Raw genomic sequence first — 41,988 nt, forward strand, 5'->3', positions numbered from 1 at the left:
GCCCGTCGCCCGTCGCCCGTCGCCCGTCGCCCGTCGCCCGTCGCCCGTCGCCCGTCGCCCGTCGCCCGTCGCCCGTCGCCCGTCGCCCGTCGCCCGTCGCCCGTCGCCCGTCGCCCGTCGCCCGTCGTCAAAGATGATCGCGCGGGAGCGTCTCGTTCCAGGTTCGCGAGAAGACCCGCTCGCCGCACAGCGTGGCGTAGTCATCGTTGGCCTGGCGATAGCGCTCGGTGACATCGTAGCCGAGCGTCATCTCCTGCTCCTCGAGACGCCAGCTGCCATCGTTGTCGATGACGTTGAGGCTGGCCTCGTTGGTCGCCAGGTTGAAGTGTACCGTCCATTCCCGATGCGCTGGCACCAGCAGAGTGATGGCCGGCGGTGGCCATGGCGATGGCTCAGGTTCAACAGGCCATAGGTCACCCGGGTCACGCTGCCGTCGGGCGCGATATCGGACAAGCGTACGGCCACCATCGCCTGGGGTCGGTCGGCGGCCAACTCGAGCTCGACTACCGCCTGGCCGAGTATCTCGAGGACCGCCTCCAGCGGCGGCGTATCGAAGCACAGCGAGCCGCCGTCCTCGAGCTCGCGGGGCAGGTATTCGTCACGCAGCAGGCCGTCGGAGTCGCCGCTGCCGCGCAGGTCGACCCGCACGGCGGCATAGCCGTGCCGGGCGAAGTAGCCATGGACCTGGCTATCCCGCGGCGAGCGGAAATCCCGCTTGCGGTAGGGAATGTATTCGATCACCACGGGAGCCGGCGTCGTATCGACACCCGCCGGCAGCCACAGCTTGGCGGCCAGCCGTGCGCCATCCGCCATGGGGATCCAGGCGTTCTCGATGACTCTCACCCCGCGCCCCATACCGATCCTCCCTCGGCACACGACACGGACGCCCGACGATGGCTCTCAGCATATACCGCGCCACGACTCAGGCGACCAAGGACGTCACCGCGAAACATTGATGCCGGTCAAGGCGGGCGCCAACGGCCCTCCATAGACTACGCCCGATGATGTCTCGACGGTCCCGCCGACGCCCGCTCGAGCGCCATTCCTCGCCACTCCAACATCATCGGCCGGTGCTCGAGAGCATCGTCAACGCAGGGAATTTCCGGGAAATTCCACGAGGCTAACAGCAATGATCGACATCAAGACGCTCACTCTTCTGCCGCAGGATGAGCTCCTGCAGGCCAGTATCCTCGAGATCGAGGCCAGCCGCCGCTATCGACAGCTGGCCCTGAGTTTCCTGCCCTACGACGCCGACCGCAGCCAACGGATGACCCAGCTGGGTATCGCCTGCGAACACAGGATCGACGCCCTGAAATGGGCCGCCGAGAGCCTCGGACTGGGCGCCTGCGTGGCGCTGCCCGACACGCTCTCCCCATCGCACGGCGGAAGCGGACAGGGTGGAGACTGCTTCATCGTCGACGATGCCACGGCCGATCTCGTGTGGCAGGAGACGCTGGATGCGGCCCTCGAGGGTCACCGCTTCGCACGGCGGCTGCTGGGGGTCAACGGCACGCCAGAGCTGGAACGCCCGCTGCTGGAATATGCCCGTCAGAAGGCGTCCGAGTGTGATGTATTGATGGAACGCTATGCCGGCCACGCCCGGCAGGCATGATCCTGAGGTCGAAGCCTCGGCCAGCCGATGGGCAGGGCGGGGCCTCCCGGCCCCGCCCTGCCATGCAGTTCACGACTGGATATCCAACCGGCGGCGATGCGCTTCCTTGACCTTGGGCAGGGTCAGTTCCAGTACACCGTTGCGGAAGTTGGCCTTCGCCTTGTCGGCATCGATGTCGCAAGGCAGTTCCACGGTTCGCAGCACGCTGCCGTGTGAAATCTCGCAGCGATAGTACTCGCCCTCTTCCTGGCGGGTTTCCTTGTGGCTCTCGCCCTTGATGGTCACCGTGCGGTCGGTCACCGAGACGTCGAGATCCTCACGCTCGATGCCGGGAATCTCGGCGCGCAGCACCACCTCGGTATCCTTGTCGAGGATATCGACCCGCGGCATCCTCGGCTCCAGTGACGACATGCGCTCCCAGCGCAACGGATGCATCCAGTCCCGGGCCAGTAAACTGTCGAACATGCGATCCAGTTCCCGGAAGGGACTGATCGGGCGAGACGCGGGTTCCTCGGCCTTCGTCTCGGGCGCCTTGGCCAGTTGGCTGGCGGCGGCAGATGCCCCCTTCAACTTCTTATCGGCCATGACATTGCACCTCGGTACAAGCGACATGTAGAGAGTAAACGCTCGGCGAAAACGCCTTGCCACACGCTCCGCCGGCGGGACGTCGACCAGCCGATCTGATCGCATGAATGAGCATAGGCGAGCGGACGCAAGCGGCGATGACGCCGGTCAAGGTTTGCCCCGATTCTCCGGGGCCATCGCGCCTCTCGAGCCCAACGCCGAGAGGCGCATCGTCATATATGCTGAGAACAGCCCCCGCTGCCGGCCATGCTTCCGGGGGTGTCCATGAAGATCGTGCATTCCTTCCCTCGCACCGTGCGCGTCATCGAGAACCTGTGGATTCCCATGTCCGACGGCACTCGGCTGGCCGCACGCGTCTGGCTGCCCACCGATGCCGTGGGAGACCCCGTCCCGGTGATCCTCGAATACGTGCCCTATCGCAAGCGCGACTTCACGCGCCTGCGCGACGAACCCTTGCATCGCTATTTCGCCGGCCACGGCTATGCCTGCGTACGCCTCGACCTGCGCGGGAGCGGCGGACACCATGCGATCCGTCTCAGACTAGGTTATAGAGGACAGAACTACCGCGAGGCGAATCATGACATCGGGGCAGATACGCTTGACTCGACAGCGGCTGGTCAACGGCGTCCAGACAGCACTGATCATGGGCGGACTCGCGCTCACGCTGTCCCTGCCTGGCTACCTGATGGCCGGCCTCGGCGGCGTGCTCATCGGCCTGGCCGCGGTCACGGTGGCCACGCTGGCGACGAGCCGGGTGCCCGCTCGGCTGATCCTGACCCAGGCCGGTGCCGGCCGACTGGCGCCGTCGCAGGCACCGGAAATCCATGCCCTGCTCGCCCGCCTCTATGCCCGGGCCGGCCTGAGAAGCCCACCGCAGCTCTACTATGCCGCGTCACCGGAGCTCAACGCCTTCGCGGTGGGCGGCCCGCGCGACGGCGGCATCGCGATCACCGAAGGGCTGCTGCGTTCGCTGACGCTGCGCGAGCTGGCCGGCGTGCTGGCCCATGAGGTAAGCCACCTGCGTCACGGCGATACCCGGGTGATGTCGATCGCCGCCACCATGACCCGGTTGACGCTGTGGCTGACCTCGGCCATCCAGCTGGCGATCCTGTTCAGCCTGCCGCTGATGCTGGCCGGCGACGTCACCATGCCCTGGCTGACGCTGCTGGTCGTGGCCTTCGCTCCCACGCTCAGCACCCTGCTGTCGCTGGCCCTGTCCCGCCAGCGAGAATACACCGCCGACCTCGAGGCCGCGGCGCTCACCGGCGACCCGCAGGGCCTGATGTCGGCACTGATGGTGCTGGAACGTCAGCATGGACGCTGGCTGTCGAGCCTGTTCGGGCGTCAGCGTCCAGCGGCGCTCGAGTGGCTGCGCACCCACCCCGACACCCGCGAGCGTATCCGCCGACTGGCCGAACTCGACGACCACCATCACGGGCCACCGCTGACGACCACGCCAACGCGGGCCGCGATCCCGCGACGACCGCCGCCGCTGCGTTCAGGGGATTGGCGGCGCCGCAGCTAGCGACGCCCGACATCAGTCACCGCGCGCTTCACGCTCCAGGTCTTCCACATCGCCCATGGAGGCCAGCTTGAGGTCACGGACGGTGCGGATGGTCGGCTTGAAGGCAAACATGGCTGAGCCGACGATGAAGAACCAGGTGGCCAGCGTCTGCTGGCTCTCGTAGAGAAACAGCACCGAGCCGACCAGAAAGGCGGCCGCGGCACCGAAGTCGACGAAGGTGTAGACCAGTTCCCAGAGCGCATAGAGCCGGCGGGTTCGTGGATTCTCCTCGCGCCGGTCACGATCGAATAACGCCATGATTCCCTCCCTGGACAGTCTCGGTACGCACAAGTGTGCGGTATCAGGAATTGACCATAGCATTCCGGCGGCCCCTTGGGCTGCCATCCCCTCAGCGGACGTCCGATCCAGGACATCGAGCGATGCCGGCAGCATGAACGCGAGCGCCGCGACTCAGGGTGCGGCGCGGCGTAGCTGCTCGAACTCCTCGTCGCTGATCTCGCGGCGCTCTGCATCGAGGATCTTGCCGCCCAGCGCCGCCACGCCGAGGGTGAAATCGATCAGGGCGTCCGGGCTGTGAGCAACCCGCCGCTTGTTGCGGAAATGCACCAGGATGGAGATGCCTTCGACCACCGGATGCTCGCCTTCCTCATGCAGAGGCGGCAATGCCCCGGGCGGGGTGCTGTTGGCGATCACCATGCGATAGCCGGTCCGCGGTGGTCGGATGTTGTAGACCCGCTGCCTGGCGTCGTAGACCGCGTCGAGCTCCTCGAGCTTGCGCCGCAGCCGTCGATTGGTGTCGAGGCCAGGCCAGTCGAGAACCACGAACAGGCATTGCCGGACGTCATCGGCCGAAGCGACGCGAAAGCGCCGGGCCACCGCCTCGGGCTCCGGGCCGGAGGCCGTCGGGGGCGGGGCGGGCCGAGGCTCAGCCGCTGGCGGCGCCTCGCGCGTCACCGCGGGAGCGTCCGGCTCCGCCGGCGGCGCCTGCCGCGCACCGCGTCGCAGATACCAGGACAGCCCTAGAGCCGATCCGCCCATCGCCAGGGCCACGCCGGCCAGCAGCATGGCACCGCTCGTTATGTCCATCGCGCCTCGATCCCTCGCGTCTTCCTTGATGACTCATGAAGGAAACACGAAGCCCGCCGCGGCACAACCGCGTCAGACGAGGAACATCGCCGACGAACGACGCCATTTCATCGCTTTGACATCATTGGCTACCTCGGTGGCTAGCATGTCCTCATCCCAGGCCCGCCAGCACCCGTACCAGCGCCTGACCGAGCAAGGGCGCCATGGGCACGGCATTGCTGGCATGAGCGATACAGTCGGTGCTCCACACCTCACCTACCCCGGCGGCCTCGACGACGGCCAGGGCATCGCCGGCAAACAGTGCATGGGTCACGGCCAGGTCCACCGAAACGGCGCCGGCGGCGAGCAGCGCCTCGGCGGCCCGGGCCACGGAGTGGCCGGTGCTGGCCACGTCGTCCATCAGCACCACCTGTCGGCCCCGCACCGGAATGCCAGGCAGTTCGATCGCCACATCGCGATCGCCGCGTCGCGTCTTGTGGCAGACGTCGAAGGCAAGGCCGCCGGCCGCTGCGGCCTCCCGCACCCACTGGTAGGCCTCGGCATCGGGGCCGATCAGCAGCGGGTCCTCGCGCCGGGCGGCGACCAGCTCGCCGAGCCGGGAAGCCCCGGACAGCGCCAACGCCTGCGCGAGCGGTATCGCCTGATCCAGCCGTTCGATGCGGTGCAGGTGAGGATCGACGGTGATCACCGCGTCGAACAGCTCGGCCAGGAATGCGCCGATCAGCGTCTGACTGACGATCTCCCCGGGATGAAAGGCCTTGTCCTGGCGCATGTAGGCGAGATAGGGCGCCACCAGCACCAGTCGACGCACTCCCTGACGCCGGGCATGTCGGGCGATCAGCAGCAGCTCGACCAGCTTGTCGTTGGGCCGGTCGAGGCTGCGATAGACCACCAGGGTCCGCGGCAACGCGTCGGCGCGCGGGAAGGGCAACGTCAGGCGCAGCTCCCGATCGGGGAAGCGGTGGCAGGCCACGACCCCGGCTTCCAGGCCCGCGGCCTCGGCCAGGCGTCGCGCTGCAGCGCTCTCGTCGTCACAGTACAGCAGCACGGGAGTCATCAGCCCTCCACATTGAGTCGGGTGATCCGGTCGGGGTGTCCGATGGCGATGCCATGGTCGCGCTCGCAGGCCTGGCGGGCGAAGGTCAACTCGTTGGCATAGGCGGCGTAGACGCGATATAGCGGCTGACCGGCCTCGATCGTATCGCCGATGCGCACCGCCAGGTCGATACCCGCGCCGACCGCCCGCGGCGCCCCGGCGAGCCGGGCGATACGCGCCAGCTGCAGGTTATCGATGGCGATCACCGTGCCTGCGCAGCGAGCGGTCACTTCCAGCACCTGGGGCGCCAGCGGAGGCCGGTCGGGATCGAAGGGCCGCCTGCCCTGGGCCTCGATGATCGCCTGCATCTTGTCGAGTGCGCGGCCGGCATCGAGGATGTCGCGGGCCAGGCCGAAGCCGTCGCCACCGCGCACGTCCGGATCGAACTCCAGCATCCGCCCGGCCAGGCGTAGCGCCTTCTGGCGCAGGTCCATGGGTGCCTCTGGATGGTTGGTGAGCACTCGCATCACGTCGCGAGCCTCCAGCACGGGGCCGATACCCCGCCCCACCGGCTGGCTGCCGTCGGTAATCACCACGTCCAGGGTCAACCCCAGGCGCCCGGCCACGAACTCGAACAGCTTGCGCAGCCGCCTGGCCTCGGCCATCGAATTCACCTTGGCATGGGGGCCGATGGGAATGTCGAGCAGCAGGTGGGTGGATCCGGCGGCGATCTTCTTGGACAGGATCGAGGCCACCATCTGGCCGGGCGAGTCCACCGACAGCGGACGCTCCACCGAGATCAGCACGTCGTCGGCGGGCGACAGCTCGCTGGTACCGCCCCAGGCCAGGCAGCCTCGGTGAGTACGCACCAACTCACTCAGCGTCTCGAAGGGCAGGTCGACCCGCGCCAGCACTTCCATGGTGTCCGCGGTGCCGGACGGCGAGGTAATCGCCCGCGACGAGGTCTTGGGACACAGCAGGCCATGGGCGGCGACGATCGGCACCACCAGCATGGAGGTCCGGTTGCCGGGAATGCCGCCGATGCAGTGTTTGTCCACCACCGGATGCTCGTGCCAGTCCAGGCGCCGCCCCACCCGGCTCATGGCGTCGCTCAGGTAGAACACCTCCTCGCGGTCGAGCTCGCCCAGGCCGCAGGCCACCACGAAGGCGGTGAGCTCGATCTTGGAGTAGCGCCGCTCGGCGATGTCGCGAATGATGTGGCGAAAGTCGTCCCGGGTCAGGCGTTCGCCGGCCAGCTTGCGATGCATGGCGGGGATCGAGGGCGGTGGCTCTGCCTGACGGATGCTGACGGGAATCCCCTCCCCCGCGCCCAACAGCGCGAAGGCGTCCTCGGAGAGACCGAGCTCCCCGCAGCCGACGATGGCGGCATCGTCGACCACGTTGAGGGTGGCCAGGATCCGCCGGCCATCGGCACGTACCTCGACCTTGGCCAGCGCCTGGAAGCCCTCGGCCCGGTAGCGGTCGCACTCGCGGTGCATGTAGGCAACGTTCTCGCGATAGGTGTCGATGCCGACGCGCTTGAGCGTCAGCGGCGTCAGCGCGTCCTCGCGCGCATCAGGCTCGGCAGCAGGCGTGCGGGTCATCGGCTCATCCCGGCATGGCACTGCGGTGACATTCCCATGACGACAGATTAGCAGCGCCGCGGAGCCCGCTCCCTTGACGCCGGACAAGCCCCAGTAACGCAGTGCGCCCGCTCCGCAAAACGGGACGGGCGCGCTTACGCCTCAAAAGCCGCTCAGTACGCGACGCTCAGTGTGAGACGCTCAGTCCGAGGGGAAGCTGAACTGCGCGCGCTCCTGCTGGGCGCGCTGCGGCCAGCGCTGGGAGACCGCCTTGCGACGGGTGTAGAAGCGCACCGCGTCGGGGCCGTAGGCGTGCAGGTCGCCGAACAGCGACTCTTTCCAGCCGCCGAAGCTGTGGAAGGCCACCGGTACCGGGAGCGGCACGTTGATGCCGACCATACCGACCTCGATGGCATCCGCGAAGCGCCGCCCGGCCTCGCCATCGCGGGTGAACACGCAGGTGCCGTTGCCGTACTGGTGGGCGTTGATCAGCGCGATGGCCTCCTCGAAGGTCTCAACGCGCACCACGCACAGCACCGGGCCGAAGATCTCGTCGCGGTAGATGTCCATCGCCGGGGTCACCCGGTCGAACAGGGTCGCGCCGAGGAAATAGCCCGGGGAGCCCTCGACCAGCGGATGCTCGCGGCCGTCGACCACCAGCTCGGCGCCGGCCTCTTCTCCCGTGGCGATATAGCCGGCCACCCTGTCGCGATGGCCGGCGTTGACCAGCGCGCCCATGTCCAGGCCCGGCTCGGTGCCGGGACCGATCTTCAGGGTGCGGGCCTGGTCGGCGAGCCTGCCGACCAGGGCATCGGCGGTGTCGTCGCCCACGCAGACGGCCACCGAGATCGCCATGCAGCGCTCGCCGGCGCTACCGAAGGCGGCGCCGATCAGAGTGCTGGCGGCGTTGTCCAGGTCGGCGTCGGGCAGCACCACGGCGTGGTTCTTGGCCCCGCCCAGGGCCTGTACGCGCTTGCCTCGCTGGGTGCCACCCTCGTAGATCTTGCGCGCCACCGGCGTGGAGCCGACGAAGGACAGTGCCTTGACGTCCGGGGCGTCGATCAACGCATCCACGGCCTCGCGGTCGCCGTGGACCACGCTGAAGATGCCCCGCGGCAGGCCGGCCTCGTCGAGCAGCTCGGCCATCTTGATGGCGGCCGAAGGCACCTGCTCGGAGGGCTTGAGGATGAAGGCGTTGCCGCAGGCAATGGCCATGGGATACATCCACAGCGGCACCATGGCCGGGAAGTTGAACGGCGTGATGCCGGCGACGATGCCCAGCGGCTGGTGGTTGGACCAGGTATCGATGCCCGGCCCGGCGTTGTGGGAATACTCGCCCTTGAGCAGCTCCGGCACGCCACAGGCGTACTCGACGTTCTCGATGCCGCGCTTGAGCTCGCCCATGGCGTCCTCGAGCACCTTGCCGTGCTCCTCGGCGACCAGCCGGCAGATCTCGTCGGCGTCGCGCTCGAGCAGCGTCTTGAAGCGAAACATCACCTGGGCACGCTTGGCCGGCGGCAGATCGCGCCAGGCCGGCTGGGCCTCGCGGGCGGCGGCAATGGCCCGCTCCACGGTAACTGCGTCGCCTAGGGCGACGCGACGCACGGCCTCGCCGGTGGCCGGGTTGAAGACGTCGAGCATGCGGTCACCGGCCAGGGGCTCGCCGGCGATCCAGTGGCTTACCTCTGTCGAGTTCACATCGGTCATGGGATCTCTCTTAGATTCGTGGGCACAACATTCGCTGGACGGCGGTTTGCTTTAGACCTCCCGGTCGAGCAGGGCCTCGTCGAACGGGTAGCGCGACAGCTTCTCGATGCCGGTCTCGGTGACCAGCACCTCCTCCTCCAGCTTGACGCCGTCGGCGGCGCCGACCTCGCCGATGTAGCTCTCCACCGAGACCACCATGCCGGGCTCCAAAACGCCGTCCTTGGAGAAGCGGTCAAAGTCCATGTGATGGGCGACCAGCGGCGTCTCGCCGTGCATGCCCACGCCGTGGATGATCGACGGATAGCGGCGATCGAGGAAGCGCTCGGGAATCTTCCACGCCTTTTCGGCGATCTCGCGATAGCTCATGCCAGGCGCCAGAATGCCCATGTTGTGGTGCACCTGGTCGTAGGCCATGCGATAGAGGCTCTTCTGGTAGGCGTTCGGCCTGCCGGGACCGACGTGGAAGGTACGCGAGAAATCGGAGTAGTAGCCGTGGCAGCCGATGGTGTCGGTGTCCAGCGCCACCAGCTCGCCGGGACGAATCACCCGGTCGCTTGCCTCGTTGAACCAGGGATTGGTGCGGGGCCCGGAAGACAGCAGCCGGGTCTCGATGAACTCGCCACCCTGGCGGATGACGTCACCGTACATGATGGCGAACAGCTCGTTCTCGCTGACGCCGGGCTTGATGGCGGCCTCCACCTCGGCCACCGCGGCCTCGCTGCCGGCCATGGACTGGGCCAGGCAGGCGATCTCCTCGGGCGTCTTGATGCGTCGGCAGTGCAGAGTGTCCTGCATGCAGTCGAAGACCTCCAGGCCCTGGGCCTCCAGCGAGCGAGCCAGGTTCAGCGCGCAGCGGTCCAGGCCAATCTTCTTGTTGCCGTGGCCGTGCTCCTCCATCAGCTCGGCAATCTCGACGCCGAAGGGGTCGGAGGACAGGTTGTCGCGCTGGTTGACCGCCGACCACACCACCTTGGAGGTACGCGACTCGTCGATAGTCTCCAACCAGGTGGAAACGTGGGCGCTGCCGGGATACTCGAACAGGATGACCGGGCCGTCCAGCGGTACGTAGATATAGCGCGTGGAGTTGCGCAGGAAGTAGCCGAACATGTTGCGCGAGCCGGTGGCGTAGCGCTGATTGTAGGGATCGAAAAGCACCAGGGCCGCATAGCCCTGCTCGGCCATCATCGCCCTCAGACGGGCCAGGCGCCCGGCGCGCAGCTGCATCGGATCGAAGGCGGTGGGGATGCTGTCGCCGTTGGCCATCGGCGCCGAAGGCACCACCGGAATCCGTTCCGGTTCGTTGTCGGTCAGCTTCTCGAAATCCACGATGCTCATGTCAGGTCTCTCGGGGTGTCGGTGTGAGGGCCACCTCAGGCGGCGCCGGCCAGACCGACGCCGAAGGCAGGAAGGACGGGAGCCAGATCAGTCGACCAGCGAGTCGCTGCGCTGCATGCCTTGCTTCAGCAGCTTCTCGTGGACCGGGGCCATGCGCCCGAAGATGCGCTGGGCCCGCTCGGGGCGACCGATGAAGCCCGGCTCCATGGCATAGGCGAAGATCACCGTGTGGCGCTCACGATCGCCCTCGACCGGGGTCACCCGGTGCAGCGAGTAGCGGCCGAAGAAGATCTGCAGGTCGCCGGGCGCCAGGTCCAGCGACTTGAGCCGCGAGCGGTCGCCGTCGAGGACCTTCTCGACGTCCTCGAAGTTCTCGCCCTCGGGGTTGCGGATGCCCGGGGCATACTCGAAGCGGCCGCCGCCGTGGGACTGGCGGGTCATCATGGTGACGATGAACTCGTTGGTGTCGTAGTGCCACGGGTGCTGGCAGCCCTCGCGCAGCATATTGACCACCAGGTCGGCCAGCGGGTCGGCGTACTGGTGGATCTCCTCCATGCCGACCACGGTGGCGATGAAGCGCTGGAAGTCGGGGTTCTGGTAGACCTGACGGATGATGGTGTCTTCGCCGATGCGATCGCCGGCGACGAAGCCGTTGGTGCGATCGTCGAACCGATTCAGCGGGTGGCTGACCGGCTTGGAGGGATCGGCATCGCAGTTGTACGGATTGGTTTCGGTCTGGTTGTAGTGGGCGTCCGGAGACAGACGCTCGGTCTCGCGCTCGAGACGCTCGAGGGCCTCGGCAGGCACGAACTTCTTGAGGACCACACAACCGTCCACCGCCAGCTGGCGGCGACACTGCTCGATGAGGGTGCGCCCCGTATCGCCATCGAGGTCGTTGAGGGGGTAGCGTTGCAGGTCGATCAACCCGTCGAGAGCGCTGGCAGGGGTGTCGACCGAGGGTTCCACAGGCATGGGATGCTCCGCTGTCGTATTCATGCTGGACAGCTTAGAAGCGGCCTATTCATAATAGAAATGAATCATTGAGATGGTACTAATTTCAAGGACTCATTAATTTATGGATACCGTGCTGCTTCGCGCCTTCGTCACCGTGGCCGAGTGCCAGGGCTTCAGTGCCGCCGGGAAGGTGCTGCATCGCACTCAGTCGGCGGTAAGCCTGCAGATCAAGCGCCTCGAGGACCAGATGGGCCAGCCACTGTTCGAGCGCACCAGCCGCAGCGTGCTGCTGACCCGCCACGGCGAGCGACTGCTGCCCTATGCCCGTCACATACTGACGTTGGAGGACGAAGCCCGTGAGGCGCTGGGCGAGCAGCGGCGCGGCGAGCTGATCCGCTTCGCCACCTCGGAGGAACAGGCCAGCGCCTACCTGCCCGAGCTGCTGGAACGTTACGCCCAGCGCTTTCCGGACACACGGCTGGACATCACCTGCGACATCAGCGCGTCGCTGGTCGCACAGTTCCAGGAGGGCCTGCTGGACGTGGTGCTGTCGATCCGCCACCTGCCGACCCAGTCCGGTCAGCTGCTGGGCTGGGAGCCGATGGTGTGGGTGGTGGCCGAAGAGTGCCACCCGGGCGACTGGGAGGTCCTGCCGCTGGCCCTCAACCCCGAGGGCTGCACCTTCCGGGCCCATGCCCTATCGGCGCTGGGCCGCGAGAAGCGGCGCTGGGAGATTCGCTACGCCAGCCAGTCCCCCACCGGTATCAACCTGCCGGTGCAGGCGGGCTTGGCGATGACGGTGAAGACGCCTCGCAGCGTGCCGGCGGGCTGCCGGATCGTCGGCGAGGCAGAGGGATTGCCGCTGCTGGGTCAGGTGGAAATCGAACTCCACCGGCGACCCGGCCATACCGGTGGGGCGCTGGAGGCCTTCTGCGAGGAACTGGAGCACATCGTCACCACCAACCACGACGTCGCCGCCCCATCCCACAATGACATGATCGCCGACTGAGCCCCGCCGCCCGTCAGGCAGCGGGGCGCGGAGGCGTTCAGTCGCGACGGTAGGTGCCGATCAGCCGGTTCATGCCCAGCAGGTGCGGCTCGACCTGCTTGAGCAGCTCGTCCATGGAGATGCCTTCGGGCAGCGCGGTGGGCTTGTCCAGTGCCAGCACCCAGAAGTAGTACTGATGCAGGCCATGCCCTTCCGGCGGCATCGGCCCGCCGTAGCCGTTGCGGTTGAAGTCGTTACGCCCCCGGGTGCCCGCGGCGGTCGCCTCCTTCAGCGAAGTGGTCGAGCCCGGCAGGTCGTAGAGCACCCAGTGGACGAAGCCGTAGCTGCCGTGCTGCACCAGCGGCGCGTCCGGGTCGTGGCAGATCACCGCATAGCCCTTGGTGCCCTCCGGGGGATTCTCCCAGGCCAGGGGCGGCGACAGGTCATCGCCCTCCCCGGTGTACTTGACGGGGATCGCCTGGCGGTCCTCGAAGGCGGAACTGGTCACCTGCATCGTCGAAAAGGCGAAGGCCATGGGGCTTCCTCCCTGATGGAATCGTGGATGCTGATTTCAGCGTCGGCGAGGCGTGCGAGCCTGTCAACGGCGCTACTCCATGGCATGATGGCGGTCACGCCATTCTTCAACCCGGCAGGCCGACATGAAGCGACTCTTGATCGTGGCCCATGCGCCCTCCCCCAACACCCGCCGCCTGCGCGAGGCCGCCGAGCGCGGCGCCCGCCACCCCGATATCGAGGACGTCGAGGTGGTGGTCAGGCCACCGCTGGAGGCCGGCCCCGAGGACGTGCGGGCCTGCGACGCCATCCTGCTCGGCACTACCGAGAACCTGGGCTACATGAGCGGCGCCCTGAAGGACTTCTTCGATCGCTGCTACTACCCGCTACTGGAAGAGACCCAGGGCCTGCCCTGCGCGCTCTACATTCGCGCCGGCCACGATGGTACCGGCACCCGCCGCGCCGTTGAGGGCATCGTCACCGGCCTGCGCTGGAAATGGGTGCAGGAACCGCTGACGCTCAGGGGCGAGTGGCAGGACGACTTCATCGACCAGGCCGAGGAGCTGGGGCTGTATCTGGCCGCAGGCCTGGACGGCGGCATCCTCTAAAAGGCGGGGCTATGCTGAGGCTATCGACGCTCGGCAACACGCCGATGCCTCAGGAGGTGCGCCATGGAATTCCAATGGACGGCGCCACAGCGCGCCATCGCGTCTTTCCCCGCTTCGCTCGGCCGTCACTTGTTGTGGCTGGCGGCCCTGGCCTGGCCGGGCATGCCGCTCCAGGCCGCCGATGCTCCGCCCACCGTCATCGCCACGGCAAGCCCTGCCGGCGTCTACCACGCCACTGGGCGCACCCTGTGCCGGTTGCTCGATGCGCCCTGCATCGCCCAGCCCAGCGGCGGCTCCGCGGCTAACCTCGCCGCGGTGCGAGCCGGCGAGGTGACCGTCGCCCTCGCCCAGTCGGACCTGCAGTATCAGGCCGTCACCGGCACGGGCAGCTTCGCCGAGGCCGGTCCGGACGACACGCTGCGCTCGGTCATGTCGCTGCACGGCGAGCCCTTCACCCTGGTGGTGCGACGCGACAGCGGCATCGACGGCTTCGCCGACCTCAAGGGGCATGCGGTGAACGTCGGCAATCCCGGCTCCGGTCAGCGCGGCACCATGATGACGCTGCTCGAGGCCTGGAGCTGGACCCTCGACGACTTCAGGCCGGCCGACGAGCTGCCCGCCGACCAGCAGTCGCTGGAACTCTGCCACGGCAACATCGATGCCATGGTCTATACCGTGGGGCACCCCAACCCCTCCGTCGAACAGGCCGTCCGGCTCTGCAACGCCCGGCTGGTCGATGTGACCGGCCCGGCGGTCGAAAGCCTGGTGGCCGAGACGCCCTACCTCGCCCGTGCCACCATTCCAGCCGGCCTCTATGGCGACGACCAGCCGGCGGTGACGACATTCGGCGTCCGTGCCACCTTGGTCGCCTCGGCGGACGCCGACCCGCAGGCCGTCCATGACATCGTCGCCGCCGTCTTCAACGACCTCGAGGCCTTCAAGGCCACGCATCCGGCTTACGCCGACCTCACCCCGGAACGCATGATCCACGACGGGCTCTCGGCGCCGCTGCACGAAGGCGCCAAGCGCTACTACCGAGAGCGCGGCTGGTTGCCCGCCGAACCGCCCTCCCCCAACGCTTCCGAGCCGGCCACGTCGACGGATCCGACACAGGCGCCGGCGGCGGATACGGCGACGTCCGGTTAGATGATCGGCCGGCGGCTCAGCAGCGCTTCGTTCGCCGCCTCGTACGCCCGGGCCAGCCGCAGCACGGCCAGGTCGGCCTGGTGGCGGCCGATCACCTGAATGCCCATGGGCAGGCCGGTGTCGCTGAAGCCTGCGGGCAAGCTGATCACCGGGCAGCCCGACAGCGAACCGGGGATCACCACCTCCATCCAGCGGTGGTAGGTATCCATCTCGCGGCCAGCGATCGTCCGCGGCCAGGGCGTATCGACGTCGAAGGGGAACACCTGGGCGGTAGGCAGCGCCAGATAGTCGTAGTCCTCGAAGAGCTCAAGGAGACAGGCATACCAGGCGCTGCGGGTGAGATTGGCACGGTGCACGTCCAGCGCCGACAGCGCCAGGCCGCCCTCGACCTCCCACTGGGCCTCGGGCTTGAGCCGATCGCGCTTGGCGGGATCGAGGAAAGCCTCGCCGAGGTTGCCCGCCACCGCCCACTGACGCAGCGTGACCCAGGCCTGCCACAGCCGGGCGGGATCGAAATCGGGCACCACAGCTTCGACCTCGACGCCCAACTCGCGAAAGGTGCCGAGCGCCCGCTCGCAGAGCGGCAGCACGCCCGGCTCCATGGGCAGGTAGCCCTGCCAATCCCCCAGCCAACCGATGCGCAGCCCCCTGGCCTCCCCCTCCAGATCGCCGGCGAAGGCCGCGGGATCCTCGACGATGGACAGCGGCATCCGCGGGTCGGGGCCGGCCTGGGTCGCCAACAGCTGCGCCACATCGGCGACCGTACGCCCCATGGGCCCTTCGGTGGCCAGCTGATGGCCGAACACCTCGGGCTGCGGCCCGTGCGGCACCCGCCCGAAGGAAGGGCGCAAGCCGAAGACGTTGTGGTAGGCGGCCGGGTTACGCAGCGAGCCCATCATGTCGCTGCCGTCGGCCACCGGCAACAGGCGCATGGCCAGCGCGGCGGCGGCGCCACCGCTGGATCCGCCGGCACACTTGGCGGGGTCGAAGGCATTGCGGGTGGCCCCGAACAGCGGGTTGTAGGTCTGAGAACCGAGGCCGAACTCCGGCGTGTTGGTCTTGCCGATGACGATGGCGCCGGCACGCTTGATGCGCTCGACCATGATGCCGTCACGGGTCGGCACCTGATCGGCGAACAGCGGCGAGCCCAGGGTGGTGCGGATGCCGGCCGTCGCCGAGAGATCCTTGATCGCCTGGGGGATGCCGTGCAGCCAGCCGCGCGACACGCCGCGCGCCAGCTCGCGGTCGCGCTCGTCGGCCTCGGCCATCAGCCGCTCGCCGTCCTGCAGCGACACCAGGGCGTTGACCCGAGGGTTGCATGCCTCGATATGCGCCAGATAGCTCGACATCACCTCGCGGCAGGAGACCTCCCGCGCATGGATCGCCCGGGAGAGGCTCAGGGCGTCCCACTGGACGATCTCGGGGAGGCGTTGGCCGCAAGACATGGAAGAAGTCGTGAACATGTCGATTTCCTTGTCATGGAGGGGATCCCCGGGCCCCGGGACACGCCTCGGGGCCCAAGCGCTACCGTCGCCTAGAACACGCCGCGCACGAGCAAGAACAGCACGGTAGGCGCAAGCAGGATGCCGAGGCCGGTATAGAAAGTCGCAGTCATGGCACCGTAGGGCACCAACCGAGCATCGGTGGCGGCCAGCCCCGCAGCCACGCCACTGGTGGTGCCGATCATGCCGCCGAAGATCATCGCCGAGCGAGGGTTGTCGAGGCCGATGAGACGCGCCGCCATGGGAGTGAGGATCATGGTGAGGATCGACTTGACCAGCCCTGCCGCGATGGACAAGGCGATTACCTCGGAGCTGGCACCCAGGGTCGCGCCGGTGACGGGACCGACGATGTAGGTCACGGCGCCGGCGCCAATGGTGGTGATATCGACCGGGTCGGTGTAGCCGAAGCCGACCGCGACCAGTCCACCGGCGAGGAAGGACACTCCCACGCCGGCGAACAGCGCCAGCACGCCGCGAATCCCGGCCTCCCGTATCTCCTCGAAGCGAACGCCGTAGGCGGTGGCAATGATCGCCAGGTCGCGGAGCATGCCCCCACCCATCAGCCCCAGGCCGGAGAACAACGTGATATCCGCCAGCCCGTCTGACCCGCCGGTGATCTTGCCACCCGCATAAGCGAGCGCCAGGCCAAGCATGATGGCGATCGCCGAGCCGTGCAGCTTGCCGCGGGTGAAGCGGGCGCTGATCCAATAGGCGGCGTACATGGTGAGGCCAATGACGGCGAAGGCCGCCACCAGGTGGTACTTGTCGAAGAGATCGAACAGTGACTGCAGCATGGTGGGGCTCCCCTTAACGGTTGGCAGTGCGCGGCGACAGGGACTCGGCGCGGGCCGTCGGCCCGTCAGCCGCGGCTGGCGCCCGCGTGGGCTTGCCGGCCAGGACCGGCACCAGCGCCAGTCCCAGCACCACGGCCAGGGCCCCGCCCAGCAGCGCCACCAGGCCGCCGCTGAAGGCCGCGGCGACGTTCTGGCTGGCCGCCATGGCCACCACGATGGGGATGTACATCGCGTTCCAGAAGTTGATGCCGCTGACGGTCGCCTCCGGCAGCTTGCCGCGGGCCTTGAGGTAGCCCGTCGAGAAGATCAGCAGCAGCATGGCGATGCCGACACCGCCAAGGTTGGCATCGATGCCCAGCACCTGCCCCAGCAGGTCGCCGACCATCAGCCCCAGCATCATGCATCCGGCCAGCAGGGCCACTCCGTAAATCACCATGATCATGTCCTTCTTTGTCGTTGTAATCGAGTCTCGGGCCTTGCCCGAGCATGAGCGTGCTCCACGCCGCGTATCCTCGCGGCGGGGAATACCCGGCGGCATGGCCGGGCGCAGGACAGCCGGATCACCCGGCCGTGGTATTCGCCTCCTGCTCGGTATAGAGATCGGCATAGGCCTCGCGCAGCTGGTTCTTCTGTACCTTGCCCATGACATTGCGCGGCAAGGCGTCGGCGACAAATACTCGCTTGGGCTGCTTGTAGCGGGCCAGATGGTCGCCCAGTGCCGCCTTCACCGCCGCCTCGTCGGGTGCCGTCTCGCCCTCGCGCGCAACCACCACCGCGGTGACGCCCTCTCCCAGGTCGGGGTGGGCGACGCCAAACACCGCCGACTCGGCCACCCCCGGCAGTTCGTCGATCAACTGCTCGACCTCCTTTGGGTAGACGTTGTAGCCCCCCGAGATCACCAGATCCTTGTCGCGGCCGACGATGTGCAGGTAGCCATCATCGTCGATCATCCCCAGGTCGCCGGTGATGAAGAAGCCGTCGTCGCGGAACTCGCTGCGGGTCTTCTCTGGCATGCGCCAGTAGCCCTGGAAGACATTGGGGCCACGCAGCTCGACCAGGCCGGTCTCGCCCCGCGCCAGCTCGGCGCCGCTGTCGCGGTCGGTGATGCGCAGTTCGGTGCCAGGCAGCGGGAAGCCCACCGTCCCCGGACGACGCTCGCCGTCGTAGGGGTTGGAGGTATTCATGTTGGTCTCGGTCATGCCATAGCGCTCGAGAATGGCGTGACCGGTGCACGCGAGAAACTGCTCGTGGGTCTCGGCCAGCAGCGGCGCCGAACCGGAGACGAACAGCCGCATGCTGGCGACGGTGTCGCGGTTCAGGCGCGGCGACTGCAGCAGGCGAGTGTAGAAGGTCGGTACGCCCATCAGCACTGTGGCGCGCGGCATCAGATCGAGCAGTTGGTCGACATCGAGCCTGGGCAGGAAAGACATCGAGGCCCCCGCGGTCAGCACGATGTTGCAGGCCACGAACAGCCCGTGGGTGTGGAAGATCGGCAGCGCGTGCAGCAGATGATCGTCAGCGGAGAAGTGCCAGGCCTCGGCCAAGGCCCGACTGTTGGACGCCAGGTTGGCGTGGCTGAGCATGGCCCCCTTGGAGCGTCCGGTGGTGCCTGAGGTATACAGGATCGCCGCCAGGTCGTTCTCGTCGAGCCGGGCGATCTCGGTGACCGGCTCGGCGTCCGCGGCACGCTCCATCAGGCTGCCGTCGCCAGCAGTGCCCAAGCTTTCAACGTGCACCGCGCGCCCCGCCTGGCAGAAGCGCTGGGCCTCACCGGACCGCTCGGGCGGGCAGACATAGAGCTGCGGCTCGGCATCGCCCAGGAAGTAGTCGATTTCGGCGCCGGTATAGGCGGTGTTGAGCGGCAGATAGACCGCGCCGACCTGCAGGCAGGCCAGGTAGAGCATGATCGCTTCGGGGCTCTTGTCGACCTGCACCGCCACCCGGTCACCGGGTTGGACATCGAGCGCCTGAAGCGCGCCGGCCAGGCGCTGGGACGTGGCCAGCACCTCGGCGTAGGAATAGCGCTTGCCCTCGGGGGTATCGATCAGCGTCTTGTCCGGGGTCTGGCGAAAGTGGGCCTGGAACTGCAAGAAGAGATTGTGATTCATGCGTGTCTCCTGGGGTGAGATGGGCGTCAGGCGTCGACCGGCGCCGCCAACAGCGGCTGGGCGCGCTTGGCATGACGACGAATCTCGTTGGTGCAGACCACGGTGCCTTCGCGGCTGAAGGCCTCGTGGTTCTGCTCGATGCGGTCCGGTTCGTAGCGGTAGTTGACCATCAGGCCATGGGCCTGGCGGCAGCCCTTGGCGGAGGTGTCGGCGGGCCAGTTGAGGCGGTGAAGGCTGGCGCCGTTGCCGAGATGGAAGCGTGCCACCGGATCCCGCGGCAGGCCGTGGTGCTGCTTGGCCGTGCAGAGATAGTGGGCGGCGAGTGCCAGCAACTCAGGTTCGAGGGCTTCACGGGCCGCCACATCGTCGCACCAGCCGGCTTCGTCCAGGCAGGCGGCGTTATCGGGCGAGAGCCGACACTCGCCGGCTTCGCGCCGTTCCGTCAGCCACTTGGCGAACCCCGGCACCGGCGACAGGGTGACGAAGTTGTCGAGCTCGGGAAGTTCACGCTTGAGCTCTTGCACGACCTGCTTGATCAGGAAGTTGCCGAAAGAGATGCCTTTCAGGCCTGCCTGGCAGTTGCTGATGCTGTAGAACACCGCGGTATCCGCGTCTTCCGGGGCGACCTCGTCACCACCGGCGAGCAGGGTCTGGATGTTGCCAGGGATCCCGCGGCACAGCGCCACTTCGACGAAGATCAGCGGCTCGTCGCCGATGGCCGGATGGAAGAAGGCGTAGCAGCGCCGATCCTCCGGGTCGAGACGGCGGCGAAGATCACTCCAGTCCCGGATCTCGTGCACGGCCTCGTATTCGATGAGCTTTTCCAGCACCGCCGCCGGCGTGTTCCAGTCGATGCTCTCCAGCATCAGAAAGCCTCGATTGAACCAGGAAGCGAACAGGTGGGCGAAGTCGGCATCCAATGCCGCCAGTTGCGGGGCGTCGGCGAGGTTTCCCAGCAGGTCGGCGCGCATCTTGACCAGCTCATAGGTGCCGCCGGGGCAGAGGTTGAGTCGACGCAGCAGTTCCTGGCGCGGCGGCTCGCAGGCCTCGATCAGCTGCTGCAGGCTGGCCTCGTCCTCCCGCTCGCGATAGGCGGCATAGGCGGCGTGGATTGCCTCGGGCAACGCCCCATGGCGCTCGGCAAGCATGGCGAGAAAGGCGCGACGATCATCGGCCTGCAGGCCGTCATAGCCGTTCAGGATCCGCTGGGCAACGAGGATCTGAGACGCCTCACCGCCGCTTCCTGTCAGCAGGGTGTCACAGGCCGTGGCGAGTGCCGGCATGTCGGGCGACGCCTCTCTTCCTCCTTCGCGCCCAGGACGATGTCGCGCCCGCCGGGACACGCTCGACAGCAACCTTTCCAGGAAATCCATGTTCATCTTCATGCCCTGATCTCCAGATGCGAGGCTAATCGACCTCGTGCAAGGATGACGCCAGCATCAAGAATACATGATGCCGAGTTGTTATATATAACATTTAGGTACAAGATATAGATGTGTCAAGCAGGAGGATCGGAAATGGGCAAGGTTTCCCAGGCACAGCGGCTACGCGACCTGCTGGAGGACGCCATCATCAAGGGGCGCTATCCCCCCGGGGCTCGCCTCGATCCGGAAGCCCTGGAGCGGGAGTATGAGTGCTCGCGCACGCCGGTCCGCGAGGCGATCCAGCAGCTGGCGATGTCGGGGATGGTCAAGGTGGTGCCGAAGCGCGGCACCTTCGTCACCCAGCTCAGCGTGGCCGAGCTGGTGGAACGCTTCGAGGTGATGGCCGAGCTGGAGGGCATGTGCGCACGGCTGGCGGCAAGGCGCATCACCGCAGAGGAACTGGCAGGACTGCGCGACGCCCACGAGGCCTGCCGGCGAATGGCCGAGGCCGGGGATGCCAACGGCTACTACTACGAGAACGGCGTCTTTCACCAGCGCATCTACGAGGCCAGCCACAACCGCTTCCTGGCCCAGGAAGCCGCGCGGCTGCATGCGGTGCTGCAGCCCTACCGACGCATGCAGCTCCACCTGCGCCATCGACTCGAGCGCTCGCTGGCGGAACACGAGAGAGTATTGGCGGCGATCGCCGAGGGAGACGAGCAGCGCGCCGAGACCGAGATCGAGTCCCACGTCCAGGTACAGGGCGAACGCTTCAACGACCTGGTCGCCTCAGTGCAACAGCTGCAGCAGACCGGCAGCGACTGAGCGGATACGACGACGGCACCCCGAAGGGTGCCGTCGTGACGTTGGGGACGGGCCGCGAACGGCCATGGCGCTTACTTGAGGCGCTCGAACACCGTGGCCACGCCCTGGCCCATGCCGATGCACATGGTGGCCAGGCCCAGAGAGGTATCGCGCTCGCGCATCACGTTGAGCAAGGTGGTGCAGATGCGCGACCCAGAGCAGCCCAGCGGATGGCCCAGGGCGATGGCACCGCCGTGCAGGTTGACCGCCTCCTCCATGCGGTCGCGCAGGCCCAGATCCTTGAGCACCGGCAGCGACTGGGCGGCGAAGGCCTCGTTGAGCTCGACGGTCTGGATGTCGTCGATGGTCAGGCCCGCGGCCTTGAGCGCCTTCTTCGAGGCTGGCACCGGACCGTAGCCCATGATCGAGGCGTCACAGCCCGCCACGCCGGTGGAGAGCACTCGAGCGATCGGCTCCAGGCCCAGCGCCTGGGCGCGCTCGGCGCTCATCACCGCCATGCCGCTGGCGCCCACCGACAGCGCCGAGGAGGTGCCGGCGGTGACGGTGCCGTTCCTGGGATCGAACACCGGCTTGAGCCCGGCCATGCTCTCCAGGCTGGCATCGGCACGAATCACCTCGTCGCGGTCGACGCGGACCCGACGCCCCTCGGCGTCGTGACCCTCGACGCCGATGACCTCGCGGTCGAAGCCGCCGTTGTCCTGGGCGGCCTGGGCGAGCCGGTGTGATCGCACGCCGAAGGCGTCCTGGTCCTCCCGTGAGATGCCGTGCATCTTGCCCAGCAGCTCGGCGGTCAGGCCCATCATCATGGCAGCCTTGGCGGCATGCTTGCTGGCGGTCGGATTGACGTCGACGCCGTGGGTCATCGGCACGTGCTCCATGTGCTCGACGCCGCCGATCACGTAGACGTCGCCCATGCCGGCGCGAATGTTGGCCGCGGCGATGTGCAGCGCGCTCATCGAGGAGCCGCACAGGCGGTTGACGGTCTGGGCAGGCACGCTGCGCGGAATGCCGGTCATGATCGCCGCGTTGCGGGCGATGTTCATGGCCTGCTCCAGGGTCTGGTTGACGCAGCCCCAGATGACGTCATCGACCTCTTTCGGGTCGAGCCCCGGGTTGCGGTCGAACAGCGACTGCATGACGGCGGCGGACAGGTTCTCGGCGCGCACGTGGCGGAAGGCGCCGTGCTTGGCCTTGGCCATGGCGGTACGGACGCCGTCGACCACCACGATGTCTCTCGGATGCAAATTCATCGAATGATATCTCCCTTGTACGTGGTGAATCAGGCCTGACCGGCATCCTGATAGAAACGCTCGCCCTGGCGGGCCATCTCGCGCAGCTTGCCAGTGGGGGCGTAGAGCGGCCCGAGTTCGGCGGCCAGCTCGTCGGCCTGGGCGACGAAGGCGTCCACACCCATGGCGTCGATATAGCGCAGGGCGCCGCCGCGGAACGGCGGGAAGCCGATGCCGTAGATCAGCGCCATGTCGGCCTCGGCCGGCGTGCCGACGATGCCATCTTCCAGGCAACGCACCGTCTCCAGGCACAGCGGCACCATCATCCTGGCGATGATCGTTTCGTCGGAGAAGTCGCGCTCGCCATCGGCCAGCTGCGCGACCAATTCCAGGGCGGCCTCGTCGACGACCTTCTTCGGCTTGCCCTTCTTGTCCTCTTCATAGGCGTAGAAGCCCTTGGCGTTCTTCTGGCCCAGGCGCTGGTGGTCGACCATCAGCTGGATCGCGCTCTTGCCGCCGGCGCTGCCCATGTCGGCCATGCGCTCAGGGAAGCCCTCGGCCATCACCTCGCCGGCATGCACCGCGGTGTCCATGCCCACCACGTCGAGCAGGTAGGCGGGGCCCATCGGCCAGCCGAAGCGCTCCATCACCTTGTCGATACGGCGGAAGTCGGCCCCTTGCGCCACCAGCTGGCTGAAGCCGCCGAAATAGGGGAACAGCACCCGATTGACCAGAAAACCCGGGCAGTCGTTGACCACGATCGGCGTCTTGCCCATCTGGCGAGCGTAGGCGACGGTGGCCGCCACGGCGGCGTCACCGGTCTTCTCGCCGCGGATAACTTCGACCAGCGGCATGCGATGCACCGGATTGAAGAAGTGCATGCCGCAGAAGTTCTCGGGGCGCTTGAGATGCTCAGCCAGGCGGGTGATCGAGATGGTCGAGGTGTTGGAGGCCAGCACGGTGTCCTCGCCTACCGCCTCTTCGGCCTCGGCCAACACGGCGCCCTTGACCTTGGGATTCTCCACCACGGCCTCGACGACCAGGTCGACCCCAGCGAAGTCGCCATAGGACAGCGTCGGGCGGATGTTGGTCAGCCGTTCGGCCATCTGCTCGACAGTGAACTTGCCGCGTTCGACCTGCTTGGCAAACAGCTTGCGGGCTTCCTTGAGACCCAGCTCGATGGCCTCGTCCTTGATGTCCTTCATCAGGATGGGCGTGCCCTTGGAAGCGCTCTGGTAGGCGATGCCGCCGCCCATGATACCGGCGCCCAGCACCGCGGTCCGCTCGACGGGGCGCGCCTGCTTGGCATAGCGACTGCCCTGCTTCTTGACCAGTTGGTCGTTGAGGAACAGGCCCACCAGGTTGTAGCAGACCTCGGTCCTCGCCAGCTTGGCGAAGGCCTTGGCCTCGATGGCCTGGGCTCGCTCCCGGGCCTCACCGGCGCCCTTCTGGATCACCTTGATGGCCTCGATCGGCGCCGGGTAGTGAGGACCGGCCTTGCCGGCCACGTAGCCCTTGGCGGTCTCGAAGGCCATCATCTGCTCGATGGCATCGAGCTTCAGCGGCGTCGTTTTCTCGGCGCGCCGCGCCTTGTGATCCAGTTCGCCGGCTCGGGCACGATCGAGCAGATCACGGGCCGCCGCGGCCAGTTCATCGCCGGGTACCACGGCATCCACGGCGCCCATGCGTAGCGCCTCGGCGGCCTTGTTCTGGGTGCCCCCGGCGATCCACTCGATGGCATTGTCGGCACCGATCAGCCGCGGCAGGCGCACGCAGCCGCCCCAGCCGGGCAGGATGCCAAGCTTGGTCTCGGGCAGGCCGATCTGAGCGGACTCGCTCATCACCCGGAAATCCGTCGACAATACCACCTCGCAGCCACCGCCCAGGGCCAGGCCGTTAAGCGCGGTGACGGTGGGAAACGGCAAATCCTCCAGGGCATTGAAGATACCGTGTACCCGCTCGAGCATGGCCAGGATCTCGTCCTCACCCTTTTCGAACATGGCGTGGAATTCGGTGATATCGGCACCGACGATGAAGGCCTCCTTGGCGCTGGCCAGGATCAGCCCCTCGACCCCCGGGGCCTTGCGAACCGCCTCCACCGCCTCGGCGAGTTCCTCGACCACCGACGCCGACAGCTTGTTGACCGACTCGTTCGCGAGGTCGAAGGTCAGGGTGGCGACGGCGTCGTCATCGCGTGCCACGGTGATGGCATTGCCTTGATAGATCATCCACGAATCTCCGTGCAGGAATTCATACGGCCGTTTGATTCGATCAGCTTGGGCCAGTCTGAGGATGACGTCAAGCCCTTCCCGACCGCCCCACGTGGCCCCACGTCGCCCCACGTCGCCCCACGGCGACTCCCACCACGACGCACGGCCTGCTAGGATGCGCCCATGACCGCCGACCGCCTGCTTCCTCCTCCTGACGCCCGCGCCTCCCGCTTCGAGGCCTGGCAACGCCGCCTGGCCCGCCTGGCCGAGCGCGCCCGCCCCTGGCACTGGCTGTGGCCGCCGGTAGCCTTCGCCGCCGGGATGGCGAGCTTCTTCCTGGTGGAGCGCCAGCAGTGGCTCGGCGCCGCCCTGGCGCTGGGCATGCTGGTGGCCTGGGTGCTACTGCTGTCGGAGAGCCTGATCGCCCGCTGGCTGACGAACCGCGGCTACCCCGCGCTGCCCCGCGGGATCACCACCTTCATCGCCCAGATGGTCCACCAGGAAACCCTGTTCTTCGCGCTGCCGTTCCTGCTGGCGACCACGGTGTGGAGCAGCGGCCAGCTGGTGTTCACGGTGTTGATGATGGGCCTGTCGCTGCTGTCGATCCTCGACCCGCTCTACTACCGCCTGGCCGCCCGACACCGCTGGCTGTACTTCGCCTTCCACGCCCAGTGCGTATTTCTGGTGGTACTGGTGACGTTGCCGACGCTGCTGCATCTGACCACCGGCCAGAGCCTGGCGATAGCGCTGATCGCCATGGTGATATTCAGCCTGCCGAGCCTGATGCAGCTGCTGCGCCCCCTGAACCTGGGACGCTGGCTGGCCATGCTGGCCCTGCTGCCGCTGCTTGCGGGCCTCGGCTGGCTAGGGCGGGCGTGGGTGCCGCCGGCCAGCCTGTGGCTATCGGGCTACGCCCTGTCGCCCTCCTTCGACGAGCAGGCTCGGGCACCCGAAGGGGGGCTGCGCCTCACTCCGGCGGCACTGACCGACCATGGCCTCTACGCCTACACGGCCATTCATGCCCCGCGGGGGCTGAAGGAGGAGGTCGTCCACGAATGGCGCCACGACGGCGAGCTGGTCGACCGCATCCCGCTGGAGATCCAGGGCGGGCGCGAGGAAGGCTATCGGGCCTGGACCCACAAGCGCCACTTTCCCGAGTCGCCGGCCGGCCGCTGGCGGATCGACGTGATGACCGCCAGCGGCCAACGCATCGGCGTGCTGCGCTTCCGGGTCAGCGACACGGCCGAACAGGCTACCCTGGCCGACGGCCACATCCAGCTTCCACCGGGGATCCCCGGCCTGGATCTACGTCGCTTGATCGCTCGCCCGGGACCCGAGTCCTGATGGCGCGCGACTTGCATTACACGCCACGGCTCCGGACAATCAACTCAGGCTTTCCCGTTCATGCAGAGTCCCATGCATCCCAACATCGGCTTTCAACTCTCTCGCTTGCCGCGCCTGTGGCGCGCCATCATCGACCGTCGCCTGGCCCCCGAGGGGCTGACCCAAACGCGCTGGGTCACCCTCTATCACCTGTGGCAGATGGGCGACGACCAGCCCCAGTGCGACTTGGCACGGACCATCGGCGTCGAGGCGCCATCGCTGGTCCGGACCCTGGATCAGCTCGCCGAGCAGGGGCTCATCGAGCGCCGCCCGTGCGACCAGGACCGGCGCACCAAACGCATCGTGCTCACCGCCGAGGCCATGCCTCTGCTCCAACGCATCGACGCCGTGGTCAGCCAGGCCCGCAAGGAGATGCTCGAAGGACTCTCCGGCGAGGAGGTCGCTCAGCTCAGCGAGCTACTGTCACGCATCGAGGCTAATGGGCTGGCGATCCAGGCCCGGGAAGAAGGCTAGGCTTCGCCAGGGCTCACCAGCCCACCCCCCCCCCGCGCTCAGGCGCGGGGGGCCCTCGGCCCGAGATGCGCCTCAGGACGGTCCGGACTCCCCGCCAGCCCCTCACGGAGCTCGGACATGTCATCGGACAGGGGCATGAAGGCTTGCACCTCCATCGACTCGTCCCACCACAGCACCAGGGCATCGTGTCCCGACTCCACCGCCACCGCGTCACCCGGCAACCTCGCCAGCAGCGCCTCGAAGTGCCGTCGCACGGTCTCGGGCATGGGGCGCAGCGGCTCCTTGCGCCATCTCCACCCCGCGACGAACGGCTTCAGGGCCTTGCTAGCCTCGGCGTCGCGAACCAGCATGAAGTCCGGCCCAGGACGCTGCGGGGGATAGACCCAGCGGTAAGCGGGCAGGCGATCGGCATCCTGATGCAGCGGAGAAGGCTCCAGGCGCACCTGAATGCCGGCCTGGACGGCGGCGTCGCGCAGCCGCATCGTCCTCTGCTGGCGTGGGCTGGGGCGCAGCCACATGGCGGGGGCGAAGACCAGCCCGACCACCACGACAATGATCAACCAGATCATAAGCGTTTTCTGTTCCTATCTTGATGCAAGTCGTTGTCTTGTCTCGTCGTGCGTCCTAGAGTGGAAGGCAGCTACTCATCTCGAACCCTGCCGGAGGCACTGCCATGAGCAACGAGTATCGTCACGTCCTGGTCGCCGTCGATCTGACCAAGGATTCTCACAAGGTGCTGGAGCGGGCGATGCAGATCGCCGACCGCAACCATGCCAAGCTCTCCATCATGCATACCCTCGAGCCCCTCGGCTTCGCCTACGGCGGCGACATCCCCATGGACCTGACCAGCATACAGGACCAGCTCGACGAGCATGCCAAGCAGCGCCTGGCGGAGATCGCCGACGCCCACGTCGACAAGGAGAATCAGCACGTAGTGGTGGGCATGCCCGACACCGAGATCCACCGCTTCGCCGAAGAACAGGGCGTCGACCTGATCGTGGTCGGCTCCCACGGCCGCCACGGCTTCGCCCTGCTGCTGGGCTCGACCTCTACCGGGGTGCTGCACGGCGCCAAGTGCGACGTTCTGGCGGTGCGCGTCGGCAAGGACGGCGAGGAAAGCGAGGAGTAAGTCTCCCACAGAGCGGTCCATGAGAAAGGCGCCCCCTCGGGGCGCCTTTCATGTGTCAGGCTTCACCGGCAGCCATCGCCTCCAGCTCCATCCACCGCTCCATGGCGACATCGAGCTCCGCCTGGCGGTCGCTCAGCGCCTGCAGCGTCTCGGTCACCGTGTCGTTGTCCTGCTGATAGAAGGCGGGATCGCCAACCTGCTCCTCGAAGTCGGCCACCGCCGCTTCCAGGCGCTCGATTTCCGCCGGCAGGCCGTCGAGCTCGCGCTGCAGCTTGTAGGATAGCTTGGCTCGCTTGGGCGTCGCCTTGGCCGCCGACGCCACATTCTCGCTGGCCGATGAGGCCGGTTCGCTCGCGGCCGAGACCTCCTCGGCCACCGGCTCCGCCCCCTGGCGGGCCGCGCCTTCCCAAGGTGCCGGGGGCAGCTTGCCGCCCTGGCGCACCCAGTCGTGGTAACCGCCCACGTACTCGCGCACGTAGCCCTGGCCCTCGAAGGCCAGAACGCTGGTCACCACGTTGTCCATGAAGGCACGGTCGTGGGAGACCAGCAGCAGGGTGCCCTCGAAGTCGAGCAGCAGTTCCTCGAGCAGCTCCAGGGTCTCCACGTCCAGGTCGTTGGTCGGCTCGTCGAGCACCAGCACATTGGCCGGCTGGGTGAACAGCTTGGCCAGCAGCAGGCGATTGGACTCGCCGCCGGATAGCGCCTTGACCGGCTGACGCACGCGCTCCGGGGTGAACAGGAAGTCCTGCAGGTAGCTCATCACGTGGCGGTCGCGCCCGCCCACGGTGAGCCGATCGCTGCCCTGGGCGACGTTGTCGTAGACGCTTTTCTCCGGCTCGAGCCCGGCGCGCAGCTGGTCGAAGTAGGCCACCTGCAGCTTGGTGCCCATGCGTACCTGGCCCTCGCTGGGCTCGAGCTCGCCGAGCAGGATCTTGAGCAGGGTGGTCTTGCCGGCGCCGTTGCGACCGATCAGGCCAATGCGATCACCGCGCTGCACCTCAATGCTGAGGTCGCGGATGATCGCTTCGCCGTCGTAATACTGGGAGACGTGGGACAGCTCCACGACTCGCTTGCCGCTGCGCTCACCGCTATCCACCGACAGGCTGACGCGGCCCTGGCGCTCGCGACGCTCGCCGCGGTCGCGACGCATCTGTTCCAGGGCCCGCACGCGGCCCTCGTTGCGGGTGCGCCGAGCCTTGATACCCTGGCGGATCCACGCCTCTTCCTGGGCCAGCTTCTTGTCGAACTCGGCGTTCTCGCGGGCCTCGACCTCCAGCTCGTGGATCTTCTGCTCCTGATACTTGGCATAGTCGCCGGGATAACGCCCCAGGCGGCCACGGTCGAGCTCGAGAATGCCGGTGGCCAGGCGCGACAGGAAGGCGCGGTCGTGGGTGATGAACAGCACTGAGCCGTTGAAGGCGGAGAGCTGCTCCTCCAGCCAGGCGATGGTATCCAGGTCCAGATGGTTGGTGGGCTCGTCAAGCAGCAGCAGGTCGGGCTCGGCCACCAGCGCACGGGCCAGGGCCACACGGCGGCGCCAGCCACCGGAAAGATCGGCCATGGCGGCATCCTCCGGCAACCCGAGCCGGGTCAATACCACGTCGATTCGCTGATGGAAGGACCAGCCGTCGATGGCCTCGAGACGGGTCTGCAGCTGGGCCATGCGCGCCATGTCGGGCTCGGCCTGCTGCACCAGATGGTGATATTCGGAGAGCAGCTCGCCGGCCTCGGGCAGGCCCTGGGCGACCACGTCGAAGATGGTCTCGCCGGATGCATCAGGCAGGTCCTGGGCGAGCACGCCGATCTTGAGGCCGGGCGCGCGCCAGATGGTGCCGCCGTCGGGCAGGTTCTCGCCCGACACCAGCTTGAGCAGGGTCGACTTGCCGGTTCCGTTGCGGCCCACCAGCGCCAGACGCTCGCCCTTCTCCAGCACCAGGTCGGCGCCGTCGAGAAGCACATGGGTGCCGTAGGCCAGTTGCAGCTGTTCCAGACGTAGCAGGGTCACGCATTCACCTCATCGTTCGATCAAGCCGCCAGTGTAACGCATGCCCGCCCCGACGTGGCCCCACCCCACCCTCCGCGGGTACAATGCGCGCCCGTTTCACGCGCGCTAGACGAACCGCCAACAGGAGAGCTTCGCCTTGGCCGACGCCACGCCCCCCTTCGACGACGTGCTGCCCGAGGCGCTGAGATTCCGTTCGCCGGCCCCGCTGGTGGACATCGGCGCCAACCTGACCCACGAGAGCTTCGCCCGCGACCTCGAGGCGACGATCCAGCGCGCCCGCGCCGCTGGCGTCGACACGCTGATCCTCACCGGCACCGACCGCGAGCACGCCGAGCAGGCCGTGACCCTGGCCCGCCGCTACCCGGGCCTGTACGCCACCGCCGGCGTGCATCCCCACGACGCCAGCCAGTGGAATGCCGAGCTGGAGGCCGCCATGCGCGAGCTGCACCGCCAGCCGGAGATCGTGGCGGTGGGCGAATGCGGGCTGGACTTCAACCGCAACTTCTCGACGCCGGCCGAGCAGCAGCACGCCTTCGAGGCGCAGCTCGCGCTCGCCGCCGAGAGCGGCCTGCCGCTGTTTCTCCACGAGCGTGACGCCGGGCCGCGCATGCGCGAGATGCTGCACGCCTGGCGCGACGACATCTCCCGCGCTGTGGTGCACTGTTTCACCGCCGACCGCGACACCCTCTACGGCTATCTGGACCTCGACCTGCACATCGGCCTGACCGGCTGGCTGTGCGACGAGCGTCGCGGCCACCACCTGCGCGAGCTGGTCGGCGCGATTCCCGCCGAGCGGTTGATGGTGGAAACCGACTGCCCCTACCTGTTGCCGCGCAATTTACCTGCCAAACTCAAGGGCAGACGCCACGAGCCGGCGCTACTGCCCTGGATCGTGCGCGAGATCGCCCACTGGCGCGGCGACACGGAAGCCGACCTGGCCCGCGCCACCACCGCCACCGCCCGGGCCTTCTTCGGCCTCGACGAGCCTGCCCGCGAGGAGGGGCACCAAGATGGATGATCTGCCTGCTTTCATTGCGATCGAGACCGGCGACGACGGCGACCTGCCGCTGTCCATCGCCTGGACCCTGCCGGACGGTCGCGTCAAGCACACCCTGATTCAGCCCGACGACGACTGGCTGGACGACGAGCTGGTCTCGCTGGGCGCCTACAGCCTGGAGGAGCTCTCCAGCATGGGCGTGAGCCCGCTGGACGTGATCCGCGAGCTGGAGACCGACCACTTCAACGCCACCCTCTACACCGCCGGCGTCGGCGACGACGAGGCGGCACTCTCACGGCTGTTCGACACCTACGGGCTAGACCCCTTCGTCGAGCTGGCCCCGGCCGAGAGCCTCTATACGGAACTGGCGCCCGGCGACTGGTCCCGGGCTCGCGGCGAGCTGTTCGGCGAACTGGGGCTCGAGCCGCTGCGCCCCGAGGAAGAGATCCAGGTGATGCTGACGCTGCACCAGCGGCTCAACGGCGACGAGCTGTAGGGAGCTTCGCCTGCCTCAGGCGGGCTCGGCCGCGGGCGCCTTGCGGCGTTCGAGACACGCCAGGCCCGCCGCCACGGCCGCCTCGAGTGAGGCGCCCTGCCGATAGAAGGCCGTCAGGGTGGAACGGAAGGCCTCGGCCCGCACCGGCAGGCCTTCCCGCTCGTAGCGCACCGCCCGCGCCGCGACCCGCTCGGCGAAGCCCTCGCGGTCGACCTCCACCTCGCCCAGGTTGTCCACGCTGACCTGGAAACGATGCCCGCAGGCCGCGGCGAACAGGCGCTCCAGCGCCTGGGGCGCCACTTCTACCGCCTCGAAGTCGCGCTGCTGCTCGGCATCGCGCCCATCGGGCAGGTACCAGTAGCCGTAATCCTCCAGCTCGCGACGACGCTCGCCGGCGATGCACCAGTGGCTGATCTCGTGCAGCGCGCTGGCGTAGAAGCCGCGGGCGAAGATCACTCGATGCCAGGGCGTCTGGGCATCGGCGGGCAGGTATAGCGGTTCGTCGCCGCCGCGCACCAGGCGGGTGCGGAAGGTGGGCACAAAGAGGCCGTCGAACAGGGCGATGACATCCTCGAGGCGGTGGCTCACGCGGGCTCCGGCAGGGTCGTGAATGGGCGGCACAGTATAGCGAGGCCGCCCCAAAGGCGAAAACCACCGAGACGGTAGTATGGCCCTCACTCTCCAGCGACCTCATCGGCCGGCGGGATGTTCTGGTTGCGGTGGAAGACGTGGCTCGGCCCCCAACGCCGCTTGAGCGCCCTCGGACGGTCATGGGTCGCTTCACCATAGGCCGCGCAGAGCCTGGCCTCGCCCTCGTCGCCGCTGAGGACGTTGACGTAGGCCCCGCCGGTGGCGAAAGGCGCCAGGGTGGCGAACGCCTCCCGCGCCCAACCGGTCTGTCGATGGTCCTCCTCGGGATCGCGCCAGCGGGCTGGGTGTTCACGACCCAGCCGGCGCGGCGGTGTGGATAGGCAGTCGATGCTGCATCTCGCCTGGCGATCTCACCGCCCAGCGACAGCATGCCGATGGACGACTCGCTCCCTGGCATGCGGTCGGCCTGGACGCACAGCGTCTCGATGGCCTCCCCGCTCAGGTCGTCGAGGTAGTGCCCCTTCCAGTCGTTGCGCGCTCCGGTGCCGGTGGCGTCGAACATCGACTGAAAGGCGACATAGGGGCGACGGGCCGCGCCGTCGCCAAGCGGCCGACCGATCTCGCGCAATGACGCCAAGGCTTGCTCACTACGCGTCGGCTCGCCACTGTGGATCATCGCCCCGTGGTGGGACTCTCGGCGGTGCCAAGGGCCCGCACGATCAGCGCCGGGCGTCGATCGATCATGGCATTCCAGACCGTCCGTGCCTCCCCGTATCCCACCTCGTCCGACACCCTGATGGCACCGGTCGAATAGGTCGTCACGCTCAGCCGGGCGGCGCCGGCGGAATGTTGTGATTGAGCCGGAACAGGTTGCCGGGGTCGACGCGCGCCTTGAGGCGGGCCAACCGATCGTAGTGCTGACGATAGTTGTCCGTCACCCGGTGGCCATCGTCGTCGGCCATGAAGTTGACGTAACCGCCGCCGTCGGTATGGGGCCGCAGGGCATGATAGTAGTCCCGCCCCCAAGCGATGTTCCTCTCGCTGTCCGCGGGGTCGGTCCAGCTCGGGCCCAGCGCCGTGGCAAAGTCGGCGTCGCGATAAGCGAAGGCGGTGGCGTCGGCCTCGATTCGGCGGCAGGCGCCGTCGAGGGGGAATAGCAGGGTCGCCGTTTCCGCGCTGGGCAGGCGCGCACCGAAGTCCAAGTGCACCGCGATCGCTTCGTCCGAGGGCGGTCCCGAGAAGCAGCCCTTCCAATAGTGATGCAGCCCCGGTGGCAGCAGCTCGTCGAACAGGGTATTGATGACCGGATAGGGCATGCGCTGCAGGGCCTGCCCCACGATCTCGCCAAGATCGGCCAGCCACTCGCCGACCCAGGCGTCTTCTGCTTCCGGCCCGCTCCAGCAGCTCAGCACCGCCACCATCGGGCGGCCGTGCCAGGCCTCGGGCAGGAACGGTAGCGGCGGCCCCGAGGTGATGGCCAGCAGCGCGCCCAGGGTCTCCGGCGCCTCGCCGATCCGCTCCCGGTAGCGGCGAATGACCTCGCCGTCGAGCGGATAGAAGGTCGGTCCGCCGAGGATGTCGGGTACTTCGTGAAGACGATACTCGAAGTCGATCACCACGCCGAAGTTTCCGCCGCCACCGCGCAGCGCCCAGAACAGCTCTGCGTTGGCATCCTCGCGGCAGGTCAGGCAGTCGCCTTCCGCCGTAACGAGGTCGGCGGCGATCAGGTTATCGCAGCTCAGGCCAAAGCGACGGTTAAGATAGCCGAGCCCACCGCCCAAGGTCAGGCCGGCGATGCCGGTGGTGGACACGATGCCGCCCGGCGTCGCCAGCCCGAAGACCGCCGCGGCCCGATTCAGATCGGCCCAGGTAGCGCCGCCGCCCGCGCGCAGGGTGCGCGCCTCGGGATCGATCCGGCAGTCATTCAGGCCGCCGAGATCAAGCACCAGGCCGCCGTCGCAGGTGCCGTAGCCCGCCACGCTGTGTCCGCCGCCGCGCACCGCCAGCGAGAGTCCGGTGTCGCGGGCGACCGCCAGCGTGGCCGCCACGTCGGCCACCTCCGCCGCCTGCACGATCAGCGCAGGGTGACGGTCATGCAGCGCATTGTAGACCCGTCGCGCCGCGTCGTACTGCTCATTATGCGGGCGTATCAGGCGCCCTTGCAGGCGTGTTGCCAGCGCCCGGGCAGCCGCCTCGGCCCGCTCCGGTTCGCCCCGCCCCGTGGCATCGACATCGTACTCGTTCATCTCACACCTCCCGGCACCGCGCGCCTGCGGATGGTGGATGACGGCCGTCGTCGCGGCCCCCTTGTCTTAGGTATAGCGTCGATCGCCACGCGCAGCATGGCGGCGCCACGCCGAGGAGCCTGCTAAACTGGCGCGTTCCCCCGCCTGCATGGAGCACGGGGCCACCCTGGCATGGAGCTTACCCTTGGCCCAGTTCATTCCCCAATTGATCGCCGCCTCGCGCACGGAAACTCGTCCCCTGATCCGCCTGGCCCTGCCCATCTGCGGTGCCCAGCTCGCTCAGGCCGCCATGAGCACGGTAGACGTGATGATGACCGGCCGCCTCAGCGCCACCGACCTAGCCGCCGTCTCGGTGGGCTCGAGCCTGTGGGTGCCGCTGATGCTGTTCATGACCGGCACCCTGATGGGCCTTACCCCGGTGGTGGCCCAACTGCTTGGCGCCGGCCGCCGCGATGGCATTCGCATCCAGGTACATCAGGCGCTGTGGATCGGCATGGCACTGGGCATCATCGCAGCCGGGCTGCTGTGGACGACGGTGATGCCAGTGTTCCAGCTGATGGAGGTGCCTCAGGCGGTGGCCGAGCGTGCCGCAGGCTATCTGGCCGCGGTGGCCCTGGGGATGCCCGGCGTGGGGCTGTTCATGGCACTTCGCGCCTTCTCCGACGGCATGAACCACACCCGACCCGCACTGTGGATCAGCCTGCTGGGGCTGGCCGTCAACATACCCAGCAACTATCTGCTGATCTACGGCGGCGCGGGCCTGGAGGCCTTGTTCGGCGATTGGCTGCCGGCCCCGGTAACGAACCTACCGGCGCTGGGTGCCGTGGGCTGTGGGCTGGCCACCGCGCTATCGATGTGGGTGATGTGCCTGGCCATGATCGCCTACACCCGCCGTAGCCGCGCCTACGGCGATGTTGCGCTGTGGCACTCGCCCACACCGCCGCGACTTCGGCCGATCGGCGAGCTGCTCTACGTGGGAATGCCCATCGGGGTGGCGATCTTCGTGGAGGTGACGCTGTTCACCCTGATCGCGCTGTTCATCGCCAGCCTCGGCGAGGTCACCGTGGCCGCTCACCAGGTGGCGCTGAACTACACCAGCCTGCTGTTCATGCTGCCACTGTCGCTGGGCATGGCGCTGACGGTGCGGGTTGGCAACACCCTGGGGCAGGGACGCCCCGAGGCCGCTCGCCTGGTGGCATGGAACGGCATTCTGATCGCCCTGGGCGTGGCGTTGCTCAACTGCCTGCTGCTGTGGTTCACCGCGGAGCCGGTGATCGGCCTCTATACACACGATCCGGAGGTGACTCGCATCACCCTGTCGCTGGTGGGCCTGGCCATGCTCTATCAGATCTCCGATTCGCTGCAGGTCAATCTCGCCGGCGCCCTGCGCGGCTACAAGGACACCCGGGTGATCATGCTGATCACTCTCGTCGCCTACTGGCTAGTCGGCCTCGGTGGCGGCCATTGGCTCGGCGACCACGGCCTGCTCGACCAGCTGGCACCGCTCGGGGTCTATGGTTACTGGATCGGCCTGGTGGCCGGCCTGACGGTGGCCGCCCTGCTGCTGGGCGAACGCTTGAGACGACGGAGCAAGGCAATCGCGGATGGTGACCTGGAGATCCCCCTCTCATCGGAATAAACGTCGCCACCATCAACGAGGCCGGTGGTGGCTGCTTGGCCTGATCGCCAGCCTGATGGCCGGTTGTGGCGAGGGGGCCGGCGAGGCCCTGCTCGGCGACTATCAACAGCGCCTGGCCGCTGCGCTGGACTTGGCGCCCCCGGCCAAGGCCCGTCCGACCAATATCGGCGACTTCCCCGAGCCGGACGCCCGGCTGTTCGCCATCCCCGAGACCCGCGAAGCACTGCTGGACGTGTTCGCCCTGCGCGGCTGCCACATTGCCAACCTGGTCGCCGGGCGCAACAACCAGCTGGGCAAGGTGGCGCCCCCCAGCCAGCGCTGGCTCTACGAGCTGACCCTGTGGCGCCGGCTGAGCGGCTGCTGGAACACCGAGGTTCCGGCCACGCTCAGCGACAACGACAGGGCCAGGCTGGCACGCCTCACCAGGCTAAAGACCGACCAGCTCCCCAGGGCAAGCTGGAACGCCCTGTTTGCCTCGAGCGAATGGGTCGGGAGCTTCTCCCGGGCCAGCTCGCCGCTGCCGCCGGATGCCCTGCCCGAGGTGGATGTTCAACTGCCTGCGCTGGCCTATCTGCGTGAAGCGACCCTTCACCAGTTCGACCGACGCTGGGAGGCAGACTCTGCCACCCTGGAGGGATACCTCAAGACACTACAGGAACGCCCGCTGACCGCGGAGCTACTGCGTGCACTGATGCTCGCCGAACGGCGCCTGGCGGAGGCCTCGCGACTGCTCGAGACGGCGCAGCAAAGCAACGCCTGCCCTACTACACCGGCCGGCCTGCCACCCTTCTCTGGCGACACGCGGCTGGTGGCCTGGCTGGACCACCTCGAGCTCGCTTCGAAGCGCTGGTTATCGGCCATCCATCGCCTGCTCGACGCCCAGCTGATTTCCCCTCGACCGGCCATCGTGATCTACCGGCACCGCTGGCTGTCGCTCGAGGATCCACGGGCGCCCTGGCCCGCTCTGGTGGCGGCCCGACAACAGCATCGAGAGTGGCGCGCCAGCCTGATTCGGCACTGCCGCTGACAACCAAGGCTTAACCTTGGTCACCAGTCTGTGCTATTGATGGGGTGACAGTGACGTTGAGCGCTGCCGACCGGCCCCGAGGGCCAACGCCGTGACCAAGCCGCCGCTGGAGGGACTACATGGGGATCCCGCTGTCACCTCGCCCCGCCCAGGTCATCGACCTGGACGCCATGCGCCAACGCCAGCAGGCTCGTAAACGCCTGATTCGCCTTGCTCCCGAGCTCGATGGCCTGGAGATGGTGTACCATCTGCCCGACGAATCCGATGCCTACTTCGGCATGCCCCTGCTGGCCTGGGGGCTGCGTGAGGACGGCGAAGTCGTCGGCCTAGTTCCCTGGATGGAGCATCTGACGCCCTGCCAGGTGCTCGACGATCCCGAGCATGGCCGCTTCATCGGCTATCGCGACCCGGAGACAGAGGAGCTGTTCGAGCTGCCTCCCGATCACAAGGTCATGGAACTCGAGCAGGCCGCCGCCTACTTCGAGTACGAAACGACCGACGAACCCACGTTGATCCAGCAGCTGCCCGATACCCAGGGCACCCACGCCCTATGCATGGACGAGGGCGACGCCCCCTGGCAGCTCAAGCAGATCTTCGGCTGGCGGCTTTACAGCGATGGCGCCGTGGAGGCCCTGCTGGCCGACGAGCACCTGGTCGACTCGACGCCGATTCTGCTCGGCGACGCCTGCCTCTATCCCGGGCACAGCCGCCACCGGGTGGTCTACTTCTTTCAACGCCAGATCGCCAACCGCATCCGGCGCGAGGACCCCGCCACCTTGGAGGCCCTGGCCTTGATGGTCATGCCGGAGTCATCCGAAGACTGAAGGAGGGATCGTCCCCGCGTCAGCCCAGGCGGATAAAGTAGAGATACTGGCCATCCGTTTCTCGCTGGGCCAGCAGTTCGTGCCCCAGGAAGCCGCAGAACTTGGGCACGTCGCGGGTGGTGGCCGGGTCGCTGGCGATCACCTTGAGCACTTCGCCCGGCTGCATGTCACGCACCTTGTTGTGCATCAGCATGATCGGCTCGGGACAGTAGAGCCCGGTGGTATCGAGCTCGGCATGGCAGGTCGGCAGGGAATCCGTGGAGTCAACCATCGATGAGTTCGCCTCGAAACGCAGCAGTGAGTGGGGAGTGAGTGGATGATCAAGATTCTTATCGAACGTCGTATCATGCCCGGGCTGGAGGCAGAATACGAGGCGGTTGCCCGGGAGGCCATGCGACAGGTGCTTGGTGCCCCGGGGTTCGGCGGCGGCGAGAGCCTGACCGAGCAGGGCCATGACGACCGGCGCCTGGTGATCACCAAGTGGCGCGACCTCAACGCCTGGAAAGCATGGCGCGACAGCGAGCAGCGCGCACGGGTCATGCAGGATCTCTACCCGCTGCTGACCGAGGAAGAACGCGTGCGCGTCTTCGCGCCCAGCTACTGACCGGCGAGGCCCCACCTCAGTTCAACAGCCGCACGTGGACCGTCACTTCCTCACGGTCGTGGTAGAGGTGGCGACAGGCGATCTCCGCCTGGACGCCGGCTTCTTCCAGGGCCTGGTCCAGGCGGGCTAACCCTTCCGACACGGCCTCCCAGCGCCGTTTCATGGGCAGCTTGAGGTTGAACACCGCCTCCCGGCACCAGCGCTTCACCAGCCAGCGTTCGACCATGTCGATCACCCTCGCGGGCTTGTCGACGATATCGCAGACCAGCCAATCCAGCCTCGCTGGCGGCGCCCACACGAAACCATCTTCACGCAGATGCTCCACCAGCCCGGTCGCCATCAGCCGGCGATCCATGGGGCCGTTGTCGATGGCGAACACCTGCATGCCGCGATGAACCAGTTGCCAGGTCCAGCCTCCAGGCGCCGCGCCCAGGTCGGCCGCCTGCATGCCCTCGGCGAGCCGCGTCTCCCACTGGTCCCGCGGGACGAATTCATGCCAGGCCTCTTCAAGCTTGAGGGTCGAACGGCTGGGCGCATCACGGGGCGCACGCAGCCGGCGGATACCGCCGAGCTGCTCGCTGCGATTGCCCGGAAAGCTCATGCCGAGCTGGACCCGGTCGCCGTCGGTCCACAGCAGGTGCAGACGCCGTCCTCCCGCCTTGCGACGCAGGGCACCACGCTTCTTGAGGGTCGACTCGAGCGGCCGCCGGAGCGCCTTGATCAACCCGGCCAGCGCCTTGGCCTCGTTGGTGTCCGGGGTCTCCTGCCACAGCGACTCGAAGCTCCAGCCACTGGCCAGTACCTGCTCGACGATCGGCGACAGCCGGTCCTCCCGGGAGAGACCTTCTAGAGGTTCAAGGGCCACCAGGCTTTGACGGGCGAAGACCAACGTCTCCAGGGACAGTGCGCGATGCAGGACATTGGCAGGACGCTCGTCGGTCAACACGAAGCGGACATGGCCGGCATGGGGCTCGGCCAGGGGATAGCCCTGCCAGCCCAGCATGGCTGACTTGGTGGCGACCTCACCGGCAAGATCAGGCTCGAATCCGGGGCGGCAATAGAACAGCAACTGCTGGGGGATCATGTGGCCTCCTGTGAAGGCCCGCCAGTCTAGCCGGGGGATACGAGGCTCACAAGCCGTGTATGCCCTCGTCCTCTTCGTCGACTGCAGCCCTGCTGGTAGCCCGGTCACGGCTCCAGTTCTCGATGTCCTGCAACTGTACATTCAGGGCGTTGGTCGAGATCTTGACCTCCCAGAGGGAGAAGACCAGCGACACCGACAGGCTGATCAGGCTGACCCCGAACAGCAGCATGCCGAGCAGCTTGAGAGACAGGAAGAGCGCGAACATCGAAAGCGTGCAGAGCAGGAAGCTGAACACGCCCGCCATCTGCATGCGTTTGGTCAGGGTGATCCGCTTGCGCAGCATCATGATCTGTCGGCGGGCCACCTCATCGCGCTCCTCGTCGGCGAGTTTGCGAATCAGCTGAGCCAGCGTCAGAAAGCGATTGGTGTAGGCCAGCAGCAACAGAGAAATGGCCGGGAACAGCAGGGCCGGTGTGGTCAGCGTCAAGGGAGCCCCCTTCATTATTAGACTTTGGTCGCATTATACGCGATTCGTCACGCTCAACCGAGCCCCCCCGACGCACCGGCCCCGAACGGGTTGTCCAAGGCCGGCGGATAGCTTCCTGTTCACTCCCTCAGGCGTCGCTAGGAGGTTTTCGTGCCACGCGCCGATGACGCCTGAGCAATGATGCCCTGTTCTCGTGCCATGGCGATGGCCGCCTGAGGTCCGGTCCAAAGCGAAGGCAGCAGCACCAGTGACACCGGAATGGCGGTGATCACGATGAACTGCTGCAGCGCGCCAATCTGCCCGGCCCCCATGTGCAGCAGGATAGCCGCCATCAGCGCCATGGCGATTCCCCAGAAGGCCCGGACGCTAGCGTCAGGGGCATCGTGGCCCGCCCCAACCACCGAGATCGCGTAGCTCATCGAGTCGCCGGTGGTGGCCACGAAGATGGTGGTCAACAGCAGGATGGCCAGCGCCATCACCGGCCCGCCCGGCAGCGCCTGAGCCACGGTCAGGGTAGCGACATCGAACTGGAAGTTCTGCAGCGCCTCGGACAGATCGATGGCGCCGGTCAGCTGGTAGTGGATGCCCGAGCCGCCCAGCAGCGTGAACCAGACGGTGGTGGCGATCGGGGCCATCACCGCCACGGCCAGGATCATCTGCCGAATGGTGCGACCGCGAGAGATGCGCGCCACGAAGATCGCCATCAGCGGTCCGTAGCCGATGAACCAGGCGAAGAAAAACACCGTCCACCACTGCATCCACCAGGCCGGCGCAGTCTGGGAGGTCATGGTGGCCATGGTGAAGAAGGAGGTGAGATACTCGCCGAAACCCTGGGTGAAGGCATTGACCAGAAAAGCGGTGGGCCCGAACAGGATGATGACCGCGGCAATGACCAGCGCCAGGATCACATTGAAGCGACTCAGCCACTGGATGCCGCGATGGATACCGGTCATCGCCGAGGCGACGTAGACGGCTCCCAGGGCAACCAGGATCACCAGTTGGGTTGTATAGCCTTCCGGCAACCCGAACAGCTCATGCAATCCGAAACTGACCTGGGTGGCCAGAAAGCCGATCGGGCCCACGGTACCGGCTACAACGGCGATCACGCACAGGGCATCCACCAGGCTGCCCAGCCACCCCCGCGTGACACTCTCACCAAGCACCGGCGTGAGCAGGGTGCGCGGCTGCAGCGGCAAGCCGCGTCCGTAATGAGCATGGGCCAGCACCACCGCGGTCAGCGATCCAAGCACTGCCCAAGCCAGGAAGCCCCAGTGCATGAAGGATTGTGCCAGGGCACCGGCGATGGCCTCAGGCGTGCCGGGTTCGGTGTCGAAGGCCGGCGGCGTCACCACGAAATGATAGACCGGCTCTCCGGCAGCGAAGAACACGCCGCCCCCAGCCAGCAGGGTGCACATGATGATCGATAGCCACTTGAAGGTGCTAAGCTCGGGACGTTCAAGGTTGCCAACTCGGGCACTGGCCGCCGGCGATGCGACCAGGCCCATGGCTACAAGAAAGGTCAGCAAAAGCAGCCACTGGAAATAGCTGCCCAACGTCTTGGCGGTCCAGGCGAAACCGGCGGCAATCCCTTCGGCCACCATGTCGACGTCATACAGCGACAGAGCGACGAAACCCAGTATGAAGCCGATGCTCACACCGAGCACCAGGGGGTCTCCCAGGCGACTCTGGCCGGCGGGCTTGGACATCGTCGAGTTGGCGTGATCTTGACTCATGCAGTACTGTCGGCCGGAGATGGCCGCGCTCTCCTCTATGCTGGAAATGTGTCTTGATGGAAAAAGTGGCTTGATGGGAAAAGTGTCGATATCCGCCATTGCTGACGTGCAAAGGAACCAACCGGACTCATCGACCACGCCACGCCGATGTGCATCATCGGACGGAAATGCCGGAAGCTGATACGAGCAACGGGAAGGCCGCTTGGAAAGGCTGACTTCGAGGCAATATACCCGGGGGGTAGTCGCTGAATGACGCGATGAGAATATCGAAATGAAAAGCCCCCGGGTTCTGTTGACCCCGGGGGCTTTTCGATTTCGAAGATGTACCTGCCGATGATCGGGCTCGACTTCCCGGCCCGCCACGCCGCCTGTCACGCGGCTGTCGTTCAGGTATGAAAAAACCCCGAACCTTTCGGTCCGGGGTTTTCTCGATATAGATGCCTGACGATGACCTACTCTCGCATGGGAACTCCCACACTACCATCGGCGCTGAGCGGTTTCACTGCTGAGTTCGGCATGGGATCAGGTGGTTCCCGCACGCTATGGTCGTCAGGCGAAA

42 protein-coding genes, 1 rRNA gene and 1 pseudogene are annotated in these 41,988 nt (G+C 67.2%); 16 read left to right on the forward strand and 28 right to left on the reverse strand.

Annotated features, from left to right (window positions below; all coding sequences use genetic code 11):
- Positions 1-127 precede the first annotated feature (127 nt).
- Together ACGTN6_RS18435 and ACGTN6_RS18440 are read right to left on the reverse strand one after the other, a co-directional pair.
- Positions 128-250, reverse strand: a complete 123-nt coding sequence (locus ACGTN6_RS18435; RefSeq protein WP_394594423.1) for a hypothetical protein — start codon at positions 248-250, stop codon at positions 128-130.
- Positions 247-855 carry a CocE/NonD family hydrolase C-terminal non-catalytic domain-containing protein gene (locus ACGTN6_RS18440; RefSeq protein WP_394594424.1) on the reverse strand — a complete coding sequence of 203 codons (609 nt, stop codon included), beginning with the start codon at positions 853-855 and terminating at the stop codon, positions 247-249. The genes ACGTN6_RS18435 and ACGTN6_RS18440 overlap by 4 nt, the downstream gene beginning before the upstream one ends.
- 274 nt (positions 856-1,129) lie before the next feature.
- On the opposite strand from ACGTN6_RS18440, the gene ACGTN6_RS18445 reads away from it, so the two are divergent.
- Complete coding sequence (locus ACGTN6_RS18445) at positions 1,130-1,612, forward strand: hypothetical protein (RefSeq protein WP_394594425.1); 483 nt, start codon at positions 1,130-1,132, stop codon at positions 1,610-1,612.
- A 69-nt stretch (positions 1,613-1,681) separates the two neighbouring features.
- On the opposite strand, the gene ACGTN6_RS18450 is transcribed toward ACGTN6_RS18445, so the two are convergent.
- Positions 1,682-2,197, reverse strand: a complete 516-nt coding sequence (locus ACGTN6_RS18450) for an Hsp20/alpha crystallin family protein (protein ID WP_394594426.1) — start codon at positions 2,195-2,197, stop codon at positions 1,682-1,684.
- 324 nt (positions 2,198-2,521) lie between these two features.
- Here ACGTN6_RS18450 and ACGTN6_RS18455 point away from each other — a divergent pair.
- Positions 2,522-2,704 (forward strand): annotated as a pseudogene (locus tag ACGTN6_RS18455) (CocE/NonD family hydrolase); the annotation flags it as partial.
- Between the two features lie 70 nt (positions 2,705-2,774).
- Complete coding sequence (locus tag ACGTN6_RS18460) at positions 2,775-3,722, forward strand: zinc metalloprotease HtpX (protein ID WP_394594427.1); 948 nt, start codon at positions 2,775-2,777, stop codon at positions 3,720-3,722.
- Positions 3,723-3,734: 12 nt separating this feature from the next.
- Here the strand turns inward: ACGTN6_RS18460 and ACGTN6_RS18465 are convergent, their stop codons facing one another.
- The 7 genes from ACGTN6_RS18465 to ACGTN6_RS18495 form a co-directional block, all read right to left on the reverse strand.
- A complete protein-coding gene (locus tag ACGTN6_RS18465) occupies positions 3,735-4,019 on the reverse strand; it encodes a YrhK family protein (protein WP_394594428.1) in 285 nt (94 codons plus the stop codon).
- Between the two features lie 153 nt (positions 4,020-4,172).
- A complete protein-coding gene (locus ACGTN6_RS18470; protein WP_394594429.1) occupies positions 4,173-4,808 on the reverse strand; it encodes a hypothetical protein in 636 nt (211 codons plus the stop codon).
- A gap of 151 nt (positions 4,809-4,959) precedes the next feature.
- Positions 4,960-5,865 (reverse strand): ribose-phosphate diphosphokinase, encoded by a 906-nt coding sequence (locus ACGTN6_RS18475; RefSeq protein WP_394594430.1) that lies wholly within the window; start codon positions 5,863-5,865, stop codon positions 4,960-4,962.
- On the reverse strand, positions 5,865-7,448 hold the full coding sequence (locus tag ACGTN6_RS18480; protein ID WP_394594431.1) for a thymidine phosphorylase family protein: 1,584 nt from the start codon (positions 7,446-7,448) through the stop codon (positions 5,865-5,867). Before ACGTN6_RS18480 ends, ACGTN6_RS18475 begins: the two co-directional genes overlap by 1 nt.
- 180 nt (positions 7,449-7,628) lie before the next feature.
- Complete coding sequence (locus tag ACGTN6_RS18485; protein WP_394594432.1) at positions 7,629-9,134, reverse strand: CoA-acylating methylmalonate-semialdehyde dehydrogenase; 1,506 nt, start codon at positions 9,132-9,134, stop codon at positions 7,629-7,631.
- A 51-nt stretch (positions 9,135-9,185) separates the two neighbouring features.
- Complete coding sequence (locus ACGTN6_RS18490) at positions 9,186-10,469, reverse strand: M24 family metallopeptidase (RefSeq protein WP_394594433.1); 1,284 nt, start codon at positions 10,467-10,469, stop codon at positions 9,186-9,188.
- An 87-nt stretch (positions 10,470-10,556) separates the two neighbouring features.
- Positions 10,557-11,441 (reverse strand): HalD/BesD family halogenase, encoded by an 885-nt coding sequence (locus ACGTN6_RS18495; RefSeq protein WP_394594434.1) that lies wholly within the window; start codon positions 11,439-11,441, stop codon positions 10,557-10,559.
- Between the two features lie 103 nt (positions 11,442-11,544).
- On the opposite strand from ACGTN6_RS18495, the gene ACGTN6_RS18500 reads away from it, so the two are divergent.
- Positions 11,545-12,432: a LysR family transcriptional regulator gene (locus ACGTN6_RS18500; protein ID WP_394594435.1), complete on the forward strand. Its 888-nt coding sequence runs from the start codon at positions 11,545-11,547 to the stop codon at positions 12,430-12,432.
- A gap of 37 nt (positions 12,433-12,469) precedes the next feature.
- On the opposite strand, the gene ACGTN6_RS18505 is transcribed toward ACGTN6_RS18500, so the two are convergent.
- Positions 12,470-12,946 carry a YbhB/YbcL family Raf kinase inhibitor-like protein gene (locus tag ACGTN6_RS18505; RefSeq protein WP_394594436.1) on the reverse strand — a complete coding sequence of 159 codons (477 nt, stop codon included), beginning with the start codon at positions 12,944-12,946 and terminating at the stop codon, positions 12,470-12,472.
- A gap of 124 nt (positions 12,947-13,070) precedes the next feature.
- Between ACGTN6_RS18505 and ACGTN6_RS18510 the strand changes: the two genes are divergently transcribed.
- Both ACGTN6_RS18510 and ACGTN6_RS18515 read left to right on the forward strand, forming a co-directional pair.
- Complete coding sequence (locus tag ACGTN6_RS18510) at positions 13,071-13,532, forward strand: flavodoxin family protein (RefSeq protein ID WP_394594437.1); 462 nt, start codon at positions 13,071-13,073, stop codon at positions 13,530-13,532.
- Positions 13,533-13,595: 63 nt separating this feature from the next.
- Positions 13,596-14,678 carry a TAXI family TRAP transporter solute-binding subunit gene (locus ACGTN6_RS18515; RefSeq protein ID WP_394594438.1) on the forward strand — a complete coding sequence of 361 codons (1,083 nt, stop codon included), beginning with the start codon at positions 13,596-13,598 and terminating at the stop codon, positions 14,676-14,678.
- On the opposite strand, the gene ACGTN6_RS18520 is transcribed toward ACGTN6_RS18515, so the two are convergent.
- The 5 genes from ACGTN6_RS18520 to ACGTN6_RS18540 all read right to left on the reverse strand — a co-directional run bounded on the left by ACGTN6_RS18520 (position 14,675) and on the right by ACGTN6_RS18540 (position 20,461).
- Positions 14,675-16,141, reverse strand: a complete 1,467-nt coding sequence (locus ACGTN6_RS18520) for an amidase (protein WP_394594439.1) — start codon at positions 16,139-16,141, stop codon at positions 14,675-14,677. The genes ACGTN6_RS18515 and ACGTN6_RS18520 overlap by 4 nt on opposite strands.
- 71 nt (positions 16,142-16,212) lie before the next feature.
- Positions 16,213-16,974, reverse strand: a complete 762-nt coding sequence (gene madM / locus ACGTN6_RS18525; RefSeq protein WP_394594440.1) for a malonate transporter subunit MadM — start codon at positions 16,972-16,974, stop codon at positions 16,213-16,215.
- 13 nt (positions 16,975-16,987) lie between these two features.
- Entirely contained in the window at positions 16,988-17,410 is a 423-nt protein-coding gene (madL, locus tag ACGTN6_RS18530; RefSeq protein WP_394594441.1) for a malonate transporter subunit MadL, read from the reverse strand.
- Between the two features lie 124 nt (positions 17,411-17,534).
- The gene (locus ACGTN6_RS18535; RefSeq protein WP_394594442.1) at positions 17,535-19,082 is read right to left on the reverse strand and encodes a malonate--CoA ligase; all 1,548 of its coding nucleotides are present in this window, start codon (positions 19,080-19,082) and stop codon (positions 17,535-17,537) included.
- A 26-nt stretch (positions 19,083-19,108) separates the two neighbouring features.
- Positions 19,109-20,461, reverse strand: coding sequence for a malonyl-CoA decarboxylase (locus ACGTN6_RS18540; RefSeq protein ID WP_394594462.1), 1,353 nt, complete (start codon positions 20,459-20,461; stop codon positions 19,109-19,111).
- A gap of 138 nt (positions 20,462-20,599) precedes the next feature.
- On the opposite strand from ACGTN6_RS18540, the gene ACGTN6_RS18545 reads away from it, so the two are divergent.
- Positions 20,600-21,271, forward strand: coding sequence for a GntR family transcriptional regulator (locus tag ACGTN6_RS18545; RefSeq protein WP_394594443.1), 672 nt, complete (start codon positions 20,600-20,602; stop codon positions 21,269-21,271).
- A 71-nt stretch (positions 21,272-21,342) separates the two neighbouring features.
- Here ACGTN6_RS18545 and fadA read toward each other — a convergent pair whose 3' ends face one another.
- Entirely contained in the window at positions 21,343-22,521 is a 1,179-nt protein-coding gene (gene fadA, locus ACGTN6_RS18550) for an acetyl-CoA C-acyltransferase FadA (protein WP_394594444.1), read from the reverse strand.
- A gap of 29 nt (positions 22,522-22,550) precedes the next feature.
- Entirely contained in the window at positions 22,551-24,728 is a 2,178-nt protein-coding gene (gene fadB / locus ACGTN6_RS18555) for a fatty acid oxidation complex subunit alpha FadB (protein WP_394594445.1), read from the reverse strand.
- A gap of 165 nt (positions 24,729-24,893) precedes the next feature.
- On the opposite strand from fadB, the gene ACGTN6_RS18560 reads away from it, so the two are divergent.
- Both ACGTN6_RS18560 and slyA read left to right on the forward strand, forming a co-directional pair.
- Complete coding sequence (locus ACGTN6_RS18560; protein WP_394594446.1) at positions 24,894-26,054, forward strand: DUF5924 family protein; 1,161 nt, start codon at positions 24,894-24,896, stop codon at positions 26,052-26,054.
- A gap of 72 nt (positions 26,055-26,126) precedes the next feature.
- Complete coding sequence (slyA, locus tag ACGTN6_RS18565; protein ID WP_394594463.1) at positions 26,127-26,567, forward strand: transcriptional regulator SlyA; 441 nt, start codon at positions 26,127-26,129, stop codon at positions 26,565-26,567.
- A gap of 38 nt (positions 26,568-26,605) precedes the next feature.
- Here the strand turns inward: slyA and ACGTN6_RS18570 are convergent, their stop codons facing one another.
- A complete protein-coding gene (locus ACGTN6_RS18570) occupies positions 26,606-27,136 on the reverse strand; it encodes a preprotein translocase subunit YajC (protein ID WP_394594447.1) in 531 nt (176 codons plus the stop codon).
- Between the two features lie 104 nt (positions 27,137-27,240).
- Between ACGTN6_RS18570 and ACGTN6_RS18575 the strand changes: the two genes are divergently transcribed.
- Positions 27,241-27,696, forward strand: a complete 456-nt coding sequence (locus ACGTN6_RS18575) for a universal stress protein (protein WP_394594448.1) — start codon at positions 27,241-27,243, stop codon at positions 27,694-27,696.
- Positions 27,697-27,751: 55 nt separating this feature from the next.
- Here ACGTN6_RS18575 and ACGTN6_RS18580 read toward each other — a convergent pair whose 3' ends face one another.
- Entirely contained in the window at positions 27,752-29,701 is a 1,950-nt protein-coding gene (locus tag ACGTN6_RS18580; protein ID WP_394594449.1) for an ATP-binding cassette domain-containing protein, read from the reverse strand.
- A 136-nt stretch (positions 29,702-29,837) separates the two neighbouring features.
- Between ACGTN6_RS18580 and ACGTN6_RS18585 the strand changes: the two genes are divergently transcribed.
- Positions 29,838-30,719: a TatD family hydrolase gene (locus ACGTN6_RS18585; RefSeq protein ID WP_394594450.1), complete on the forward strand. Its 882-nt coding sequence runs from the start codon at positions 29,838-29,840 to the stop codon at positions 30,717-30,719.
- On the forward strand, positions 30,712-31,194 hold the full coding sequence (locus ACGTN6_RS18590) for a hypothetical protein (protein WP_394594451.1): 483 nt from the start codon (positions 30,712-30,714) through the stop codon (positions 31,192-31,194). The genes ACGTN6_RS18585 and ACGTN6_RS18590 overlap by 8 nt, the downstream gene beginning before the upstream one ends.
- Before the next feature lie 15 nt (positions 31,195-31,209).
- Here ACGTN6_RS18590 and ACGTN6_RS18595 read toward each other — a convergent pair whose 3' ends face one another.
- The 3 genes from ACGTN6_RS18595 to ACGTN6_RS18605 all read right to left on the reverse strand — a co-directional run bounded on the left by ACGTN6_RS18595 (position 31,210) and on the right by ACGTN6_RS18605 (position 34,031).
- Entirely contained in the window at positions 31,210-31,782 is a 573-nt protein-coding gene (locus ACGTN6_RS18595) for an elongation factor P hydroxylase (protein WP_394594452.1), read from the reverse strand.
- 86 nt (positions 31,783-31,868) lie between these two features.
- Positions 31,869-32,174, reverse strand: a complete 306-nt coding sequence (locus ACGTN6_RS18600; RefSeq protein WP_394594464.1) for a BBE domain-containing protein — start codon at positions 32,172-32,174, stop codon at positions 31,869-31,871.
- A 435-nt stretch (positions 32,175-32,609) separates the two neighbouring features.
- Complete coding sequence (locus ACGTN6_RS18605) at positions 32,610-34,031, reverse strand: FAD-binding oxidoreductase (protein ID WP_394594453.1); 1,422 nt, start codon at positions 34,029-34,031, stop codon at positions 32,610-32,612.
- 184 nt (positions 34,032-34,215) lie between these two features.
- On the opposite strand from ACGTN6_RS18605, the gene ACGTN6_RS18610 reads away from it, so the two are divergent.
- The 3 genes from ACGTN6_RS18610 (at position 34,216) to ACGTN6_RS18620 (ending at position 37,521) form a co-directional block, all read left to right on the forward strand.
- Positions 34,216-35,670: an MATE family efflux transporter gene (locus tag ACGTN6_RS18610; protein ID WP_394594454.1), complete on the forward strand. Its 1,455-nt coding sequence runs from the start codon at positions 34,216-34,218 to the stop codon at positions 35,668-35,670.
- Positions 35,636-36,697 carry a DUF3080 family protein gene (locus tag ACGTN6_RS18615; RefSeq protein ID WP_394594455.1) on the forward strand — a complete coding sequence of 354 codons (1,062 nt, stop codon included), beginning with the start codon at positions 35,636-35,638 and terminating at the stop codon, positions 36,695-36,697. Before ACGTN6_RS18610 ends, ACGTN6_RS18615 begins: the two co-directional genes overlap by 35 nt.
- A 119-nt stretch (positions 36,698-36,816) precedes the next feature.
- On the forward strand, positions 36,817-37,521 hold the full coding sequence (locus ACGTN6_RS18620; protein ID WP_394594456.1) for a hypothetical protein: 705 nt from the start codon (positions 36,817-36,819) through the stop codon (positions 37,519-37,521).
- A 19-nt stretch (positions 37,522-37,540) separates the two neighbouring features.
- Here the strand turns inward: ACGTN6_RS18620 and tusA are convergent, their stop codons facing one another.
- The gene (tusA, locus tag ACGTN6_RS18625) at positions 37,541-37,792 is read right to left on the reverse strand and encodes a sulfurtransferase TusA (protein WP_394594457.1); all 252 of its coding nucleotides are present in this window, start codon (positions 37,790-37,792) and stop codon (positions 37,541-37,543) included.
- 45 nt (positions 37,793-37,837) lie between these two features.
- Here tusA and ACGTN6_RS18630 point away from each other — a divergent pair, with 45 nt between their 5' ends.
- Positions 37,838-38,125 (forward strand): antibiotic biosynthesis monooxygenase family protein, encoded by a 288-nt coding sequence (locus ACGTN6_RS18630; protein ID WP_394594458.1) that lies wholly within the window; start codon positions 37,838-37,840, stop codon positions 38,123-38,125.
- 16 nt (positions 38,126-38,141) lie between these two features.
- Here ACGTN6_RS18630 and rlmM read toward each other — a convergent pair whose 3' ends face one another.
- The 4 genes from rlmM to rrf form a co-directional block, all read right to left on the reverse strand.
- Positions 38,142-39,209: a 23S rRNA (cytidine(2498)-2'-O)-methyltransferase RlmM gene (gene rlmM / locus ACGTN6_RS18635; RefSeq protein ID WP_394594459.1), complete on the reverse strand. Its 1,068-nt coding sequence runs from the start codon at positions 39,207-39,209 to the stop codon at positions 38,142-38,144.
- Positions 39,210-39,255: 46 nt separating this feature from the next.
- Positions 39,256-39,696 carry a DUF2721 domain-containing protein gene (locus ACGTN6_RS18640; protein ID WP_394594460.1) on the reverse strand — a complete coding sequence of 147 codons (441 nt, stop codon included), beginning with the start codon at positions 39,694-39,696 and terminating at the stop codon, positions 39,256-39,258.
- A gap of 137 nt (positions 39,697-39,833) precedes the next feature.
- On the reverse strand, positions 39,834-41,429 hold the full coding sequence (locus tag ACGTN6_RS18645; RefSeq protein WP_394594461.1) for a BCCT family transporter: 1,596 nt from the start codon (positions 41,427-41,429) through the stop codon (positions 39,834-39,836).
- 439 nt (positions 41,430-41,868) lie between these two features.
- Positions 41,869-41,983 (reverse strand): 5S ribosomal RNA (gene rrf / locus ACGTN6_RS18650).
- Positions 41,984-41,988: the final 5 nt, after the last annotated feature.

It is taken from the genome of Halomonas sp. B23F22_20, from assembly GCF_043496985.1.
Classification (GTDB): Bacteria; Pseudomonadota; Gammaproteobacteria; order Pseudomonadales; family Halomonadaceae; genus Halomonas.

Bases quoted from the DNA above. Each gene is read 5' to 3' on its own strand.
- ACGTN6_RS18435 (WP_394594423.1), bottom strand. From the start codon at position 250: ATGACGCTCGGCTACGATGTCACCGAGCGCTATCGCCAGGCCAACGAT.
- ACGTN6_RS18440 (WP_394594424.1), bottom strand. From the start codon at position 855: ATGGGGCGCGGGGTGAGAGTCATCGAGAACGCCTGGATCCCCATGGCG.
- ACGTN6_RS18445 (WP_394594425.1), top strand. From the start codon at position 1,130: ATGATCGACATCAAGACGCTCACTCTTCTGCCGCAGGATGAGCTCCTG.
- ACGTN6_RS18450 (WP_394594426.1), bottom strand. From the start codon at position 2,197: ATGGCCGATAAGAAGTTGAAGGGGGCATCTGCCGCCGCCAGCCAACTG.
- ACGTN6_RS18460 (WP_394594427.1), top strand. From the start codon at position 2,775: ATGACATCGGGGCAGATACGCTTGACTCGACAGCGGCTGGTCAACGGC.
- ACGTN6_RS18465 (WP_394594428.1), bottom strand. From the start codon at position 4,019: ATGGCGTTATTCGATCGTGACCGGCGCGAGGAGAATCCACGAACCCGC.
- ACGTN6_RS18470 (WP_394594429.1), bottom strand. From the start codon at position 4,808: ATGGACATAACGAGCGGTGCCATGCTGCTGGCCGGCGTGGCCCTGGCG.
- ACGTN6_RS18475 (WP_394594430.1), bottom strand. From the start codon at position 5,865: ATGACTCCCGTGCTGCTGTACTGTGACGACGAGAGCGCTGCAGCGCGA.
- ACGTN6_RS18480 (WP_394594431.1), bottom strand. From the start codon at position 7,448: ATGACCCGCACGCCTGCTGCCGAGCCTGATGCGCGCGAGGACGCGCTG.
- ACGTN6_RS18485 (WP_394594432.1), bottom strand. From the start codon at position 9,134: ATGACCGATGTGAACTCGACAGAGGTAAGCCACTGGATCGCCGGCGAG.
- ACGTN6_RS18490 (WP_394594433.1), bottom strand. From the start codon at position 10,469: ATGAGCATCGTGGATTTCGAGAAGCTGACCGACAACGAACCGGAACGG.
- ACGTN6_RS18495 (WP_394594434.1), bottom strand. From the start codon at position 11,441: ATGCCTGTGGAACCCTCGGTCGACACCCCTGCCAGCGCTCTCGACGGG.
- ACGTN6_RS18500 (WP_394594435.1), top strand. From the start codon at position 11,545: ATGGATACCGTGCTGCTTCGCGCCTTCGTCACCGTGGCCGAGTGCCAG.
- ACGTN6_RS18505 (WP_394594436.1), bottom strand. From the start codon at position 12,946: ATGGCCTTCGCCTTTTCGACGATGCAGGTGACCAGTTCCGCCTTCGAG.
- ACGTN6_RS18510 (WP_394594437.1), top strand. From the start codon at position 13,071: ATGAAGCGACTCTTGATCGTGGCCCATGCGCCCTCCCCCAACACCCGC.
- ACGTN6_RS18515 (WP_394594438.1), top strand. From the start codon at position 13,596: ATGGAATTCCAATGGACGGCGCCACAGCGCGCCATCGCGTCTTTCCCC.
- ACGTN6_RS18520 (WP_394594439.1), bottom strand. From the start codon at position 16,141: ATGTTCACGACTTCTTCCATGTCTTGCGGCCAACGCCTCCCCGAGATC.
- madM (WP_394594440.1), bottom strand. From the start codon at position 16,974: ATGCTGCAGTCACTGTTCGATCTCTTCGACAAGTACCACCTGGTGGCG.
- madL (WP_394594441.1), bottom strand. From the start codon at position 17,410: ATGGTGATTTACGGAGTGGCCCTGCTGGCCGGATGCATGATGCTGGGG.
- ACGTN6_RS18535 (WP_394594442.1), bottom strand. From the start codon at position 19,082: ATGAATCACAATCTCTTCTTGCAGTTCCAGGCCCACTTTCGCCAGACC.
- ACGTN6_RS18540 (WP_394594462.1), bottom strand. From the start codon at position 20,461: ATGAACATGGATTTCCTGGAAAGGTTGCTGTCGAGCGTGTCCCGGCGG.
- ACGTN6_RS18545 (WP_394594443.1), top strand. From the start codon at position 20,600: ATGGGCAAGGTTTCCCAGGCACAGCGGCTACGCGACCTGCTGGAGGAC.
- fadA (WP_394594444.1), bottom strand. From the start codon at position 22,521: ATGAATTTGCATCCGAGAGACATCGTGGTGGTCGACGGCGTCCGTACC.
- fadB (WP_394594445.1), bottom strand. From the start codon at position 24,728: ATGATCTATCAAGGCAATGCCATCACCGTGGCACGCGATGACGACGCC.
- ACGTN6_RS18560 (WP_394594446.1), top strand. From the start codon at position 24,894: ATGACCGCCGACCGCCTGCTTCCTCCTCCTGACGCCCGCGCCTCCCGC.
- slyA (WP_394594463.1), top strand. From the start codon at position 26,127: ATGCATCCCAACATCGGCTTTCAACTCTCTCGCTTGCCGCGCCTGTGG.
- ACGTN6_RS18570 (WP_394594447.1), bottom strand. From the start codon at position 27,136: ATGATCTGGTTGATCATTGTCGTGGTGGTCGGGCTGGTCTTCGCCCCC.
- ACGTN6_RS18575 (WP_394594448.1), top strand. From the start codon at position 27,241: ATGAGCAACGAGTATCGTCACGTCCTGGTCGCCGTCGATCTGACCAAG.
- ACGTN6_RS18590 (WP_394594451.1), top strand. From the start codon at position 30,712: ATGGATGATCTGCCTGCTTTCATTGCGATCGAGACCGGCGACGACGGC.
- ACGTN6_RS18605 (WP_394594453.1), bottom strand. From the start codon at position 34,031: ATGAACGAGTACGATGTCGATGCCACGGGGCGGGGCGAACCGGAGCGG.
- ACGTN6_RS18615 (WP_394594455.1), top strand. From the start codon at position 35,636: ATGGTGACCTGGAGATCCCCCTCTCATCGGAATAAACGTCGCCACCAT.
- ACGTN6_RS18620 (WP_394594456.1), top strand. From the start codon at position 36,817: ATGGGGATCCCGCTGTCACCTCGCCCCGCCCAGGTCATCGACCTGGAC.
- tusA (WP_394594457.1), bottom strand. From the start codon at position 37,792: ATGGTTGACTCCACGGATTCCCTGCCGACCTGCCATGCCGAGCTCGAT.
- ACGTN6_RS18630 (WP_394594458.1), top strand. From the start codon at position 37,838: ATGATCAAGATTCTTATCGAACGTCGTATCATGCCCGGGCTGGAGGCA.
- rlmM (WP_394594459.1), bottom strand. From the start codon at position 39,209: ATGATCCCCCAGCAGTTGCTGTTCTATTGCCGCCCCGGATTCGAGCCT.
- ACGTN6_RS18645 (WP_394594461.1), bottom strand. From the start codon at position 41,429: ATGAGTCAAGATCACGCCAACTCGACGATGTCCAAGCCCGCCGGCCAG.